The following is a 56,168-nucleotide window of genomic DNA, read 5'->3' as shown; positions in this document are numbered from 1 at the left end:
GACCGCGGAGCCGAGCATGCGGCGCTCGGGTACGAGTTCACGCTGTATCTGCTGCGCAACCCCGAAGCCCGGGCCCGCGTCGCCGCCAAGCGGGCCGAGGTCGTCGAGCAGCTGGCGAAATTCATCGTCGAGGGCGTCGAACGGCTCGGGGGAACCCTGCTGATCCCGGCCCTCACCCTGGCGCAGGTGCTGGTCGCCACCAGCGACTCCGCCGTGCTGGCCAGCGAGCTCGACGGGATTGACCTCTACCGGCCGGCGGTGGCGATGTACGTCGCAATGATCAAGCTGCCCTGACGACGGCCGCAGGGCTGGATATCCACCACTTGAGGACAATGACAAGTACTTGATAATATTGCCGGCGATGCCGTCCAGGGTTGCGATTCGCCGATCGACGCCGAAGGGGATGCCATGACTGCAGGGGTGCCGCAGCGGGTCGCTGTGGTCACCGGCGGAGGATCGGGCATGGGCGAGGCCACCTGCCACGAACTGGGCCGGCGCGGCTATCGGGTCGCTGCTCTGGACGTCAATGGTCAAGCCGCGCAGCGGGTTGCCGACGACCTGCGGGGCCGCGGGGTAACCGCGCTGGGTGTCGAAGCCGACGTCACCGATCGAACCGCCGTCGACGAAGCCTTCGCCAAAGTGCGCAGCGAACTCGGGCCGGTCGCCGCGCTGGTCACCAGCGCCGGACTCTTCGGCTACTCGGCCTTCGCCGACATCACCCCGCAGGCGTGGGCGCGGATCATCGACGTCAACCTGACCGGGACGTTCCACTGCTGTCAGGCCGCGCTGCCGGACATGGTCGCCGCCGGGTGGGGACGCATCGTGATGATCTCCTCCTCCAGCGCGCAGCGCGGATCGCCGTTCGCCGCGCACTACGCGGCATCCAAAGGGGCGGTCATCACGCTGACCAAGTCGCTGGCTCGCGAGTACGCCGCCCACGGCATCACGGTCAACAACATCCCGCCGTCGGGCATCGAGACACCCATGCAGCACCAGGGCCAAGCGGCCGGATATCTGCCGTCGAACGAACAGATCGCCGCCAACATCCCCATGGGCCGGCTGGGCACCGCGGCGGACATCGCCGCGGCAGTCGGATTCCTGTGCTCGGAGGAGGCCGGCTTCATCACCGGCCAGGTACTCGGTGTCAACGGAGGAGCGGTGTTGTGACAGCACAGTTTTCGGCGCGATCCGGGCGGACTGCGGAGGGTTCCTGGACCGAGCACTACCCGGAACTGGGCACCGGTCCGGTTTCGTTCGCCGACTCCACGTCACCCGAGTTCTTCGAGCTGGAACGCGAAGCGGTGTTCAAACGCGCCTGGCTCAACATCGGCCGCGTCGAAGAACTGCCCCAGCACGGCTGCTATGCCACCAAGGAAATCGAAGCCGCCCGAGCCTCCATCCTTCTCCTCCACACCGACGGCGGGATCCGGGCGTTTCACAACATCTGCCCGCGGTGCGCGACCAAACTGGCCTGGCACGACTTCCCGGATCGCGAAACGTCTGGACAAGGTGAGGCCATCACCTGCAAACGCTGCCGCCGAACCCAGGGCTTCGACGACGCCGACGCCCGCGACCTGATCGGAGTGCACTGCGAGGATTGGAACGGCTTCATCTTCGTCAACCTCGACGACGAGCCGCGCCAGGGTCTACGGGAATTCCTCGGGCCGATGATCACCGGCCTCGATGGCTACCCATTCGCGAAACTGACCGAACGCTATGACTGGGTGGCCCACAACAACAGCAACTGGAAGATCTTCGCCGACGCGTTCCAGGAGTACTACCACGTGCCGGCGCTGCACTCCCAGCAGGTGCCCGCCCAGGTGCGGGTGCCCGGTGCCGGTTTCACCTGCGGGCATTTCCAGCTCGACGGCCCGCACCGGTTGGTGTCCACCGCCGGCCGCCGCCGATGGCTGCTGCCCCCGGAATACATGTACCCGATCGAGCGGGCCACCCGCAGCGGGCTGGTCGGTCCCTGGGAAACGCCCGACATCGGTGAGCTGCCGGCCGGGGTGAATCCCGGCGGTATCGAGCCGTGGGGGATCAGCAACTTCCAGATCTTCCCCAACACCGAGATCCTCATCTACGGCGGCTGGTACCTGCTCTACCGGTACTGGCCCACCTCACACAACACCCACCGGTTCGAGGCCCACACCTACTTCCATCCGGCGCGCACCGTGCGTGAACGCATCGAGCACGAGGTCGCCTCGGTGGTGCTCAAAGAGTTCGCGCTGCAGGACGCGGGCATGCTCGGCGGCACCCAGGCGGCGCTGGAATACGGTGTCGTCGACGACTTTCCGCTCAACGATCAGGAGATCCTGGTCCGCCACCTGCACAAGGTGGTCGTCGACTGGGTGGACGACTACCGGCGCGACCCTGCCGGTGCGGGAGCGGTGCGATGACCGCCGCGCGGCTGCCGAGTGCCTTCGCCGAACTCGAGAAGTTCGCCGAAACCTGGTGTTTGCCAACCGAAACCGAACGCTTCAACCAGCGGCTGGCCAGCACCATCCCGGAGCTGCGGGAGTTCTATGACGCATTCTTCCCGAGGCTGGAGGACGCGATCGACTACTGCGACAAGTTCCCGCTCGACGAGCTGCCCGAGGACGCCCTGAACCTGCTGCACCTGATCTATTCGCTGGTGATGGTGGCCATGGCGGTGGAGATCATGGGTCAGCCCGCACCCGTCGATGCCGCCGACGCCGTCATGGTCCGCACCGGCTGGCCGGTTCCGTAGCGGTCGCAGGAGCCAAAACCCTTGTCAGAAAGGACAGACCGATGAGTCTGCTCACCATCAATAAGCTGACGTCCTCGGTCGGTGCCGAGGTCACAGGCGTCGATCCAGAGCGCCTGTCCGCCGACGAGGGCTTGGGTGCTGCGGTGCTCGAGGCGTTGGAGGACAACGGAGTTCTGGTCTTCCGCGGCTTGGGTATCGACCCCCGCTCCCAGGTCGCGTTCTGTGGGCGCCTCGGCAGTGTCGACCACTCCTCGGACGGCCACCACGAGGTCGCGGGCATCTACCCGGTCACGCTGAACCACGCCAAGAACTCCTCGGCGAGTTACCTGCGCGCCACCTTCGACTGGCACATCGACGGGTGCACACCAACCGGCGACGAATACCCGCAGAAGGCCACCGTGCTCTCGGCGGTGCAGGTCGCCGAGCGGGGCGGGGAAACCGAATTCGCCAGCTCGTACGCCGCCTACGACCTGCTCACCGGCGACGAGAAGGAACGCTTTCGTGGGCTTCGCGTGGTGCACTCGCTGGAGGCGTCCCAGCGCCGCGTCACCCCCGATCCGTCGCCGGACGAGCTGGCCCGCTGGCGGGCCCGGCCCACCCATGAACACCCGCTGGTGTGGACGCACCGCAACGGCCGCAGATCGCTGGTGCTGGGCGCCTCCACCGACTATGTCGTCGGGATGGGTCTCGACGAGGGCCGCGCGCTGCTGGATGAACTGCTGCAGCGTGCCACCTCGGCCGACCGGGTCTATCGTCACCACTGGTCGGTGGGCGACACCGTCATCTGGGACAACCGCGGTGTGTTGCACCGGGCCGCTCCCTATGACCCCGATTCTCCCCGCGAGATGCTGCGCACCACGGTGCTCGGCGACGAGCCCATCCGGTGACCCGCCGTTGGTTCAGGAGGAGACGACATGACCGGGCTGTCAACGGAGAGCGAGCTGTTTGTCGCTACGGCGCGCGCATTCCTGGACAAGACCGCGGCGCTGAGCGACTACCGCGACCTGCACGCGCGGGGCGGATCCTATGACGCCGCATGGTGGCGGCAGGCAACCGAACTCGGTTGGGCCGGCCTGCTGGTGCCCGAGGAACTGGGCGGCGGCAGCGTCTCGGGCTGCGGCCTGCGCGACCTGGCCGCGATCGCCACGGAGATCGGACGCACCGTAGCCGCCGGGCCGCTGAACCCGGTGAGCGTGGTGCTGGCCGGTCTTGTCGACGCCGACAACCGGGGCATTCACGCGCAGAGCATCGCCGCGCTGATCGCGGGGGAGATGGTGGCGACCTGGGCCGCCGACGAACCCGGCCGGGCCTTTCGTCCCCAGCAACCGGGCCTGACCGCGACGAGGACGGTCGGCGGCTACCGGCTCAACGGGGTCAAAGATCGGGTGGAGGCCGCCGACCGTGCGGACCTGGTGCTGATCGGTGCGCGTACCGATGACGGTGCGGTGCGCCAGTTCCTGGTCCGCACCGACAGCGCCGGAGTGCAGGTGGCGCCGCAGCCCGGCATCGATCTGGTGAAGCAGTACGCGCGGATCGAGTTCAGCGACACCGAGATCGACGCGTCCGCGGTGGTGGGCACCGCGGCACAGACCGCCGCACTGATCGACCGGCAGACTCAGGTCGGGATCGTGCTGGTGTGCGCCGAAACCGTCGGGATCCTGGACGCCGTCATGACCATGACCGTGGCGTGGGCCCGCGACCGGTACAGCTTCGGTCGGCCGCTGGCGTCCTACCAGGCGATCAAACACCGGCTCGCAGACATGACCATGTGGCTGCATGCCTGCCGCGCGATCACCGCCGGCGCCGTGGACAAGGTGCCCGCGCGTGATCCCGACGCGGCGATGTGGGCCGGGGCCGCCAAGTCCTATCTCGGCGAACACGCCGGTCGGCTGATTCAGGAGTGCGTGCAACTGCACGGCGGAATCGGGGTCACCTGGGAACACGACCTGCACCTGTATCTGCGCCGGGCCACCCTGTACCGGAACCTGCTCGGTACTCCCGCCGAGCACCACCGGGCCATTTATGCGGCCGCCCGCAGCACGGAGCCGGCCGCATGACCGACATCACCGTCGAAGCCTTCGCCGCGTCGGCGCGTGACTGGTTGGCCGCCAACATGCCGCGCTTGGACCCGCGGCACCCGCCTCGCAATGGGCGCGACGACGACGCCGCCTGGCAACGCGCACGTGAACTGCAGCGGCGGCTGTACGACGGCGGCTTCGCCGGGATCTGCTTCCCGCGCGAATACGGCGGTCTCGGTCTGGACATCAGCTACCAGAAGGCCTTCGACGCCGAGTCCGCCGGCTACGAGATGCCGCTGATCCTCAACGTCCCGACCTTCACGATCTGCTGCGCCACGCTGCTCGACACCGGCAGTGCGGAGCAGAAGCGTCGCCACATCAGCGCCGCGCTGCGTGGCGACGAGGTGCTGGTGCAGCTGCTCTCGGAGCCGAGCGGCGGGTCCGACCTGGCCGGCCTGATCACCCGCGCCGAGCCGGACGGCGACGACTGGTTGGTCAGCGGGGCCAAGACGTGGAGCACCAGTGCGTTCGCCGCCGACTTCGGGCTGCTGCTGGCCCGCACCGATTCGACGGTGCCCAAGCACGACGGGCTGACGATGTTCCTGGTGCCGATCGACGCACCCGGCGTCACCCTGCGCCGCATCGAGCAGGTGGACGGCTCCAACGAGTTCTGCGAGGAGTTCTTCGACGGGTTGCGGCTGGGGGCAGACGCGGTCGTCGGTGAGGTGAACAAGGGTTGGGACGTCGCTTCGCGGCTGCTCTACCACGAGCGTCGGGCGGTGGGGCAGGGTTCGGAGTTCGCCAGCGGGCGAGGCCCCGAACGCACCGAGATGGCCGCCGGCGACTTCCTGACCCTGGCGTGCGACGCCGGCGCCGCGGACGACCCGCTGACCCAGGACCAGATCGGTCGGGTGCTGGCCCGGCGCATGGTGCGCGACACGCTCATCGACTACGCCGGCCGCGGCATGCGCAGCGGTGCACTTCCGCCCGCCGCGGCCTCGATCATCCGGCTGTTCCACTCCGATGTCACCTACCTGGAGGTTGACACCGCAATGGCGGTCGCCGGGCCGTTGGCCGTGGTGGACGACGAGGCGCACCTGCTCAGGGCGGGCCGCCGGTATCTGTCGCGACAGACCGTGGGGCTGGGTGGCGGCAGCGACGAGATGGCGCGCAATGTCATCGCCGAACGGGTTCTGGGCCTGCCCCGGGAGTACGCCGCCGACCGCGGCGTGCCGTTCAACCAGGTGCGCCACAACCGGCTCTGAGACCGCAAAGTCGAGCGCGATACCGTCCACAGTCGGCGACCGGTAGCCTTTACCGCGATGACCTCAGCAGAATCAAGCTCCCAGGGCGTTACCTACGCATCGGCAGGAGTGGACATCGACGCCGGTGACCGGGCCGTCGAGTTGTTCAAACCGTTGGCCGCCAAGGCCACCAGGCCCGAGGTGCGGGGTGGGCTCGGCGGCTTCGCCGGCCTGTTCGCTCTGCGCAACGACTACCGTGAGCCGCTGTTGGCGTCCTCCACCGACGGCGTGGGCACCAAGCTGGCGATCGCCCAGGCGTTGGACAAACACGACACCGTCGGCATCGATCTGGTCGCCATGGTCGTCGACGACCTGGTGGTGTGTGGCGCCGAGCCGCTGTTCCTGCAGGACTACATCGCCGTCGGCCGCACCGTGCCGGAGCGGGTCGCGGCGATCGTCTCCGGGATCGCCGAGGGTTGCGTGCAGGCCGGCTGCGCGCTGCTGGGCGGGGAGACCGCCGAGCACCCCGGCCTGATGGAACCCGATCACTACGACATCTCCGCGACCGGCGTCGGCGTGGTGGAGGCCGACGACGTGCTCGGACCGGACCGGGTCCGGCCCGGTGACGTGCTGATCGCGATGGGCTCGTCGGGCCTGCACTCCAACGGCTACTCGCTGGCGCGTGCGGTGCTGCTGGACATCGACCGGATGAATCTGGCCGGCCATGTCGAGGAATTCGGCCGCACTCTGGGTGAGGAACTGCTCGAGCCGACTCGCATCTACGCCAAGGACTGCCTGGCGCTGGCCGCCGAGACGCAGGTGCGCACCTTCTGCCACGTGACCGGCGGCGGCTTGGCCGGCAACCTGGCCCGCGTCATCCCCGACGGGCTGATCGCCGAGGTGGACCGTGGTACCTGGACTCCGGCTCCGGTGTTCGCGATGATCGCCCAGCGCGGACGGGTGAGCCGCGCGGAGATGGAGAAGACGTTCAACCTGGGGGTCGGCATGGTTGCCGTCGTCGCGCCGGAGGACACCGACCGCGCGCTGGCGATCTTGACCGCCCGCCACGTCGACTGCTGGCCGCTCGGCACAGTGGCCAAGCCGGGGAAGAAGACGGAACCGGGAGACGGGGCCAGGCTCGTCGGGGAGCACCCGAGGTTCTAGGCCCTACCGTGCCGATCAGGTCCAATGCGGACCGGCGTCACGCGTGGGCGCTCAGCGGCGCCAGTCGTCGTCGCCGTTCCACGAGTCGTCACCATCGGAGTCGTTGACCTCAGCCCCAGCCAGCTCACGTTGGAGCTGGGTGAAATCGGTCGACGGTGAGCTGTATTTCAGCTCTCGAGCAACCTTGGTCTGCTTCGCCTTAGCCCGGCCGCGGCCCATGGGGGGACCCCCTCGCGCAATAACGGAGCGGCCCAACAAGCAGGCGGCTCCGATCTGAATGTGTTTATTGTCCTGCCGACAGCTTACCGTGCCGATCGGGGAGCTGCCGACCTGGCCTGTGCCGGTGTGACCACGATCAAAGCCGGCCCCGTAGCCGGTCAACGGCGAGCCGCCCCGCGCCCCGCACATCCGGCGGCGGCATGGATTCCGGGTCGATCACCGCACTGACCTCGGACTCGGCGCCGGTCAGCAGCGGAGTGTCGGCCGGAAGTCCGCGTTTGAGCAGTGCCAGCGCGATCGGACCCAGTTCGAAATGGTCCACCACCGTGCCCAGCCGGCCCACCGGGCGCCCGCCCGAGGTGACCGGATCTCCGGTCCCGGGCCGGTCCACCGATCCATCCAGGTGCAGCAGCACCAGCATCCGGGGCGGTTTGCCCAGGTTGTGCACCCGTGCGACGGTCTCCTGCCCGCTGTAGCACCCCTTGTCCAGGTGCACCGCGCCGACGCCGGGCCCGCCGATCCAGTTCAGCTCGTGCGGAATGGTGCGCTCGTCGGTGTCCACGCCCAGCCGCGGGCGCCGCGCGGCCACCCGGGCGGCTTCGTAGGCCCATATTCCGGCGGGGCGCACCCCCGCCTGGGTCAGCCGACGCTGCCACCCGCTCTTGTCGGCGCGCGGTACCAGCAGTTCCAGCGTGTCGTGGCCGGGCGTTCGTCGAACGAAACCCTCGGAATCCGGAAGCGGTACCGCGGTAGCCCCGGGCGGTGCGGCCAGCCCCAGCGCGTCGAGGACGGCCGGGGCATCCCGGTCGGGACCCAGCAGCGACAGCACCGCGAGATCGATCGGCTCGGTGACGGTGACGTCCGCCCAGAACACCATCTTGCGCAGGTGTTCGGCCAAGGGCGCGCCCCGCCACGGCTCGGTGTCGAGGTAGGTCCGCTCGCTGCGATCGGTCTGGATCCAGTGATTCTGGATGTGCCCCTTGGCGTCCAAGGTCAGGTTCTCGGTGCTGGCGCCGTCGGGAAGATCGGCGACGTGCTGCGTCGACAGACTGTGCAGCCACGTCTTGCGGTCCGCGCCGCTCAGCGAGAGCACCGCCCGGTGGGAGCGATCCACCAGCACGGCGGCGGTTTCGGCGCTGCGCTGCTCACTGAACGGGTCGCCGTAGTGCCAGATGGCGCCCGCGTCGGGGCCGGAATCGGGTGCGGGGACGGCGGACACGTGTCAACTCTACGGAGCCGCTACGCTCACGGTCCATGGCAGCCGAGGCCGATGTGGAAGACAGCGTCATGACGATCGTCACCGTGGGCGGCGGGCTCGCTGCGGCCGACTCCCCGCTGCTGCACGCCGACGACCTGGCCGCGCTGCGCGGCGACGGGGTCTTCGAGACGCTGCTGGTGCGCGACGGCGCCGCCTGCCTGCTCGACGCCCACCTGCGGCGACTGGCGCGATCCGCCGAGCTGATGGACCTGCCCGCTCCGAACCTCGACGACTGGCGCCGCGCCGTCGACGAGGCGGTGCGGCAGTGGGCCGGGACGGGCGAGGGCGCGCTGCGGATGATCTACAGCCGGGGTCGGGAAAACGGCTCGGCACCAACCGCATACGTGATGCTGACTCCGCTGCCGGAACGTATCGCGGACGCGCGCCGTGAGGGCGTGGCTGTGGTGACCTTGGACCGTGGTCTGTCGACGCAGGGGCTGGAGATGCCGTGGCTGCTGGCCGGCGCCAAGACGCTGTCCTACGCGGTGAACATGGCGGCGCTGCGGTACGCCGCGAAACAGGGCGCCGACGACGTCATCTTCATCAGCTCTGACGGCTTCGTCTTGGAGGGGCCGCGCTCCACGGTGGTGCTGGTGGAACCCGGACGGCTCATCACCCCGCCGTTGTCCCACCCGATCCTGCGCGGCACCACCCAGGAGGCGCTGTTCGAGGTGGCCCGCGGCGCGGGCTACCAATGCGAGTACACCCCGTTGCGGCCAGCGGACCTGGCTGCGGCGCAGGATATTTGGCTGGTCTCCAGCATCACCCTGGCGGCGCGGGTGCACACCTTGGACGGCCGGGCACTGCACCCGCGGGTGCCCGAGGAGGAATTCGCCGGACTGGTCGACACCGCGATCGGCCACTGACGGCGTTGACTCTGCGGCCACGGCGCAAGAGTGCGAGAAGCGCCCGCCCTCAGCGCAGAGTCATCGCAAAGGATCAGCCCACGAAGCGGGACAACCGGGCCGACAGGTGCGGCACCAGCTCGCCGTCGGCGTTCACCCGCTCCTCGACGTAGGCCAGGTCGCCGTCCTCGACGATTCCGTACAGCCGCTTGGCCCCGCCGATCAGTGCCCCCGATTTGCTGCGCGCCAGCGCATCGGTGACCAGCTCCCAGGAGGCCGGGCCGTGCGGGCGGCCATAGAACAGCTCCACGTAGCCGGTGGAGTGCGCCAGCAGCAGTTCGATGGCCTGGGACTCGTCGGGGTCGTCCGGATCGTTCACGAACCGCCAGAAGCCGGTCTCGCGCAGGGCCGGTTCGCATGCTTCGTCGTCGTCGGCCATCCGCCAGGACCGCGCTTCCCAGTTCAGGTAGTCGCCGCCGTCGTGGGACACCACGATCTGCTGACCGAACCGGTAGTCGCCGTGCGCCCCGTGGCCGACACCCTCACCACGCCACACCCCGACCAAGGGCAGCAGCGCCAACAGGGCGTCGTGCAGGTTCGCGCCCTCGCGCAGGTTGGCGGTATCGCTGAACGGCAGGTCATCGAAGACCGGGATGTTGCGTGCCGCGGTCTGCTTGGCACGCTCAGCGGCGGCGGCTACCGCGCGGTCGCCGGAACCCCGGTCGACCTGGCGCTCACCGTCACCCGGCGCGCCCCCGTCGGAGGCACTCACATCTCGTCGGTGATCAGCCGATACAGCGTGTACAGCGCGAACCAGGTGATCAGGCCAGTCGCCGCCACCAGCATCAACTCGAAGAACAACACCACGGGAGGGAGTCTATCGCGAGTCGTCAGGCGACTTTGATGTCGACCTCGTGGATGCCCGCCCCGGAGGGGGTCACCACGGCGTCACCGTTACCGGCCGAGGACAGGGCGCGCACCCTCCAGGCGCCTGGAGCGGCGAAGAACCGGAAGTCACCGGTGGCCGAGGCGACGACCTCAGCGGTGAACTCGTCCGAGGAGTCCAGCAGCCGCACGAACGCGCCGCCGACGGACGCACCGGAGCTGTCCACCACGCGACCGGTGATCACGGTCTCCTTCTCCAGGTCGACGTTGGCCGGCAGTGCGAGTCCTTGCTTGGGTCCAGAGCACATATCAGCTTCCCAATTCGATCGGGGCGCCCACCAGGGAGCCGTATTCCATCCAACTACCGTCGTAGTTCTTGACGTTGCGATGTCCGAGCAGCTCACGCAGCACGAACCAGGTGTGCGACGAGCGCTCACCGATACGGCAATAGGCGATGGTCTCCTTGTGACCATCCAGGCCGGCGTCGGCGTAGAGCTTGGCCAGCTCCTCGTCGGACTTGAAGGTGCCGTCCTCGTTGGCGGCACGGCTCCACGGCACGTTGATCGCGCTCGGGACGTGGCCGCGCTGCTGGCTCTGCTCCTGAGGCAGGTGCGCCGGGGCCAGGATCTTGCCGGAGAACTCCTCGGGCGAGCGCACGTCGACGAGGTTCTTGGTGTTGATCGCGGCGATTACCTCGTCGCGGCGGGCCCGCAGCGACTCGTCCAGCGGCTTGGCGCTGTACGACGTGGCCGGCCGGCTGACGGTTTCGGACGACAGCGGACGCCCGTCGAGCTCCCACTTCTTGCGGCCGCCGTCGAGCAGCTTGACGGATTCGTGGCCGTAGAGCTTGAAGTACCAGTACGCGAAGGCGGCGAACCAGTTGTTGTTGCCGCCGTAGAGGATCACGGTGTCGTCATTGGCGACGCCGCGTTCGGAGAGCAGCTTGGAAAACGCGGCCTCGTCGATGACGTCGCGCCGTACCGGGTCCTGCAGGTCCTTGCGCCAGTCCAGCCGGATCGCACCCGGAATGTGGTTGATGTCGTAAACGCTGGTGTCTTCGTCGACTTCGATGAAGACGGTGTTGGGCGCGTCGAGATTGCTCTCAGCCCAGTCGGTGGAGACCAGGACGTCCGAGCGTGCCATGGGGGAATCCTTTCCGGTTACTTCCAGGGAAATGCTGTGGTCACGCCGTGGTCGGCCGCAGGCGTACGACGAGTGGGTAGAGCTGGCAGCCCAGGCAGATGCCGAAGGCGGCGTTGAGGAAGGCCGCCGCCAGCGCAAACGCCGTCGCGATCAGGCCGAGCGCCGGGGCGAAGGCGAAGCCGGCGACGCCGATCACGGCAAACACCAGGCCGACGAGCTGGGCGAAGCGCAGCGGCGCCACCGGCTCACGCTCGGTGACCGGCCCCAGCCGCGGCGCCACCAGCCGGGCGAACAGCCGTCCGTAGGGGTGGCGGCGGGGGCCCCATGCCGCACCGACCGCGAACACGACGGCTTGGGCGGCCAGCAGGGTGGCCGCACCCAGCGGGCTGAGTGCGGAGATGAGTAGGACGGCCACCAGTACGGCGGTGGTGATCCAGGCCGCGAACCGGGGACCCCGGACGTCTACCTGTTGTATTTGGGTGGTGTCGGTGTCGATGTCCCGCATGAAATGCTCCCTGTTGTTGTCGTGGCGAGTGGCTGGTGGAGACATGCCACGGCTTCCCGGGCGGCTCCGATAGCGACGCGAAAACGCGCGTCTCAGCGACAACGACAACAGCAGCAGCCCGCGGTGCGGCACAGGTCGACTGTGCGGCGCTTGGTGAGCACAAGCTCAGTGCGGGCGAACACGACGTACAGCGTACCCAACGCAGGGCCGGTCAGGCCAACAGAGGTTCCAGTGCGGAACGCAGGTCCGCCGATGTGGGGACACCGGCGATGCGGTACCGCTGGCGCCCGTCGGTGTCGAAGATCACTGTGGTCGGCAGCGACAGCACCGAGAACCTGCGGGCGGCATCGGGGTTGGCATCGATGTCGACTTCGTGATGAGCCACCTTCTCCGGGCCCCCGAGGTCGTCACAGACCTTTTCCACCACCCGGCGCACGCCGGCGCACGGTCCGCACCACGGCGCGGAGAAGTGCACCACCGCCGGGCGCCCGGGTTCCAGCCCCAGAAAGGCGGCATCGGAATCGGCGGTGGCGTCGTCGCCGGTCCGGGAGTCGGGCAGCTCGCGCAACACTCCGGCCCGTCGGTTCAGCCACCAGCCGATCGCACCGGCGAACACCAGGGCGGCAACGATCGCAACGATGCTCATCGCTGGCGGAACTCCGGCAAGGTGACCGTCATGTCGTCGGCGATGCCCTCGATGATCACATCGGAGCCGCGGGCGCCCTGACTGGTCGGGACCAACCCGAACGGCAGCCGCTGCTGGGGCAGGCTGCCGCGGAATGCGGTGAGCACCGCGGCACGCTGCGCGTCGGGCACATCCTGGTCGGCGGTGTCCGGGCCGGTGAGGATGCCGGTCGGGGTGATGACCAACGTGCTGTGGTCCGGCCCGGCGATCGACAGGTCCACCGCCACACTCACCCGTTTGCCGAAACCCGCTGGGGTGCCGGTGAATACCAGTCCGTGGCTACTGGAGATTCCGGATTCGGTGGTGCCGCCGGTGTTGTCATTGGTCTCGGCCGGCGGGGCTTCCACCATCAGGTCGCGGATGCCCAGGTAGCGGCCCAAATGCACAGAGCCGATGATAATCCGGCTCTCCAACCTGGCCACCGGGATCGGGGCGTCCGGCCGGAACCGCCACGTGGCTTCGGTCAGGTCGACCGAGTGCATGGTGGCCTCCAGCATCGACTTGCCGATCATCGGCTGCTCGACGGCGGGCGCCTTGATCTCCACCTCGTCGTAGTGATCGCGGCGCGCCTGCGGCAGGAACGGGAAGCCCAGGATGGCCACGAACGGGTCCGCGCGGAGGTCGGTGGCGCGGCGTACCGCCCGGGACAATTGGTACTCGGCGTAGACGCTGACGCCGAAATCGACCCCGACGGCAACCACGACCAGGGCCGCTAACGCGGCCGACATACCGATAAGCACCCTGCGCACTCGGTCATTCTGGCAGGTCGCACGCTATCGTTAGATCACCTGGGACGCTGGAGGGCCTCGTTGGAGCTACTGCTGTTGACCGCTGACCTGCACCCCGACGGGGTGCTGCCGTCGCTGTCCCTGCTTGCGCACACCGTGCGGACAGCGGCGCCAGAGGTTTCTGCGCTGCTCGAGGCCGGTTCGGCCGAGGTGGTTCTGGTCGACGCGCGCACCGATCTGGCCGCGGCGCGCGGACTGTGCCGGCTGCTCAGTGCCACCGCGGGGTCGGTCCCGGTGGTCGCCATCGTGACCGAGGGCGGACTGGTGGCGGTCAACGCCGAGTGGGGTATCGACGAAATTCTGCTTCCAGGTACCGGGCCCGCCGAGACCGACGCCCGGTTGCGCCTGCTGACCGGTCGCCGCGGCGCGCCGGCCGCCGAGCAGGCGTCGGGCCAGACCAAGCTCGGCGAGCTGGTGATCGATGAGGGCACCTACACCGCGCGGCTGCGGGGCCGGCCGCTGGACCTGACCTACAAGGAGTTCGAGCTGCTGAAGTACCTCACCCAACATGTCGGCCGGGTGTTCACCCGGGCGCAGTTGTTGCAAGAGGTCTGGGGCTACGACTTCTTCGGTGGTACTCGCACGGTCGACGTGCACGTCCGGCGGTTGCGCGCCAAGCTGGGGCCGGAATACGAGTCGTTGATCGGCACGGTCCGCAACGTCGGATACAAGGCTGTCCGGCCGGTGCGGGGTCATTCCTCGGCCGCCTCCGACGACGAGGGGGACGACGGGGACGACGAATCGGTGGAGGACCTCGACGGCGCCGACGGCGGTGCGCCCGAGCCCCTGACCAGTCAGTGACCGCCCCGCAGTGGCACGCCGCACTGACCGATGAGGAGCAGCGGCAGATTCGCGAGCTGATCACTGCCGCCGGCGACCACGACGGCGTCGCCCCGGTAGGTGAGCAGGTACTGCGGGAGCTCGCCGCGTCCCGCACCGAACACTTGGTCGCCGGTGACGGCGCAACGGTGCTGGGGTACTTGAACCTGACCGCCGGCTCGGCGGACGCCGCGCCGATGGCGGAGCTGGTGGTGGCGCCGCACGCCCGCCGGCGCGGTATCGGGGCGGCGATGGCCCGCGCCGCACTGGCCAGAACCGACGGCCGCACCCGGTTCTGGGCGCATGGCACACTGCCCGCCGCTCAGTCCACCGCCTCGGCGCTGGGCCTGGCCACGGTGCGCGAGTTGCTGCAGATGCGCCGCTCGCTGCGCGGACTGCCGCAGCCGACGATCCCGCCGGGGGTGTCGATCCGTACCTACGCGGGTCCCGCCGACGACGCCGAACTGCTGCGGGTCAACAACGCCGCGTTCTCCTGGCATCCGGAGCAGGGCGGCTGGACGGCGGAGGATCTGGCGCAGCGGCGAGCCGAGGCGTGGTTCGATCCGGCCGGGCTGTTCCTGGCGTTCGACGGGCCCGAGCTGTTGGGGTTTCACTGGACCAAGATCCACGCCGGCAAACCGGGCGCCGAAAGCGCCGGAGAGGTCTACGTCGTGGGAGTCGATCCGGCCGCTCAGGGCCGCGGTCTGGGCCGGGTGCTCACCGAGGTAGGCCTGGCCTACCTGGCGGACCGGCTCGCCGATGTCGACTCGCCGATTGTGCTGCTCTACGTCGAGGCCGACAACACAGCGGCGTTGCGCACCTACCAGCAGTTGGGTTTTGTGGTGCACAGTGTCGACACCGCTTACGCCGCAGCGGATCAGCCTTGAGGCGGCGCCGAAATCTATTCACCGCCCGTTCATCTGCCATGTGGTTGCCATCCATAAGTGCCGCATACGTTCCCGGAGAGATTTGAACCGGAAGCGAGAAAGCGAGAACTGATGAAACGCACAAAGGCGGGTCTTGCGCTGGTGGCGGCCGCGATGACCGGTCTGGCGCTCAGTGGCTGCGGCAGCGATGACAACACCGCAAGCCCGGCGGGGACCGGTACCACCGCGGGCAAAGCCGACTCCGCCGAGTGCGCCGGTAAGAACACGCTGACCGCCGAGGGATCGACTGCTCAGCAGAACGCGATCGCAGTGTTCAACCAGGTGTGGGGCAAGCAGTGCTCGGGCAAGAACCTGTCCTACAACCCGACCGGGTCGGGTGCGGGCCGCGAACAGTTCATCGCCGGGCACGTCGACTTCGCCGGTTCGGACTCGCCGCTGGGCGAAGCCCAAGTCGCCGAGGCGGCCGACCGGTGCGGCCAGAACCCGGCATGGCATCTGCCGCTGGTGTTCGGGCCGGTCAGCATGGCCTACCACCTCGACGGAGTGGAGAACCTGGTCCTCAACGGTGACGTGCTGGCCCGGATCTTCAGCGGTGCCATCACCAGCTGGAACGATCCCGCGCTGGTCGCCCTCAACCCGGGCGTGGAACTGCCGGCGATCGCCATCACGCCGATCTACCGCTCGGACTCGTCGGGCACCACCGACAACTTCCAGAAGTACCTCAGCGCCGCGGCGCCGCAGACCTGGACCAAGGGCGAAGGCAGCGAATTCCAGGGCGGCGTCGGCGAGGGTGCGCAGAAGTCGGCCGGGGTGGTACAGGCGGTGCAGAGCACGCCGGGTGCCATCGGCTACGTCGAGAAGGGCTTCGCCGACCAGGCCAACCTCCGGTCGGCGATGATCGACTCGGGCTCCGGAGTGGTCGCCGCGACCGACGAATCGGCCGGTGTGGCGATCCAGTCGGCCGGATTCGTCTCCGAGGACAGCAACGACATGCGGCTGGACCTGAGGTCGCTCTACGGCACCAAGCAGGCCGCTGCCTACCCGCTAGTCTTGGTGACCTATGAGATCGTCTGCTCCAAAGGCTACGACCCCGACACCTCGGCGGCCGTGAAGTCCTTCCTCAGGACGGCCTCCACCAGCGGCCAGGACGAATTGTCGTCCGCCGGTTACGTTCGGTTGCCGGACCAGTTGAAACGGCGCCTCAGTGCCGCCATCGACGCGATCCAGTAGCCGCCGTGCCGCAAGCGATGAGGGGGTGTCAAGCATCGCCGACTCGTCTGTGTCCGCGCCTGCATCGAAGCCGTCGGTGATCCGGACGGCGGTGCGTTCCACCGGAAGTCGCCTGCAAGATCGGCTGTTCCGCCTGGTGGCAGAAGGCTCCGGGGTGCTGATCATCGTGTTGATCAGCGCGGTCGGGGGCTTCCTACTGCTTCGGGCGATACCGGCATTGCAGCGCAACCGGGAGAATTTCTTCACCTACGGCGGCAGTTGGGTCACCACCAACACCTCCGCCATGCACTTCGGCATCGCGGAGATGTTGCAGGTGACGGTGTTCGTCTCGGTGTTCGCGCTCGTGCTGGCCATGCCGGTCGCTCTGGGCGTCGCGGTCTATCTCGCCGAATACGCGCCCCGACGACTGGTGGGGCTCCTGGGCTACATGGTCGAGCTCCTTGCCGCCGTGCCGTCGATCATCTACGGGGCGTGGGGCCTGTACGTGCTGGCCCCCCAGTTGCGCGGCACCGCGCTATGGCTCAACGAACATCTCGGTGGAATCTTCCTGTTCGCCGACGGCAACGCGTCGGTGGCGGGCGGCGGCACCATCTTCATCGGCGGAATCGTGCTGGCGGTGATGATCCTGCCGATCATCACCGCGGTCACCCGCGAGGTGCTGGCCCAGACGCCCCGCGGCCAGGTCGAGGCCGCGCTGGCGCTGGGCGCCACCCGCTGGGAAGTCATCAAGATGGTGGTGTTGCCGTTCGGCCGCTCCGGCTACATCAGCGCCGCGATGCTGGGGTTGGGCCGCGCGCTCGGTGAGACGGTGGCGTTGCTGATCATCCTGCGCTCCACCCAGAAGGCGTTCAACTGGTCGCTGTTCGACGGCGGTTCCACCTTCGCCACCAAGATCGCCGCCACCGCATCGGAGTTCAACGATCAGTACAAGGCGGGTGCCTACATCGCAGCCGGGTTGGTGCTGTTCGTGCTGACGCTCATCGTCAACGCGCTGGCGCGCGTCGCGATCACCCAGAAGGTGCATTCATGACCGCGTTGCTGGACCGGCCCGTGAAGCTGCGCACGTTCGCCGGGGTCGGGGTGCGCCGCCGGATGGCCAATTCGATTGCGACGCTTCTGGTCACCTTCGCGATGGCCTTGGCGTTGGTGCCCCTGGTGTGGGTGATGTACTCGGTGTTCAAATTCGGTTTCGGTGTCGTCAGTACCAGTACCTGGTGGACGCACTCGCAGGCCGGTATGACGGCATTCGTGGCCGGCGGCGGCGCTTACCATGCGATCGTCGGGACGCTACTGCAAGGACTGCTGTGCGCGGCCATCTCGATCCCGGTCGGGATCTTCGTCGCGATCTATCTCGTCGAATACGGTGCCGGCACCCGCCTGGGCAAGCTCGCGACCTTCTCGGTCGACATCCTGACCGGAGTGCCGTCGATCGTCGCAGCGCTGTTCATCTACGCGCTGTGGGTGGCCACCTTGGGATTTCACCGATCCGGGTTCGCGGTGTCGCTGTCGTTGGTGCTGCTGATGGTGCCGGTGATCGTGCGCGCGACCGAGGAGATGCTGCGGATCATTCCGATGGACCTGCGCGAAGCCAGCTACGCGCTGGGCGCACCGAAGTGGAAGACCATCACCAGCATCGTGATTCCGACCGCGTTGTCGGGCATCGTCACCGGAATCCTGTTGGCGCTGGCCCGGGTGATGGGCGAGACCGCGCCGCTGTTGATCCTGGTCGGCTATTCGCAGGCCATGAATTTCGATATGTTCCACGGCTTCATGGGGTCGCTGCCGGGAATGATGTATGACCAGACCTCGGCGGGGGCGGGCGCCAGCGCGGTTCCCACGGACCGTCTCTGGGGCGCCGCGCTGACGCTCATCCTGCTGATCGCGATACTCAATGTCGCGGCCAGGTTCGGGGCACGCATCTTCGCTCCCAAGAAGTTCTAGATCTGTCTCGACAACCAGCGCGTAGCGGTGGGCGAACAAGGAGAGCTGCACGGTGGCTAAAAGGTTGGACCTCACCGACCTCAACATCTATTACGGGTCGTTTCACGCGGTGGCCGACGTGTCGCTGTCGGTACCGCCACGCAGCGTCACCGCGTTCATCGGTCCATCGGGCTGCGGCAAGTCGACGGTGCTGCGCACGCTCAACCGGATGCACGAGACCACCCCGGGGGCCCGAATCGAGGGTTCGGTGCTGCTCGACGGCGAGAACATCTACCGTCCGGGAATCGACCCGGTGGGAGTCCGTCAAGCCGTCGGAATGGTGTTTCAGCGACCGAATCCCTTCCCCACCATGTCAATTCGCGACAACGTGGTGGCGGGGCTCAAGCTGCAGGGAATCCGCAACCGCCAAAAGCTCGACGAAACCGCGGAGTTCTCCCTGCGCGGGGCGAACCTGTGGAATGAGGTCAAGGACCGGCTGGACAAGCCCGGTGGCGGGCTGTCGGGTGGTCAGCAGCAGCGGCTGTGCATCGCGCGGGCGATTGCGGTGCAACCCGATGTGCTGTTGATGGATGAGCCCTGCTCGGCGTTGGATCCCATCTCGACGATGGCCATCGAGGAGCTGATCTCCCAGCTCAAGCAGGACTACACCATCGTGATCGTCACCCACAACATGCAGCAGGCGGCGCGGGTGAGCGATCAGACGGCGTTCTTCAACCTGGTTGAGGCTGGCAAGCCCGGCCGGTTGGTCGAGATCGACGGCACCGAGAAGATCTTCTCCAACCCGAGCTTCAAGGAAACCGAGGACTACATCTCCGGCCGCTTCGGCTAGGCGATCGCAGGCGTCACGCTGGGCAGCTTAACCGCCTGGGGCGTAGCGTATTTCGGATATCGACCGAAGGTCCTGCGCCACGCTTCGCGGCGTACTTTGGCAGAGCCAGTGCGTCCCTCCACATTGCAGGACTCAAGATCGTGGCTAGGCTGGCGCCCAGATCGTTGCTCCAAGAAGGTCTGGGCCGTCGAACATTCAGGCCGGGACAGGTTGAGTCGAGTGAGGAGAAGGCTGCCAGTGGCCAAAAGGTTGGACCTGAGCGACGTCAACATCTATTACGGGTCGTTTCACGCGGTGGCCGACGTGACGTTGTCGGTACCACCACGCAGTGTCACCGCGTTCATCGGTCCCTCGGGCTGCGGCAAGTCGACGGTGCTGCGCACGCTCAACCGGATGCACGAGGTCATCCAGGGAGCGCGGGTCGAGGGCTCGGTGCTGCTGGACGGCGAGGACATCTACCAACCCGGCATCGACCCGGTGGGGGTGCGTAAGGCGATCGGGATGGTGTTTCAGCGCCCAAACCCGTTTCCCACCATGTCGATCCGCGACAACGTGGTCGCCGGCCTGACCCTGCAAGGCGTGCGCAATCGCAAGTTGCTCGACGAGACCGTCGAACAGTCGCTGCGCGGGGCGAACCTGTGGAATGAGGTCAAGGACCGGCTGGACAAGCCCGGTGGCGGGCTGTCGGGTGGTCAGCAACAGCGGCTGTGCATCGCGCGGGCGATTGCGGTGCAACCCGACGTGCTGTTGATGGATGAGCCCTGCTCGGCGTTGGATCCCATCTCGACGATGGCCATCGAGGAGCTGATCTCCCAGCTCAAGCAGGACTACACCATCGTCATCGTCACCCACAACATGCAGCAGGCCGCGCGGGTGAGCGATCAGACGGCGTTCTTCAACCTGGAGGCCGTCGGCAAACCCGGCCGGTTGGTCGAGATCGACGGCACCGAGAAGATCTTCTCTAATCCGAGACTTAAGGAAACCGAGGACTACATCTCGGGCCGCTTTGGCTGACTTATTACCGGATTCGGCTACCGTGTGGTTTTCACGCTGACCGCCGAAGGAGCGCCGTTGACGATCAACCGGTTCGGTATCGCCTCGAGTCTCCTTGCGGCCGTACTGCTGATGGTCGTGGCCTGCGGTGGGGGCCAATCGTCGTCGGCGTCAGGGTCGGGCTCCTCAGCGGTGCAGTGCGGCGGCAAGCAGAAGCTGACCGCGAGCGGTTCGACGGCCCAGGCGCACGCGATCGAACAGTTCGTCTACGCCTACATTCGGGCCTGCCCGGACTACACCCTGGACTACCGGGCCAACGGGTCCGGCAACGGCATCGCTGAATTCTCCAGTGGGCAAACCGAATTGGCCGGATCCGACTCGCCGCTTGATCCGTCGAACGGTGAGCCGCAGCGGGTGGCTGCGCGGTGCGGCTCGACGCCCTGGCACCTGCCGACGGTATTCGGCCCGATTGCCGTGACCTACAACATCGGCGGCGTCAACGAACTCGACCTGGACGGTCCCACGTTGGCCAAGATTTTCAACGGCACCATCACCAAGTGGGATGACCCCGCGCTGAAAGCTCTCAACAAGGACGCGGCGTTGCCCGCCGAGCCCATCCACGTGGTGTTCCGCAGCGACGACTCCGGAACCACCGACAACTTCCAGAAGTACCTCGACGTCGCCTCCGACGGTTCCTGGGGCCGCGGTGTGGGCAAGACCTTCAACGGCGGTACCGGTGTCGGGGCCGCCGGCAACGACGGCACCTCGGCGCTGTTGCGAACCACCGAGGGGTCGATCACCTACAACGAGTGGTCCTATGCGGTGGGGCGCGAGCTCAACATGGCCCAGATCGTCACGTCGGCGGGCCCGCAACCGGTCACCATCTCCGTCGACTCGGTGGATAAGACCATCGCCGGAGCCAAGTTCAGCGGTGCCGGAAACGATCTGGTGGTGGACACCTCCTCGTTTTACAAACCGACCGTGGCGGGCGCCTACCCGATCGTCTTGGTGACTTACGAGATCGTCTGCTCGCAATACCCCGACTCGGCGACGGCGCAAGCGGTCAAGGCGTTTATGCAAGCGGCGATCGGCGACGGACAGCAGGACCTGGACCAGTACGGCTATATTCCGCTGCCGCCGGAATTCACGTCGAAATTGAAGACGGCGGTCGACGCTATTTCCTGATCTTCTAGATCTGCGGAGTTCCATTTTCACTGGTAACCTTTGATTAATCTTCTGTTCACGCAACAGTTGATTGCTTGATGTCGATCGTGACCGGTGAATGGAGCGTCGTGAACAACAGCGGGCTGGCTTCGCAGGTGGGTTCCCAATTCGGTCCATACCGGTTGCTCCGGCTGCTGGGGCGAGGCGGTATGGGTGAGGTCTATGAGGCCGAAGACACCCGCAAGCACCGATCGGTTGCACTGAAGCTGATCGCCCCCGTGCTGTCGAACAATCCGGCGTTCCGAAGCCGGATGCAGCGTGAGGCCGACGCGGCGGGCCGACTGACCGAGCCGCATGTGGTGCCCATCCACGACTACGGCGAGATCGACGGACAGATGTTCGTCGAGATGCGGCTGATCGACGGCAACGACCTCGGCATGGAGTTGCAGCGCTCCGGCCCGCTGGCCCCGGCGCGAGCGGTGGCGGTGATCGAACAGGTGGCCGCCGCCTTGGACGCCGCACACGCCGGCGGAATCACCCATCGCGACATCAAGCCGGCGAACATCCTGCTCACCCGGGATGATTTCGCCTACCTGGTCGATTTCGGCATTGCCCGCGCCGCGGCAGATCCCGGCCTGACCCAGACCGGGATGGCGCTGGGCACCTACAACTACATGGCGCCAGAGCGGTTCAGTGGGGCCGAAGTCGACTACCGTGCCGACATCTATTCGCTGGCCTGTGTGCTGAGCGAGTGTCTGAGCGGTGTGCAGCCGTACCGGAGCGAGACCATTGAACGACTGATCGCCTCACATCTGATGGAGCCCGCCCCGCGGCCCAGTCAGCTGCGGCCGGGCCTGGTGCCGATCGCATTGGACCAGGTGATCGCCAGGGGGATGGCGAAGAATCCGCGGGAGCGATTCAGCAGCGCCGGCGACCTGGCCCGTGCCGCGCACGACGCGCTGACCACCGCGGAGCAGCATCAGGCCGCGATGATCGTGCAGCAGGGTGGCGTGGCTACCCGAATGGCCAGCTCCGTCGGCGCTGCCACCAACGGCGGCGGGAGCTCTCCCGCCTCCGGGTACCGGCAGCAGTCGGTCGGCTACGAGCACCGCGGCTACGAACCGAACTCTTACGACCAGCCGCAGGATCAGACGCAGATGCGGCCCGCCATCACCGGTTGGCGGGACCGGCCGGCGCAGCAGTCCCCGGCTGCCGCACCGGTATTCGCCGCCGAGGCAAAGAACCGCGGCGACCGCCGATGGCTGGTGCCGGCCGCGGCAGCCGCGGCGCTGCTGGTCGCAGTCGGCGTGGGTGGTTACGCGGTCACCCACCGCTCGGATACGTCCCCCGCGGCGTCGGCGTCGGCGAATGGGCAGAGTGTGCTGCCCTTGGACGGTCTGAGCTTCCGGTTGTCCCCGGGCGGGTTGGCGTTGGACAGTAGCGGAAACGTCTACGTCACCAACCAGAGCATGTACGGCCGGGTGGTGAAGCTGGAACCGGGATCGAACGCCCCGGTGATGCTGCCGTTCACCGGGCTCTACGAACCGCAAGGCGTAGCCGTCGATCGGGCCGGTGCGGTGTACGTCACCGACTTCAACAATCGGGTGGTGAAGCTGGACCCGGATTCCAATGTTCAGTCCGAGCTGCCGTTCACCGGGCTGAACTATCCGGAAGGCCTGGTGGTGGACAACGACGGCAGCGTCTACGTCGCCGACCGGGGTAACAACCGGGTGGTCAAGTTGCCCGCCGGAGCCGACACCCAGGTGGTGCTGCCGTTCGCCGGGCTGCACAACCCCGACGACGTGGCTCTCGACTCCGCCGGCAACGTCTACGTCACCGACACCGACAATGATCGGGTGGTGCGGCTTGCGGCCGGATCCAACACCCAGAGCGTGCTCCCGTTCACCGGTCTCGATGCCCCGTGGGGCGTCACCGTTGACGGTGCCGGCAACGTCTTCGTCACCAACCACAGCAGCCACGCCGTGCTGAAGCTGGCCGCCGGGTCCAATACCCAGACAAAGCTGCCGTTCACCGGCCTGAACACCCCGCTGCAGGTCGTGGTTGGTCCGGACGGCACCCTCTACGTCGCCGACCGGGGCAACAACCGGGTGGTGAAACTGGTGGGGGGCACTGAACCGCGGGGTTGATGCCGCGGTCCCAGCTTCGCCTCTCCTTCGTCGAGCCTCGCTGAACCGCGGGGCTGATGCCGCGGTCCCAGCTTCGGCTCTCCTTCGTCGAGCCTCGCTGAACTGCGGGGCTGATGGGTCAGCGGTCGTGGACCGAGGTGAGCCGAGTCGCCACGGCTGCCACGATCGCGCTGATTGCGACCAGGATGATCAGCGTCAGCGCCGCACCCCAGACTCGGGCAGCCCCGGCCGCCTGCGGGTTCCCCAGCTCGGAATAGATCAGCAGCGGCAGCGAGGCCATGTTCTCGTGAAAGATGTCGAAGTTGATCGACCGGCTGTAGCCCACCAGCACCAGCACGGGGGCGGTCTCACCGATGATCCGGGCGATCGACAAGAAAATTCCCGACAGAATGCCCGAGAGCGCGGTGGGAATGACGATGCGCAGGATCGTCTTCCATCGCGGCACCCCCAGTGCGTAACTGGCCTCCCGCAGTTCGTCGGGGACCAGGCGCAGCATCTCCTCGGTGGAGCGCACCACGATCGGCAACATCAGCAGAGCCAGCGCCAGCGACACCGCGAACGCGCTCTGCTCGAATCGCAGGGTGGCGATCCACAGGCTGAAGACGAACAGTGACGCCACGATCGAAGGCACCCCGGCGAGCACGTCGACCATGAAGGTGGTCAATCGCGCCCATCGGCCGCCGCCGTACTCGATCAGGTAGATCGCCGTCATCAGCCCCAGCGGTACCGCCAACACGGCGGCTACCCCGGCCTGCACCAGGGTGCCGTACAGCGCGTGATACACCCCGCCGGCGAATTCTTCGGGCAGGACGCCGCGTAGTGAGTGCGTCCACCAGCTCAGACTGGCGATCGCGTGCCAACCGCGGGCCACCACGACCCAGAGCAGCCAGACCAACGGGATCGCCGCGACGCCGAACGAGGAATAGAACGCCGCCGTGGCGATCTTGTCCGTCACCCGGCGCCGCATGCTGAGGTGATGGCGAGGTGACACCGACGGTTTGACCGGTGCGTCGAGCAGTTGGGCTGTCATCCGTTGACCTTGCCGCCGGCCACCGCGCGGGCGGCGGCGTTGACGAAGAACGTGAGCGCGAACAATGCGAACCCCGCAGCGATGTAGGCGCCGGTCGGCAGCGGGGCACTGAACTCCGCGGCCGCCGAGGCGATTTTGGATGCGAACGTGTACCCGCCGTCGAACAGCGACCAATTCCCGGGCTGTGCGGCGGCCCGCAGAATGATCAGCATCGCGACCGTCTCGCCCAGCGCCCGGCCCAGGCCCAGCATCGCCGCGGCGATCACGCCGCTGCGGCCGTAGGGCAGCACCGCCATGCGGACCACCTCCCACCGGGTGGCTCCCAGGGCCTGGGCGGCTTCGATGTGGGCGAAGGGGGTCTGGCGGAATACCTCCCGCGAGACCGAGGTGATGATCGGCAGGATCATCACGGCCAGCACGATTCCCGCGGTGAAGATCGTGCCGCCGCCGGCCAGCGACACATTGCCCTTATGGAACAGGAACAGCCAGCCGAAGTGGCTGCGCAGGAAGCGCATCATCGGCACCAGCATCGGTGCCAGCACGAAGATTCCCCAGAGGCCGAAGATGATGGACGGCACCGCCGCCAGCAGGTCGATCACCACGGCAAACGGTCGGGTCAGCCGCCGGGGCGCGTACTGGGTGAGGAAGACCGCGATACCGACCGAAATCGGCACCGCCAGCGTCAATGCGAATACCGAGCTCAACACCGTGACCATCAGCAGGTCCCGGATGCCGAACGACAGGTGGTCGGGATCTCCTGTGCGGAACTCCGGGCTGGTGAAGAAGTTCGCCTCGTTGGCGAGCAACGACGGGAAAGCGCGCACCAGCAGGAAGATCGCGATCAGCGCGATCGCCACCACCACTGTCGATCCGGCCGAGACCGCGGCCGCCCGGAACAACCGCTCGCCTCGCGACGAGCGGTTGTTCATCAGCGGCGTCGATGGATTCCCGGGGGTCACGAGATGGCGTCGACCGCGGACGCCAGGCGAGCCTTGAAAGCCTCGGGGATCGGCACGTAACCGTTGTCGGCCAGACCGCTCTGGCCCGCGCCGATGGTGGACTTCAGGAACAACCGCACCGCCGTGCCGACGTCGGCGTCCGGGTACTTCGAGCACACCACCTCGTAGGTGGCGAGCACGATCGGGTACGAGCCGGTCTGAGTCGGCTGGTAGAACGACGCCGTGTCGAGTACCAGGTCGTTGCCTTGCCCCTTGATGGTGGCGCCGGCGATGGTCTTGCCGACCGACTCGGTGCTGATCGCGACCGGGTCGGGACCGGCGGAGGTGACGATCTGGGCGGTGGACAGATTCTTGGCCTGGGCGAATGACCATTCGTTGTAGGTGATCGCCCCCTCGGTGGCCGCGATGGCTCCGGCCGTGCCGTCATTGCCCTTGGCCCCTTCGCCGACGCCACCGTTGAAGGACTTTCCGGCGCCCTTGCCCCAGGCCCCACCGGAGGCGGCATCCAGGTACTGCTGGAAGTTGTCGGTGGTCCCGGACTCGTCACTGCGGAACACCACGTGGATCGGCTGGGCGGGCAGCGTGGCCGTCGGGTTGAGCGCCTTGATCGCCGCGTCATCCCAGCTGGTGATGGTGCCGTTGAAGATCTTCGCGGCGGTCGGGCCGTCGAGGATCAGATTGTCGACGCCGGGGATGTTGTAGGTGATCGCGATCGGACCGAACACCACCGGCAGGTTCCATGCCGGGGACCCGCAGCGCTGCTGCGCCTCGGCGTAGTCGTCGGCGCCCAGCGGGACGTCGGAGCCGGCGAAGTCGGTCTGGCCGCCGACGAACTCCCGGATACCGGCGCCCGATCCGTTGGCAGTGTAGTTGACGTTGTGGTCCGAACACTCGTCGATGAACGCCTTGACGAACCGGGCCATCGCGTTCTGCTGGGCGGTCGAGCCGCTGGCTTTGAGCGTTTCCGTGCCGCCGCAGTTTCCGCCGGCGGCCGCCGAGCCCGAGGTGGTCTTCTCCGCGGTGTCGGTGTTCTTGTCGCTGCCGCACCCGGATAACACCAACGCGCCGGTCGCCACAATGCCCAGCGTCGCACCAATTCCGTTCAGTTTCACATTGCCCTTTCGCACACAAATTAGGGTGATGGCCGCTGGTGCGGCATCACCGGATAAACCCGGCCGCCAATTCCCAACAATTGCGTGCGATCCGGGTTACTTCCCATTTAATGCGGTGAACGCAGGTTACGCTACGGTGAACGGCCATGATCTAACGGTGGAATTCTGGTGGAATTCTGATGACGTCGATATGGACTGGCTAAAAGCCAGATGACAGGCAAGCCGACCCAGCCCGTATGCTTCGCGAAGTGGTCGAACCGTCCGTCGCGCAGCTGCGCACGCTCCTCGACGAGCTGACCGTTCGGGACGCGGTCTATTTCGGCCGGCGCCTGAAGGACCTGCGCGGCGCAAAGCCGGAGCAGTTGCGAAAGCTGGCGCAGCGGATGGACGAGGCGCAGGCACTGGTGGCCGCGCGGCGCGCCGCGGTGCCGGATGTCCGCTATCCCGACCTGCCGGTCAGTAGCCGCCGCGACGAGATCGCCGCGGCGATCCGGGACCACCAGGTCGTGGTGGTGGCCGGCGAGACCGGTTCCGGTAAGACCACCCAGTTGCCCAAGATCTGCCTGGAACTGGGCCGCGGTATCCGCGGCACCATCGGCCACACCCAGCCGCGGCGGCTGGCCGCCCGCACCGTTGCTCAGCGCATCGCCGACGAACTGGGCAGCCCGCTCGGCGATGTCGTCGGGTATGCGGTCCGGTTCGCCGACCGGGTGTCGACGCGCACGTGCGTCAAACTGATGACCGACGGTATCCTGCTCGCCGAACTCGAACGGGACCGTCGGCTGCTGCGCTACGACACGCTGATCATCGACGAGGCCCACGAGCGCAGCCTCAACATCGACTTCCTTCTCGGCTACCTGCGGGAGTTGTTGCCGCGCCGCCCGGACCTGAAGGTGATCATCACCTCGGCCACCATCGAACCCCAGCGTTTCGCAGCGCACTTCGCAGATGGGCACGGCGGGGGAGCGCCGATCGTCGAGGTGTCCGGCCGCAGTTACCCGGTGGAAATCCGTTATCGCCCATTGGAGCTGCCGGTCGACTCGGCCGCCGGTGATGACCCGGACGACCCGGATCACGAGATCATCCGCACCGAGACCCGCGACGAGATCGAGGCGATCGTCGACGCGGTGCACGAACTGTCCGCCGAACCACCCGGCGATATCTTGGTGTTCCTGTCCGGCGAGCGCGAGATCCGCGACACCGCAGAGGCCCTCGGCGGTTTGGTCAACACCGAGGTGCTGCCGCTGTATGCGCGGCTGTCCACCGCCGAACAGCAGAAGGTATTCGCCCCGGCGCGCGCCGGCAGACGGATCGTGTTGGCCACCAACGTGGCTGAGACATCGCTGACCGTGCCGGGCATCCGCTACGTGATCGACCCGGGCAATGCGCGCATCTCGCGCTACAGTCGCCGGCTGAAGGTTCAGCGGCTGCCGATCGAGCCCATCTCGCAGGCCTCCGCCGCCCAGCGCAGCGGCCGGTGCGGCCGTACCGCGCCCGGGGTGTGCATCCGGCTCTACAGCGAAGCCGACTTCGACACCCGCCCGCGCTACACCGATCCCGAGGTGCTGCGCACCAACCTGGCCGCGGTGCTGCTGCGGATGGCGTCGCTGCGGCTCGGTGCGGTGGAAGACTTCGGTTTCCTCGACCCGCCCGACTCGCGCAGCATCCGCGACGGGGTCGCGCTGCTGGTCGAGCTCGGCGCGTTCAATGCGCAGGGTGCGATCACCGATGTCGGGCGCCGGCTGGCCCGGCTGCCGGTGGACCCGCGGCTGGGCCGGATGATCCTGGCCGCCGAGACCGAGGGCTGTGTGCGCGAGATGCTGGTGCTCGTCGCCGCCCTGACCATTCCCGACCCGCGGGAGCGGCCGGTCGATCGGGAGGAGGCGGCCCGGGCCAAGCATGCCCGGTTCGTCGACGACGATTCCGACTTCACCGCCTACCTCAACCTGTGGTCGTATCTGTCAGAGCAGCGTAAATCTCTGAGCGGCAGCGCATTTCGGAGGATGTGCCGCAATGAGTTCCTGCACTACCTGCGGATCCGGGAATGGCAGGACCTGGTGGGCCAGCTGCGCAGCATCGCAGCCGATATCGGCATCCGTGAATCCGGCGAGCCGGCCCAGCCGGCTGCCATCCACGCCGCACTGCTGGCCGGGTTGTTGTCGCACGTCGGAATGCGACGCGATGACGGCCGCGAGTTCGCCGGCGCGCGCAACTCGAAATTCGTGCTGGCCCCCGGTTCGGTGCTGGCCAAACGACCACCACGCTGGACGATGGTGGCTGAGCTGGTGGAGACCAGCCGGCTGTTCGGGCGTACCGCTGCGCGCATCCAACCCGAAACCGTCGAGCGGGTCGCGGCAGACCTGGTGCAGCGCAGCTACAGCGAACCGCACTGGGACGCCAAGCGCGGCGAGGTGATGGCCTTCGAAAAGGTGACGCTCTACGGGCTTCCGCTGGTGGCGCGCCGCCGGGTCGGCTACGCCCGAGTGGAGCCGGCGGCGGCCCGTGAACTGTTCATCCGGCATGCGCTGGTGGAGGGCGACTGGGCAACCCGGCACCGGTTCCTGGCCGACAACGCCGCGCTGCGTGACCAACTGCAGGAGCTGGAAGACCGGGTCCGGCGTCGCGACCTGATCGTCGACGACGACACCGTCTACGACCTCTACGAGGCCCGCATTCCCGCCGAGGTGGTCTCGGCGCGGCACTTCGACGGCTGGTGGAAGAAGCAACGGCAGGCCACGCCCGACCTCCTGACGTTCACCCGCGACGAGTTGCTGCGCACCGACGAGACACTCGGCGCCGACCGGCCGGACAACTGGGCGACCGCGGATCTCGCGTTGCCGCTGACCTACCGCTTCGAGCCGGGCGCCGCCGACGACGGCGTCACCGTCCACGTACCGATCGATGTGCTGGCACGCCTCGGCGGTGACGAGTTCGCCTGGCAGGTACCGGCGCTGCGCGAAGAGCTGATCACCGCGCTGATCCGGTCCCTGCCCAAAGATCTGCGACGCAACTTCGTCCCGGCCCCCGACACCGCCCGCGCGGTGCTGTCGGCAATCGGGCCGGAAGGCGAACCACTGCTGGAGGCGCTGGTCCGCGAACTGCGTCGCCGCACCGGCGTGCTGGTGCCGATCGACGCCTTCGACCTGGCCAAACTGCCCGCTCACCTGCGGGTCACCTTCGCCGTCGAGGCCGCCGACGGCACCGAAGTGGCTCGCGGCAAAGACCTCGGCGCCTTGCAGGACCGACTGGCGACGTCCGCCCGCGAGGCGGTCGCCGATGCGGTCGGCGCCGAACTGGAGCGCAGCGGGCTGCGCAGCTGGCCGGACGACCTGGACACGTTGCCGCGCGCCGTGCAGCGGGTGGTGGCCGGGCGCGCCGTTCGTGGCTTCCCGGCTTTCGCCGACGCCGGCGCCACCGCGCAACTGCGGGTGTTCTCCACCGAGGCGCAGCAGCGGTCCGCGCTGGGGCCCGGTATCCGCCGGCTGCTGCGCTGTGACATTCCTTCGCCGGTCAAAACGGTTGAACGTCAGCTGGATTCGCAGACACGTCTGATGCTCAAGGCGAACCCGAACGGGTCGTTGGCGGCGCTCATCGATGACTGCGCCGACGCCGCGACCGACGCGTTGACGCCGGCGCCGGTGTGGACCCGCGACGAGTACATCGCACTGCGGAACCGGGTGGCCGCCGCGCTGGTCCCCACCACCGCCGATGTGGTGACGCGGGTCGCGCAGGTGCTGGCCGCTGCCCGGGACACCCAAGTGGCGCTACCGGCGCAGGCGCCGGCCGGCCAGGCCGAGGCGATCGCCGATATCGCCGGCCAGTTGGACGCGCTGCTGGCGCCCGGGTTCGTCACCGCGACCGGCCGGGCACATCTGGGGGACCTCACCCGCTATCTGACCGCCATCCGCCGCCGGGTGGAGCAGCTGCCCCGCGCACTGCAGGCCGACCGGGAACGGATGGCCCGGGTACAGGCGGTGCAGGACGCCTACCAGGACCTTTTGTCGGCCCTGCCCACGGCGCGCCATCGCGACAACGACGTGCGCGACATCGCCCGCCAGATCCAAGAGCTACGGGTGAGTCTGTGGGCGCAACAGCTCGGCACCCCACGCCCGGTCAGCGAACAGCGCATCTACCGGGCGATCGACGCACTACTCGCTTGACGGCAGGGTGTGCTCGTCGGGGAACTTGCCGGTGGCCTGGAAGATCACCCGGCGAGCGACCTCGACGGCGTGATCGGCGAACCGCTCGTAGAACCGGCCCAGCAGCGTCACGTCCACGGCGGCGGCCACCCCGTGCCGCCACTCCTTGTCCATCAGCACCGAGAACAGATGCCGGTGCAGGTCGTCCATCGCGTCGTCTTCTTCGCGGATCCGGGCGGCTTTCTCCGGGTCGCGCGACAACAGCACCTCTTGGGCGCTGTTGCCCAACTCGACTGCAAGCCTGCCCATTTCGGCGAAGTAGCCGTTCACCTCTTCGGGCAGTGCGTGCTGCGGATGACGGCGGCGGGTGATCTTGGCGACGTGCAGGGCCAACGCGCCCATCCGGTCGATGTCGGCCACCATCTGAATGGAGCTGACGATGGCTCGCAGATCCCCGGCGACCGGGGCCTGCAACGCCAACAGCACGAAGGAGCTTTCCTCGGCGCGGGTACTCATTGCGGCGATCTTCTCGTGATCGGTGATCACCTGCTCGGCCAGCATCAGGTCGGCTTGCAGCAGGGCCTGAGTGGCGCGTTCCATTGCTGCCCCGGCCAAGCCGCACATCGTGCCGAGCTGTTCAGCCAGATCCGAGAGTTGCTCGTGGTACGCGGTTCGCATGCCCTCAAGACTAACCGTGGACCGCGATTCGCGCGGGTTGGGCGGAAGCGGCGCTACTCGCAGGTGGTGTCGGCGGCGTTGGTGACGGTCAGATCGTCGGGCAGTTCGGTCGGCTCGACGCTGGCGCCGCGGTTGAGTTGCACGCTGACCTGCGAGCCGCTGGCCGCGGGCTTGGTCACGGTGCGGAAGTCCGATCCCAGGACAACGCGGACGATGCTGCCCAGCCCGCTGACTCTCTCGATCGGTGCGCCCGACAGCGCCGAGGACACCGTGGCGGCGGCCTGCTCGTTTCCGGGGGAGTACAACACTTTGGTGGACTTCACGGTGCCGGGGTAGTCGTCGGCGTTGTCGACGTTGAAGCCCCACTGTTGCAGGCCCTCGGAGGTGGCGCCGGCCAGGCCGGACTGCTCGGTGGCGTTGGACACCCGCACCGTGACATCGGCGGGTGAGGTCGTGACCGCGTGCACCTGCTCGCTCAGCGGCTTGGGTGCCGGGGCGGCCGGTGACCCGGGCAGGGACGTGGACGGGGTCGTGGGACTGGCTGCCGCCGTGGTCGGGACCGAGGTCGCGTTGTGGTCGTTCTCGCCGGGCAGGGGGTCGTCGTTGATGATGGCGTCGAACAGTGCCCGCACGTCGTCCATCCGGGGGACCTCGTCGCCGTTCTCATCGGTCTCGCTGGTTGGCACCGTGACGAAGGTGATGTGCCCGGCGGCGACCTTCTGCAACGACTGGCCGAGGTTCACCAGGTCCTTGGTGGTGACGTTGTCCACCGAGCTGTCGCCGATGAACATGTTGACCACATTGTTGAGCTTGGTCGGCGAGAAGAAGGTGTTGGTGGAGATCAACGAACGCAGCAGCGACGACAAGAACAGCTGCTGGCGTTTGATGCGGCCGTAGTCGCCGTTGTCCTCGGTGGTGACGTGTCGGGCCCGCACGTAGTTCAGCGCGGTCCCGCCGTTGACGCGCTGGCGGCCGGAGTCCTCCAGGACGCTGCCCAGTACAAGGTCGTACAGCGGGCTGGGGGTGCACACCTCGACGCCGCCGAGCGCGTCGACCATCTTGCCGAACCCGACGAAGTCGACGGCCATGAACCGGTTGATCGCCAGCCCGGACAGCTTCTGGATCTCCTTGACCAGACACTTCGGTCCGCCGAAGGCGTAGGTCGAGTTCAGCTTCGTCTCGGTGTAGACGATGTCGTCGCTGTAGGTTCCGGTTTCCTCGTCGTAGATCGGTCCGTAGGCGCCGGTCACGGAGTTCCAGGCCTCGCACTGGATCGGGGTGATCGCCAGGTCGCGCGGGAACGACACCACCACCACGCGTTTACGGTTCGCCGGGATGTTGACCAGCATGATGGTGTCGGAGCGCGCTCCTTCGGCGTCCTCGGTGCTCCCGGCGCCGATATCGCTGTTGGCGCCGGCGCGAGTGTCCGCGCCGACGATCAGGAAGTTCTCGTCGCCGTATTGGCCCGCCGCATCGAGAATGTCGTGCGAGTTGGGGTCCAGCGCGCTGATGTGGTTGAGGCTGCGGTTTTTCGACGAGCTCCACTGCCAGGCCGAACCCGTCAGCACCAGGGCCAGAATCGCCATCATGGCGGCGACCGCCCGGCCCGCGAGCTTCGCGCGGTGGTGGGGCCCGTGCGGGACCGGTTCGGCGTCCGCCGGGCCGGTGTGGCGAGGCGGGTCGATCCGCGCCGGCGGCATCTCGGTGGTGCGCGCCCACTCGTCTTCGTCGGGGGCGACGGCCGGCAGCAGTGACGTGCCGTGAATACGGTCGAGGTCGGGTACTTCCGACGGGTAGGCCACTTCGGCGATGTCGGGCATCGGGGCCGGTGCATCGGCGAGGTCGAGCGCCGGCACATAGCGGGCTTCCGGTTCGGATACCGAAACGGGCCCGACGGGCTCGGGTGCTTCGGGAACTGACGGTGAGTCCGGGATGGTCCGGCGTTGGCTGCGCCCGCCGGACGGCGGGGCGTCCGCGTTGACCCTGGCGATCAGTTCAGCAACGCTCACCGAGCCGTTGCCACCGTTGCGGCGACGCGACCCGCTTCGCCGACGGGGGGCGTCGTCCGAGGACGGGTTCTGCCAGCGTTCCCAGGGTGCGGGGCCGGGCGGCGTCATCGTCATCAGCTGATGGTCGCCGTCGTCGTCATTGCCCTCCGGCGCCCAGCGGCCAGGAGTGGCGTTATCGCCGTCACTCATGTCCTCAGGGGCCTCCGAGTCCTTGGTCCCGGCGCGCGTCGCTCGCACGTCGGCGCGATGCGGATGATCGGCATTGGTCTCCGCACCTGCGTCTGCCCCCGCAGGGACAATCCCTGCCTGGGGCAATAAGGTACTTATTCTACTGAGAACTTGCCAGACACGCGATGTCGACAAAGTCTCATTTCAGCCACCCGAGTGCATAATGTCCGCCCCGGTTGGCACCGCACAGTCATCGGGATCCTCCAACCACCCTTCAGGCAGGCTGACTTTGGCCGGCGACCCCTGGCGTCCCCGAGGGCCGGTGGCGGCAGCGGGGAAGGGGACCGATCCGTTCAGCTGCCTCAGCAATTCGTCGAGCTCGGAGAGCGTGGTCACCATCGCCAGCTCGCGCCGCAGCCCGGAACCGGCGGGGAATCCGTGCAGGTACCAGGCGACGTGCTTGCGGATCTCGCGCATGCCCTTGTCCTCGCCGAAATGCCGCGCCAGCAGCTCGCCGTGGCGCCGGATGATGTCGGCGACTTCGCCCAGCGTGGGTGGGGTGGGGGCGGGCCGGCCCGCGAAAGCGGCCGAGAGCTCGCCGAACAACCACGGGCGCCCCAGGCAGCCGCGTCCGATCACCACGCCGTCGCAACCGGTCGCCGCCATCATGGCCAGGGCGTCGCCGGCCTCGAAGATGTCGCCGTTGCCCAGCACCGGGATCGAACGGACCTGCGCCTTGAGCGCCGCGATCTGCTCCCAGTCGGCGGTGCCGGAGTAGCGCTGAGACGCGGTCCGGGCGTGCAGGGCCACCGCCGCGGCACCCTCGGCCTCGGCGATGCGCCCGGCGTCCAGATGGGTGTGGTGGGCGTCGTCGATGCCGATCCGGAATTTCACGGTCACGGGAATGTCGGTGCCGGCCGTGCCCCGCACCGCTGCGGCGACGATGTTGCCGAACAGCCGGCGCTTGTAGGGCAGTGCCGACCCGCCGCCCAGGCGGGTCACCTTCGGCACCGGACAGCCGAAATTCATGTCGATATGGTCGGCGAGTCCCTCGTCGGCGATCATCTTCGCCGCGGCGTAGGTGGTGTCGGGGTCCACGGTGTAGAGCTGCAGCGAGCGTGGTGACTCGTCCGGCGCGAACGTCGTCATGTGCAGGGTGGCGGGGTGCCGTTCGACGAGCGCGCGTGCGGTCACCATCTCGCACACGTAGAGCCCGCTGACCGTTCCGGCCCGGGACTGCTCCAGCTCGCGGCAGAGCGTGCGGAATGCGACGTTGGTCACGCCGGCCATCGGGGCCAGCACCACGGGGCTGGCGAGCTCGATCGACCCGATCCGCAGCGTCCGCTGCTCGTCAGTTACGACGCTGATGGCTCCAACACCTTCTTGGCGGCACGCTTCTCGGCCATCTTGGCCTCCCGCTCGAGCCGGCGCTGCTTGGCCAGCTCGAACTTCTCGCAGGTGTCGTCCAGCTCGGCGACGATCTTGGCGATCTCCTCCTGGTAGCGAGCCGCTTCGCCGGTGAAGTCGCGTTCGAGGATGCCCCACTTCTTCAGCACCGGCATCACCACGTCGTCGCGGTGGATGATCGGGTCGTAGACACCGCCGACCGCGATGATCACGGCCTTGCGGCGGAACTCCGGGACCACGAATCCGGGCATCTGGAAATTGGCCAGCACCCGGTGCAGCGAACGCATCGCCTGTTCCGGCGCGATGTCGAAGCCGACGGCGCTGATGTCCCGGTAGAAGATCATGTGCAGGTTCTCGTCGTGCGAGATCCGCGCCAGCAGCTGGTCGGCGATGGGGTCATTGCAGGCCTGGCCGGTGTTGCGGTGCGAGATCCGGGTCGCCAGTTCCTGGAAGCTCACATAGATCACCGAGTCGAACAGGCTCTCGGCGAACAGGTCGTCTTGGACCTGGTGGTTCTGGCCGGGGCTGAAGCCGCGGTTGACGGTCTCCATCCGCAGCGTTTCCAGTTCGATGGGATCGCAGTTGCGGGTGACCACCAGGTAGTCGCGCAGGGCGATGCCGTGGCGGTTCTCCTCGGCCGTCCAGCGGTTGACCCAGGTGCCCCAAGGGGCGTCCATGGTGAAGTTCATCGCGATCTCGCGGTGGTACGAGGGCAGGTTGTCCTCGGTCAGCAGGTTCTGCACCATTGCTGTCCGGGCGACCTCGGACAGCTTGGACTGCTCAGGATGCCAGTCCTGCCCGCCGAGCGCGTAGTAGTTCTTGCCTTCGGACCAGGGGATGTAGTCGTGGGGGTTCCAGTCCTTGGCCATGGAGAAGTGTCGGTTGATGAGTTTCTCTACGACGGGCTGGAGCTCGTGCAGCAACTCCAGGTCGGTCCATTCCCGCGTCATGCCAGCTCCCCAGATATCTGTGTCGACTAGTTGCAGGCAATATATCTGTGTCTGTCGGTAGCATCAAGTTTTTGCTGCGCGTGTTTGGCTGTGAGCTTGTGACCCCGGCCTAGCGCGCGATCTGCGCATTGAGCAGCATGTCGACGCAGAAGTCGATGAATTGCTCGCGGCCCGCCTTGAGCTGGCCGTTCAGGTAAGCGGCGAACAGGGTGGTCAGGGCGCCGATCAGCCCGGTCGCCACCATCTGCTGGAGCGCCGAATCGCCGATTCGAGTAAGGGTGCGCTGCAGCATCTCGATGAAGTCCGGCATCCACTTGGCGCCGGCGTTGGACAGGATCGGCTCGCTCTCCGGGGCCAGCAGCAGCACCCGACCGCGTGCCGGGTCGTCGACCATCAGAGTGACGAAGCATTCCACGGCCTCGCGGGGAGTGCGGGCCGACAGCAGTGCCGCCAAGGCCCGGGTGCACACGTCGTCGTATACCTCGCGCACGAATTCGTCACGGTCGGCGAAGCTCTCGTAGAAGTAGCGTTCGGTCAGCCCGGCCGCACGACAGACCGATCGGATGGTCAGCGTCGGCCCGCGTTCGTCGCCGAGGAGTTGCACGCCGACGGCGAGAAATTCGTCTCGGCGCAGGGCCTGGCGCTCTGCGAGCGGGACTCCGGTCCAGCGGCCCGGGCGTTGACTGGAAGACACTTCGCATCTCCTCGGGGTCGTTCTGACAACGCACGTAGTCAAAATTGGCGACGCTCGATGTGAATCTCCATCATGACTCAAGGGGGATGTCGCGATTGCTCGCCCCGCCGGGAGGCGGCGGCGCCGCGGAACCGGGATGGGCCGGGCGACGCCGCGTTGGTCCAGACAATAAGGCCGGCGGACCTGACGGCTCCGCTCTTGACTCTGCGCTTGCCGCTGCGGAATAGTATTCTTCAGAACGAAGAATGACATATGTTGTCCGGACAAATTCGCGATCTCAGTCCCTACCGGGAGTGCGGATTGCAGTCTGTGCCAGGTGAAAGCGGGTTATGGCGGATCACTCCACTCCCCCCAGCCTGTCGAGCGATCTCAGCCTCAGCCTTGCGGGCCGGATCGTGGTGGTGGCGGGTGCCGGCGGCGGCGGCATCGGCACGACGGTCACCACGATGGCCGCGCAGGCCGGCGCCACCGTGGTCGCGGTGAGCCGCTCGCCGGAAAACCTCGACGAGCACGTCGCGCCGTTGGCGGACCGTGGCCTGCCGGTGATACCCGTGGCGGCCGACGTATCGACCGACGAGGGCGTCGCCACGGTGCTGAAAGCTGCGCAACGCGCCGACGGGCGGCTCTACGGCCTGGTCAACGTCGCCGGTGGTGCCGAGCCGGCGACCTGGATGCCGTCCACCAGGGTGGCCCGCACCGAGTGGCGAAAGATCTTCACGAACAACCTGGAAACCGCGTTCTTCATGAGCCGTGCCGTCGCCGCCGAACTGGTCGCTGCGCAGCGGCCGGGCTCGATCGTGTCGATCTCCTCGATCAGCGGGATGAACACCGCGCCGTTTCACATCGCCTATGGCACCGCAAAAGCCGCGATCGTCGCGATGACCCGCACCATGGCCGTCGAGTTGGCGGCGGCCGGGATCCGCGTCAACGCGGTGGCCCCGGGAGTCACCAACACCGCTGCCTCGGCTACCTACACCGACGCCGACCCCGACCGCGACTTGCAGGCGATCGCCATGGGACGTCGCGGGCGGCCCGAGGAACAGGCCGGGCCGATCCTGTTTCTGCTCTCGGACCTGGCCAGCTACATCACCGGGCAGACCTTGCTGGTCGACGGCGGGCTCAATCTCAAATGGAGTCACCTCGACGCCGACAACACCTCCCTGTTCCTCAAGGACGACACCTTCCGTGCTGCGATAAGGAGGATGTGATGACCGATCCGGTCCAGAGTTCAGATGAAGAACTCGCAAACCCGGTCACGATCGGTGTCGAGGCCTACATATCGGAGAGCTACGCCCGTGCCGAGCGAGACAAGTTGTGGCGCAAGGTGTGGCAGCAGGTCGGGCGGGTCGAAGACCTGCCGGAGGTGGGCAGCTACCTCACCTACGACATCCTCGACGACTCGATCATCGTCGTCCGAAGCGGACCGGACACCTTTCACGCGCATCACAACGTCTGCATGCACCGCGGCCGCCGACTGGTCGACACACCCGCCGGGGCTAAGAACGCCTGCGCCCGCACCCGCAAGTCGTTCGTCTGCGGATTCCACGGCTGGACGTACGGACTTGACGGCGCCTGCACCCACATTCGCGAACAGGATGACTGGCAAGGCACTCTGACGCCCGCGAACACCCATCTGGGTCCGGTGCGGGTCGATACCTGGGGCGGCTGGCTCTGGATCAACATGGATCCCGACTGCGAGTCGCTGGCGGACTACCTGTTCCCGGCCGCGAAGATCCTCGAACCGTTCGGCCTGGAGAACATGCGCTACAAGTGGCGCAAATGGCTTGATTTCGACTGCAATTGGAAGGTCGCCATGGAGGCCTTCAACGAGACCTACCACGTCTACACCACCCATCCGGAGTTCAACAGGTTCGGTGAGTTCAAGGGCTGGGCCCGGGTGCAGGGCAAGCACAGCAACCTCGGCTACGACGCTCCCGACGATCTGGAGGCGACGAAGTCGAAGATCCGGCTGGGGACCGGCGCCGATCCACGGGTGTCGACGGCGGAGATGCAGGTCTACACCATGGAGGAGACCAACGCCACCACCACCGCGACCCTGGTGAACGCCGCCAAGCGCCTGGTCGACGAGCTGCCCGAGGGCACCCCGGCCGATAAGGTCCTCGAACACTGGCTGGCCTCGGCCCGCCGGGACGACGAGGCCCGCGGGGTCATCTGGCCGACGATTCCTCCCGACGTGCTCGGCCAGGCCGGCACCGCCTGGCAGATCTTCCCGAACTTCCAGATCGGCCAGGGCCTGACCAGCGCGCTGTGTTACAGCGCCCGGCCGCATCCGAGCTACAACCCCGACAAGTGCATCTTCGAGGTCTCGGTGTTCGAACTCTTCCCCAAAGGCGAAGAACCGCAGACCGAGTGGGAGCACACCCCGGTCGGCGACCCGAACTGGCGATCGGTGCTGCCGCAGGACTTCTCCAACATGGCCGCGGTGCAGCAGGGGATGAAATCCCTTGGCTATCCCGGCGCAAAGCCCAACCCGTACCGCGAGCGCGCCATCGTCAACCTGCACCACCAGTTGTCGAAGTACATGGGCGCCGGCGCGCCTCGAGAAATCCCGACAGGAAAAGATCGATGACGGACTGCCCGCCGACCCAGACGCCGGACGACTTCGACATCGACGCGCTGCGGGAGAAATACGCCGTTGAGCGGGCCAGACGTCTTCGCTCCGACGGCTCCAGTCAGTACCTCGAACTCAAGGATGACTTTGTGGAGTTCGCCGAGGTCGATCCACACACCGCGGTGACTCCACGTGAACCCATCGATGCCGACGTCGAGGTCGTAGTCCTCGGCGGTGGCATCGCCGGACTGCTGGCCGGCGCCTACCTGAAGAAGGCCGGCGTGGCCGACGTGCGGGTTATCGAGATGGGCGGCGATTTCGGTGGTGTCTGGTACTGGAACCGATTCCCGGGCATCCAGTGCGACAACGACGCGTACTGCTATGTCCCGATGCTCGAAGAGCTCGACTTCATCCCGTCCAAGAAGTTCGCCGACGGCGCCGAGATTTTCCAGCATTGCCAGAACATCGGAAAGCACTTCGGCCTCTATGACGGGGCGATCTTCTCGACCCAGGTGCGCACCGTCCGCTGGGACGAGGAGATCAAGCGCTGGCGGCTGACGACGAACCGGGGCGACGACCTGCGGGCGCGTTTCGTGGTGATGGCGCAGGGCTCCTACAACCGGCCCAAGTTGCCCGGCATCGCCGGCATCAAGGACTTCATGAACGCGGGCGGTCACGTCTTCCACTCGGCCCGCTGGGATTACGACTACACCGGCGGCGACGCGAACGGTGGCCTGCACAAGCTCGCCGACAAGCGGGTGGCTCTGGTCGGCACCGGCGCGACTGGCGTGCAGCTGGTACCGCACCTGGGGCGGGATGCCAAGCAGCTCTATGTTTTCCAGCGCACACCGTCGTCGGTGGACTTTCGCGGCAACGAGCCCACCGACCCGCAGTGGGCCGCGTCGCTGCAGCCGGGCTGGCAGGCCGAACGCAAGCGTAACTTTCACCGCTGGTCGCCGTTCGAGGGCGTGGTGTTCGACGCCCCGGATATGGTGTGCGACTTCTGGACCGAGTTGGGTCGCAACCTGACCGCTCGCATCGGCGCCAGCCCCGACCCGACGGCCCTGGGGGTCGAGGAGATCATGGCGATGCGGGAGGAGGAGGACTACAAGATCATGGAGCGGCTGCGCCGCCGGATCGACGACATCGTCGAGGATCCGCAGACCGCTGAGGCGCTCAAGCCGTACTACCGGTTCATGTGCAAACGCCCGACCTCCAGTGACACCTACCTGCCCGCGTTCAATCGGCCCAACGTCACGCTGGTCGACGTTGCCGACTCCAAGGGCGTCGAAAAGCTCACGGAGAAGGGCATTGTCGCGGGTGGCGTCGAGTACGAGGTCGACTGCGTCATCTTCGCCAGCGGTTTCGAGATCTCCACGGAGATCAGCCGTCGGTACGCGATCGACGTCATCGAGGGCCGCGACGGGGTGTCGCTGTTCGACCACTGGCGCGACGGGCACCAGACCCTGCACGGGATGACCAGCCGCGGGTTCCCCAACCAGTTCCACACCGGCTTCATCCAGGGCGGGGTGTCGGCCAATACCACCGCGATGTTCGAGCAGCAGGCCGAGCACATCGCCTACATCATCGCCGAGGCTCTCAACCGGGGAGCGACGGTCGTCGAGCCCAGCCAGGAGGGTCAGAATGCCTGGGTCAACACCATCCGGGAGCTGGCCTTCGACAACTCGGCATTCGACTTGTCCTGCACGCCTGGCTATTACAACAACGAGGGCCGTGGATTCGGCGACGCCAGTCGCTCTTTCCTGGGCGAGGTCTACTCGCCGGGCTTCTACGCCTTCGACGATCTGTTGAAGCAGTGGCGCGACGCCGGCGACCTGAACGGCATGGATCTGCGATGACGCAGGCGCTTCGGTTCGACGGCCGTGTCGCCGTCGTGACCGGTGCCGGGCGCGGACTGGGCCGCGCCTACGCGCAGCTGCTGGCGCAGCGCGGAGCCGCCGTCGTCGTCAATGACACCGGTGCCGACCTCACCGGTGACGGAGTACGGCAGGACCCGGCCGAGCGGGTCGCCGCCGAAATCCGCGATGCGGGCGGTGCGGCGGTGGCCTGTACCGCGTCGGTCGCCACACCCGACGGCGGCGAGGCGATCATCGGCGCTGCGCTGGAGCGCTACGGGCGGGTCGACATCGTGATCCACAACGCCGGAAACGTCCGCCGGGCCCCGTTACGCGAGATGAGTTCGGCGGACTTCGACGCGGTCCTCGACGTGCACCTGCGTGGCGCGTTCCATGTGGTGCGGGCGGCCTTCGGCGCCATGTGTGACGCAGGCTACGGTCGCATGGTGCTGACCTCATCGATCGGCGGCATCTACGGCAATGCCGAGGTGGCCAACTATGCGGCCGCGAAGGCGGGCGTGATCGGCCTGAGCAACGTGGCGGCGCTGGAAGGCGCGACTCACGGCGTCCGGTGCAACGTGGTGGTCCCGGCGGCGGTCACCCGGATGGCCGACGGCATCGACACCTCCGCATACCCACCGATGGAACCCGAACTGGTGGCGCCGCTGGTCGGCTGGCTGGCGCACGAATCCTGTTCGGTCACCGGCGAAGTGCTGATCGCCCTGGCCGGGCGGATAGCCCGGGCCGCGCTGGTGGAGAGCCCCGGCGTGTACCAACCGTCCTGGACGATCGAGGACGTCGACGCGCGGATCGAGGCCATCCGCGACATCACCGAACCGGTGATCTTCCCGGTGGTGCCCGACGGGCACGCCGCGCACATCCGGTACAGCTTCGGGATGGCCCAGACAGACGGAACCCAGTAGTCGAAGGAGTGTTGTGATGCGCGAATACACCCAGTTCTACATCGACGGCCGGTGGGTGGACCCGGTCGAGCTCAAAACGCTCGACGTCGACAACCCGGCCACCGAAAAGGTCTGCGGGAAGATCGCGCTCGGCTCGGCGGCCGACGTCGACCTCGCGGTCGCCGCGGCCCGGCGGGCGTTCGCCAGTTGGTCGCAGAGCAGCCGGGCGGAGCGGCTGGACCTGCTGCAGTCGATCCTGGCCGAGTACCAGCGGCGCAGCGGCGACCTGGCCGACGCGGTGAGCGAGGAGATGGGGGCGCCGCCCGCGCTGGCCGCCGGAGTGCAGGTCAACCTTGGGGCCGGTCACCTTGTCACGGCAATCGACGCACTGAAGAACTTCTCGTTCAGCGAGCAGCGCGGCGACACCCTGGTGGAGCGCGAGCCGATCGGGGTATGCGGTCTCATCACACCGTGGAACTGGCCGCTGAACCAGATCGCGGTGAAGGTCTACCCGGCGTTGTCCACCGGCTGCACCATGGTGCTCAAACCCTCTGAGGTCGCGCCGTTCTCGGCTTACATCTTCACCGAGATCATGGACGCGGCAGGCGTGCCGGCCGGCGTATACAACATGGTCAACGGCGACGGCCCCGGGGTGGGCGTGGCGCTGTCGCGGCACCCGGACGTCGACATGGTGTCGTTCACCGGCTCTACCCGTGCCGGCGTCGCGGTGGCGGAGAACGCTGCCCCGACCGTGAAGCGGGTGACCCAGGAGCTGGGCGGCAAGAGCGCCAACATCGTGCTCGACGACGACGCCTTCGTCGACAGCGTCACCGCCGGGGTGTCGACCATGATGGTCAACTCCGGGCAGAGCTGTAACGCGCCGTCACGGATGCTGGTGCCGAACTCCCGGATGGACGAGGCCATCGCGATCGCCCGTGCGGTCGCCGAGCAGGTGAAGGTCGGTGACCCGGCCGATCCGAAGGCGATCGGTCCCGTGGCGTCAGCGGCGCAGTTCGCCAAGGTGCAGGGCCTGATCGAGCAGGGCATCGCCGAGGGCGCGACGGTCGCCGCGGGCGGCGCCGGCCGGCCGACTGGGCTCGACACCGGTTACTTCGTCCGGCCGACGGTCTTCGCGCACGTGACGAATCAGATGACGATCGCGCGCGAAGAGATCTTCGGCCCGGTGCTGTGCATCCTCGGCTATGACGACCTCGATGAGGCTGTCGAGATCGCCAACGACACCGAGTACGGTCTGGCCGGCTACGTCTCAGGCGCCGACATCGACGCCGCGCGCGGAATCGCGCGCCGGATCCGGGCCGGCTGGGTCGCGATCAACCACGCCTTCGACCTGAACGCACCGTTCGGCGGCTACAAGCGCAGCGGCAACGGTCGCGAGTGGAGCGACGCCGGATTCCACGAATACCTGGAGACCAAGAGCACTTTGGGCTGCGGGGTGGCTGGCTGAGGGCGGCCCGCCGCCCTATTCGTAGTGCACGGTGATCGAGCCGCCCTCGGGCACACCCTGGCAGGTCAGTATGTAGCCGTCGGCGACCTCGTCATCGTCGAGCACGGTGTTGTTGAGCATGGTCGCGCTGCCCTCGGTGATCTGGGCGATGCAGGTGCCGCAGTTGCCCGCCTCGCAGGAGAACGGGGGCGCCAGCCCGGCGCGCCGGGCGCTCTCCAGCAGTGTCTCGCGGGCGACCCGCGGCACCGACGCCTTCTGGCGCCCGAGGTGGATCGTCACCGTCCCGGTCACCTCGGCGTCGGTATCGGGTGCCGAGGCGGCCGGCGCCGGCGCGGTCGCCACGTCGAAGTCCTCGACGAACAGGCGGCCCGGGCCGGGCCAGGCTGCGCGCACCACGTCCATGAATCCGGCCGGTCCGCACACGTAGCAGTCCGCGCCGGTGTCGTCGCCGACGAATGCCGTGACCGCCGCGGCGTCGAGCAGGCCGTCGTCGGCGTCGCGATGCCGCTGCACCGACAGCCGGCCGGGGTAGCGGGCGGCGAGTTCGTCCAGGGTGCGCTCGAAGATCGCCGCGGACGCGTCCCGATCGGCGCAGAGCAGCCGCACGGCGCGGTCGGTGGTCGCCAGCGCACTCTTGGCCAGCGACAGGATGGGCGTGATCCCGCTGCCTCCGGAGAACGCGAGCAGCGGCGCCGTCGACTCCTGAAGGCAGAAGATCCCGGCCGCTCGGGTCATCACCAGCTCGTCGCCTTCGGCGACGTTGTCCAGCAACCAGTTCGACACCTTGCCGCCGGGAACACGCTTGACCGTGGTCATCAGCTCGGAATCGGACTCCGGAGCGCTCGACATCGAGTAGGACCGGTAGAGCTCCTCACCGTCGACCCGTACCTGGAATGTCGAGTACTGACCGGCCCGGTAGGAGAACGGTGGCTCATGGGGCGCCAGCACGAAGGTGTAGGCGTCGGCGGTCTCCTTGACGATGCGCGTCACGGTCGCTCGCTGGAATACATGAGTGACCGCCATGCCCACCCCTTCCGGTTTGCGTTCTTCGCTTTAGAGAATAATATTCTCTCAAACCGATAGGATCTTCTCAAATGTCGCCAGGATCGTCCACCGCAGTGCTCGCATTCGAGGATCGGCAGTGGTGTCTGCCCGAACTCGACGTGCTGGCCGGCAACCTGGCAGCCGTCCTGGCGGCCGACGGTGTGGGCGCCGGGGACCGGGTGGCGCTGATGGCGTCGAATCGGCCGGAGTTCGTCGTCGCAGTGCGCGCCGTCTGGCGCCTGGGGGCCGTCGTCGCCCTGATCAGCCCAGCCTGGAAACGCGACGAGGTGGCGCACGCCCTCGAGCTGGTGCAACCCCGGTGCGCACTGGGCGACCATCCGGTGCTGGCCGAGCTGATGCCGATGCGGCACCTCGACGACGAGATTCCGGCCGGCACGTGGGAAGCTGATCCGCCGCCGGCCCGCTCCGACGCACTGCTGGTGTTCAGCTCCGGCACGACCGGGCTGCCCAAAGCCGTCCGGCATACCCACGCCTCACTGTCCGCGGCGGTGCGGCACTGGCGAGATGCGTTGGGGCTGACCGCCGCCGACCGGATCCAGGTGGCCACGCCGCCGTCGCACATCCTCGGGCTGCTCAACATCCTGACCGCGCTGCAGGTCGGGGCGTGGGTGCGGTTGCACCGGCGGTTCGACATCGACGCGATGCTGAAATCGATCGGCTCCGACAGGATCACCGTGGAGATGGCCGTGGCGCCGATCGCCCTGGCCATCGCCGCGCATCCCGGCCTGGAATCGTTCGACCTGTCGTCGCTGCGCTACATCATGTGGGGTGCCACCCCGGTGACCGCGACCGTCGCCGACACCGTCACCCGGCGCACCGGTGTGCCCTTTGTGCCGGCCTACGGCACCAGCGAGCTTCCGGTGATCGCCTGCAACCCCGTCGGCGCAGCCCGCCTGGACAGCGTGGGCCGGCCAGTACCCGGGGTCGAGGTGAAGGTGGTGGACCTGGATGCGGACAACTCCGCTGCCGAGCCGTTGCCCCCCGGTGCTCCCGGCGAGATCCTGGTCAGGTCCGATTCCCTCATGGCCGGTTACCTTCCCGCGTCGGCGACCGCTGAAGTGGTGCGGGACGGATGGTTTCACACCGGTGATGTGGGATATCTCGACGGCGGCGGCTGGTTGCGGATCACCGACCGCTGCAAGGAGATGATCAAGGTCCGCGGCTTTCAGGTCGCGCCCGCCGAGATCGAGGCGGTGCTGCACGAGCACCCTGCGGTCGCTGACTGCGGCGTTTTCGGGGTGCCTGACGTGCGCGACGGTGAGGCCGTCGTCGCGGCGGTCGCACTGCGCGCCCCGGTCAGCGACGACGAACTGTGCGCGCTGGTCAGCGACCGCCTGGCGTCCTACAAGCGTGTGAGCCGGGTGGTGATCGTGCCCGAGATCCCCCGGCTGCCGTCCGGAAAGCTGTTGCGCCGACTACTGAAGGAGCGCCTATGGATGTCCGGCTGAATGCCGAGCAGCGCCAGCTGCGAGATGCCGCGGCCAAGCTCGCCGACGACCTGGGACCGGGCTCGGTGGCGGAACTCGATGACGCGAGCCGACTGGCTCGTCTGGAACGCGCTGTCGCGCAGACGGGTTGGCGCTCGCTGCGCTCGGACGGCGCGTCGGGGGTCGAGGTGGCCATCGTCGCCGAGGAGTTCGGTCGAGGCCTGGTCGACGTGCCGTTCCTCGGGCCGGTGCTGGCCGACGACGTGCACCGCCACGTGGCCCTGGGCGAGGACCCGACCACTGTCGCGGTGGGCGGCACCGCCATCGACGCGCGCGGCGCAGCACAGGCGGTGACGGTGCGCGAGCGCACGGTGCTGACCGCCCCGGTCGGCGCGCTGCGAACCGGAGCCGACCTCACCCGACCCGTCGCCGACCTTGCCGCTGCGGCGCAGCAGGTCGGCGAGCTCGGCGCGCAGGACGCCGTGCGGTGGCAGGCGCTGGCGCTGGTGGCGACGTGCGCCGATCTGGTCGGCGCCGCGCGCGGCGCGCACGGCCTGGCGTGCGACTACGCCCAGATCCGCGAGCAGTACGGCAAACCGATCGGCTCCTATCAGGCCATCGCTCACCTGCTCGCCGAGGGACTGGCGCTCATCGAGGGTTCGGTGAGTGTGCTGCGGCACGCGGCCTGGGCGGTCGACGAAGCACCCGCGCCCGACGCGGTGCAGGCCGCCCGGATCGCCAAGATCTACTCCGCCCGCGCCGCCCGGACGGTCTGCGAGACCGCGATCCAGGTGCACGGCGGAATCGGCAACACCTGGGAGTGCGCGGCGCACGTCTACCTGCGGCGGGCACTGACTTCGACCGGCCTGTGGCCCGTGACGATAAGGGATATCGCAGATGGACTTTCGTGACTCACCCGCCGAAGCCGACTTCCGCAGCAGGCTTCGGGCCTGGCTGACCGAGCGGGCCGGTACCTTCCCCGCCGCCGGTGACGACGAGTACTGGGCGCGCCAGGGCGAATGGCATCAGGCGCTGTATGCGGGCGGATTCTTCGGGGTGTCGTGGCCGAGCGAGTACGGCGGCCAGGAGCTGCCGCCGGTCTATGACGTCATCGTCGACGAGGAGCTGGCTGCCGCCGGAGCGCCGCCGCGGCCCAGTCTGGGTTACCTGGTGGTGGGGCTGGGCCGCCACGCCAGTCCCGAACTGCAGCAACGGTTTCTGCCTGGGATGATCGACGGCACCCAACGCTGGTGCCAGGGCTTCTCCGAACCCGGGGCCGGCTCGGACCTGGCTTCGCTGACCACCACCGCGACCCGGGAAGGCGACGACTACGTCATTCACGGACACAAGATCTGGACCAGCTATTCCGACGTCGCCGACTGGTGCCTGCTGCTGGCGCGCACCGACAAGGACGCGCCCCGCCACCGCGGCATCTCGGCATTCATCATCTCGATGCACCAGCCCGGCATCGAGCAGCGACCGCTGCAGATGATCAACGGCGTCACCACCGAATTCGGTCAGGTGCTGTTCGACGGCGCGCGGGTGCCGGCGAGCCAGATGATCGGCCAGCCGGGGGAGGGCTGGGCGCTGGCGATGACGGTGGTCGGCCATGAGCGGGAACCGTCGACCCTGGGGTACTCGGCCCGCTACGGCAAACTGGTGCGTCAGATGGCGAACCGTACAGATGGTGAAGTTCCTGAGGAACTAGCCTGGGCCGCAGTGGAAACCGAGATGCTGCGATTGCATGTGCGTCGGCGGCTCTCCGAACAGCTCGACGGGCTCTCACACGGGCCGGAAGGCTCGCTGGACAAGTTGCTGATGACCTGGGTGGAGCAGTCCGTCGGCCACGCCGCGTTGGCGGTCGGCGGGGTCGATGAACCCGACCTGCTCAGCGCCTACCTGTACAGCCGCGCCCAGAGCGTGATGGGCGGGACCTCGCAGATTCAGAAGAACATCATCGCCGGCCGAATCCTGGGACTAGGAGTGTAAGACGTGTACGACTTGCCTGCTGAAATCGACGTGCGTGCCGACGGCCCGCTGCGGATCATCACACTCAACCGCCCCGACGCGCTCAACGCCGTCAACGACGCACTGCACACCGGTCTGGCGAAACTGTGGCCGCGGTTGGAGGAAGACCGTGATGCGCGGGCGGCGGTGCTGACCGGCAGCGGGCGGGCGTTCTCCGCCGGGGGCGATTTCGCCTACCTCGACGAACTGCGGCGCGATGAGAAGCTGCGCGCCAAAACGATTGCACACGGCCGCGATATCGTGCTGGGCATGGCGCGCTGCCGCACCCCGGTGATCGCCGCGGTGAACGGGCCCGCCGTCGGTCTGGGCTGCAGTCTGGTGGCGCTGAGCGACATCGTCTACATCTCGGAATCGGCCTACCTGGCCGACCCGCACGTGCAGGTGGGTCTGGTCGCCGCCGACGGGGGCCCGCTGACCTGGCCGTTGCAGATGAGCCTGCTGCTGGCCAAGGAGTACGCCCTGACTGGGGCTCGTATTCCGGCCGCTCGGGCGGTGGAGCTGGGACTGGCCAACCATGTAGCGGAAGACCCGCTGGCGGAAGCAATTTCGTGTGCTCGGCGAATCGCCGAGCTGCCCCGCCAGGCGGTGGAGAGCACCAAGCGGCTGCTCAACATCCACCTGGAGCGTGCGGTGCTGGCCACCTTGGACTTCGCGAACATGGCCGAAGACCAGTCCTTCAAGACCGACGATTTCGCCGCCATCATCGATCGGCTCACCGCGAACAAGAACTGACGTTCCGCATGACCATTGCCGAGTTGCTCGCCGCGGCGCGCGGGGGATCCGTCCGTGCCACCGGCCGGTTGCTCAGCCTGGTCGAAAGCGGCCGGCGGGCCGAAGTCCTGTCCGCTGTGGGGCCTGCCGCCACGCGGGTCATCGGGGTGACCGGACCGCCGGGGGCGGGCAAGTCCACCACGATCGCTGCGCTGGTGGGGGCGTACCGGGAGCGGGGCCTGCGGGTGGCGGTGCTCGCCGTCGATCCGTCCTCGCCGTTCAGCGGCGGCGCCCTGCTGGGCGACCGCATTCGCATGGCTGCCCACATCAACGATCCGGAAGTGCTCATCCGGTCGGTGGCGGCCCGCGGCCACCTGGGTGGCCTGGCCGAGGCGGTGCCCGCGGCCATTGCGCTGCTCGCCGCGCTCGGCTTCGACGTGTTGCTGCTGGAGACGGTCGGGGTGGGCCAGTCCGAGATTGAGATCGCCGCGATCGCCGACCCGACGATCGTGGTGCTCAATCCCGGTGCCGGAGACGCGGTCCAGGCCGCCAAGGCCGGGTTGCTGGAAGTGGCCGACATCGTGGTGGTGAACAAGGCCGACCGCGAGGGTGCCGCGCAGACCGTGCGCGATCTCCGGGTCGAGCTGAAGCACACCGGCGCACCGATTCTCACCCTGATCGCCGCGCGCGGCGACGGTCTCGGCGAGCTGGTGGACGTGATCGAGGCCCATCACCGCACCGACAGTCGCGAGCGCCGGCTGGCACGGGCGCGAGCACAGATCCTCTCGTTGGCTCATACCCGGCTGCGCACTCATCCCGCGCTGGACCGGCTCGCCGAACGGGTTGTCGACGGGACCGATGATCCCTACTCGGCGGCGGAGCGGCTGTTGTCTGACTAGCCGACTGGCTACTGTCATCGCATGGCTTCCACTCCGGCCGCTACCCGGTTCCGCTTCATCCCCCGTAGCGCGGCGCAGACCCGGATTCTCGACGCTGCGCTGCAGTTGATCGGTGAGAACGGGGTCGGCGGAACGTCGCTGCAGATGATCGCCGACGCGATCGGGGTGACCAAGGCGGCGGTCTATCACCAGTTCAAGACCAAGGAGGAGATCGTCGTCGCCCTCACCGAGCGGGAACTGGGTGGTTTGGAGGAGGCGTTGGAGGTCGCCGAAGCGCAGCAGAGTCGGCCACGGGCCCGGGAAGTGTTGCTCGACGGCGTCATTGACATGGCGGTACGCCGACGGGGTGCGGCGAGCACACTGCAGTTCGACCCGGTGATCGTTCGGCTGCTGGCCGAACATCAGCCTTTTCAGCAGTTCATCGCGCGGTTGTATGGAGTGCTGGTGGGCGACGCCGGCGACGACGCCGTGGTGTCGGCGGCGATGTTGTCCGGTGCGATCGCCGTCGGGGTGATGCATCCGTTGGTGGGCGACATCGACGATGACACGCTGCGCGCCCAATTGCTTCGGCTCACCCGGCGATTCATCGAGGCGCCCGGCGGCGCCGCGGGCGGCCATTGACCGCCGGATAGCCGCTCGGCTATCTTTTCGGTAGCCGATCGGCTAGCGGGGTGAAGGGGTAGCGCTATGCAATTGCTCGCCGAAGTCGAGGATTCGCCGAAAGCCACCGCCTTCCGGGCACAGCTGGTGCTGCTGTGGTCCGGGCCGGTCGTCGCCGCGGTATTGCTCGCGCTGTTCCTGGCGTTCCCGGGGTTCTTCCCGCCGATGTCGCCGACCATGTCCGCCGCGCAAGTGGCGCAGTTCTACGACCAGCATCGGTCCTGGATCCGGTTGAGCATGGTCGGGTTCAACCTGTGCGGCATCATGATCGTGCCGTTCCTGGTGCTGATCGTGGGGCAGATGAAGCGGATGTCGACCCAGAGCCACGTCTTCGCCTACGCCTACCTGGCGGCCGTGGTCAGCGGCGCGACCCTGTTCGCGTTGTCGAACATCTACTTCGGGGTGGCGGCGTTTCGTCCGGACCGCAGCCCGGAGGTGATCCAGGCCCTCAACGACATGGCGTGGCTGTCGTTCATCGCGCCCGTCGGCATGATCGTGGCGCAGTTCGCCATGCTGGCCTGCGCCGTCTACTTCGACCGTGGGCCCGATCCGGTGTTTCCGCGCTGGGTGGCCCACCTGTCGGTGATCACCGCTCTGGCGATGCTGCCCTCGGCCGCGGCGACGGTGTTCACCACCGGACCGCTGGCTTGGGACGGACTCATCTCGTTCTGGGTCCGTAACGGCGCTTTCGCGATATTCGTCGTCGCGATGTTCTTCGCGCTGCGCGATGCGCTGTATCGCCAAGGTGTGGCAGAAGGCTTGGTCGAGGGGCCGGCGCGGTGAACATCGCGACACTGCTCTACGGACCCGAGGTCGGTGAATCTCCACCCGCCGGCGGGAAACCCGATGTGCGGGTGGTGTTCTGGATCTCGGTGGCGTTCTACCTGCTGATGGGTGTCGGCGTGTGCCTGCTGGGCCGGGTGACGCCCCCGCCGCGCCCGGACGTCGGCATGCCCGAAATCCAGGCCTGGTATCACCAGCACGCGCTGACGATCCAGATCGGCTTCGTCATGCTGCTGGTGATCACCGGCGGCGCCGCGATCTCCAACGGCCTCATCGGCTATCACATGAAGCGGATGAGTTCGGGTTCGGTGCTGGCCTACGGCTATATCGGTGCCATGGCGGTCGGGGCGATTCCCGGCTTTCAGCTGATGATGTTGTGCTACCTGCTCGCGGTGTTCCGGTCAGACCGCGACCCGGAGCTGGTGCGGTTCTTCTACGACCTGGGGACGCTGACCTACAACGGGTCGCTGGGCTGTTTCACCGCCGCCTACTTCTGTTTGGCGCTGGCGATCTTCTACGACAAGAACCAGATCTTCCCAAAATGGTTCGCCTACATCACCGTCTGGCAGATCGTCACTGAAGTGATCGCCACCCAGATGTGGCTGTTCGAATCGGGTGCCTTCTCCTGGAACGGCATCATCTCCTTCTACATCGCCGTCGTCATCTTCGCCGCCTGGATCGGGCTGATCTTCCCGATCATGTGGGTCACCGGTAAGCGGGAAGCCCCGGAAGTCGTTGCGGGACAAGTCGATGACTGACCTGAAAGCGCCAACCGCCCGTACCCATCTGCCCGGCGACGGCCACATGTGGTTCATGGTGCTCGGCGATCTGTTCATCTTCGGCGGCTACTTCATCGCGTACCTGGTGTTCCGGACCAGGGCGCCCGAGCAGTTCCTGGCCGACCAGCAGCACCTCAACATCACCGTCGGCGTGATCAACACCATTGTGCTGATCACCAGCTCGTGGCTGGTGGCCCAAAGCGTGCAGGCGGTGCGGGCCGGCGACCGCACCGGCGCGATCGCGCTGGTGCGCGCCGGGGCGCTGTGCGGCGTGCTGTTCGCGGCGCTCAAGATCTACGAGTGGACCGCGGAAATACATGCGGGGCACACCAATTCCAGCGCCTTCTTCAGCTTCTACTACGTGCTGACCGGCGTACACCTGTTCCATGTCGGACTCGGCCTGCTGATCCTGGGAGTCGTCATCCGCGAACTGCGCAACCCGCGCCGGGCCCGAGTCGGCATGGTGGAACAGGGCGCGACCTACTGGCACATGGTCGACCTGCTCTGGGTCGTCATCTTCGCTCTGCTCTACGTGATGAGGTGAACGCCGTGACCGCACAGCAGCACCCCCGATTCGTGGCGGACCCGCTGCTCACCGCAACCTGGCTTGTCCTGGTGGTCATCACCGTGCTGGCCTGGTGGCTGGCTCCGGGGCACACCGCCGGGCCGGTCGAGCCGAGCATCCCCATCACTGTCACGGTGATCGCACTGTCGGGTGTCAAGGCCCGGCTGATCATCCGCAACTTCATGGAGGTGCGCACCGCACCGATCTGGTTGCGCCGCACCACCGACGCGTGGCTCGCCGTGCTGTGGACGGCCGTATTGGTGATCTACCTGTTCTGAGCGGGGAAGCGGGGCAGGTTCAGCGGCAGATCGTTGTAGGTGGCGATCCCGGGTTCGGCCGCGACGACGGCCGGGATGGCGTTGATCGGCGGCATCGCGGTCATGATGTGACCGAGCTCGAAGAAGTCGTCGAGGGACTTGGCCGAGGCGATCAGGTCCGGTGGCGGTGTGAAGCCGACTTGCATGTTCACCGTTGGCCGGCCGTCGATGGTGATCTTCCAGCCATCGCCGTCGAGCTGCCAATCCGGCTCCAGCGTCTGACCTTTGCGCCACCGTACGTTGATGTCGATGACGCATCGGCCGTTGACTATTCCGCGCCAGCTGGCGAACACCCCGGCCACGTGTCCGGCCGGGATCGTCCACGATGCCATCGGTAGGTCCGCGGTGGTCTGGGCGTACTCGGAAACGCAGGTGATCTCATCGAGTTCGATGCCCATCGCGTCGGCGACCAGCCGGACCGCCTCGGCGAAGACCGCCGTGCCGCGGGCGGCCATCGGCTCCAGGTCCGGGTCGTCGATCGCGGTGCCGAAACCCACCGGCCGCTCGGTGTCGGGAGAGTCGTAGAGGGTGGTGTCGGCCGTCTCGGTGATGGTGATCTTGTCGACCCGGTCGCATGCTGTCGCCGCCACGATCGCCAGCAGTTCGGCGAAGCCCGGGCTGACCCCGGACCCGAACAGGGTGGATCCGCCCTTGCGACACGCTTCGGCGAGCCGTTCCCGGTCGTCGCCGAGGTTGTGCCCGGTGATGAAAGACGCTGATGTCACGACGTTTACGCCCGCCGAGAGGATCTGCACCAGCTCATCGACGTTGATCCACATCGGGTTGTAGACCACACAGTCGGGTTTGAGTGCCAACAGCGCTGCGGCGTCGTTGGTCGCGGTGACGCCGAGCGGGTCGATGCCGGCCAGCTCGCCGGCGTCGCGGCCGACCTTGTCTTCCGACCATGCGAAGAGGCCGACGAGTTCGTAGTTCGGGTTGCCGGTGATCGCCCGAACGGAACTCTTGCCGACGTTGCCGGTCGTCCACTGAACGACCCGGTAGGGGGAGGCGGGGGCGTCAACCATGTCGTTGTCCCGTTCTCCGGTTACATCTGCGCCCAGACGATCTTCGTCTGGAGGTAGGTTTCGATGCCTGCCTTGCCGGATTCGTAACCCCAGCCGGACTGCTTGTATCCGCCGAACGGCATCGAGTGGTCGAACTGCATCTGACAGTTCAGCCCGACCGTTCCGGCCTTGAGCCGCTTGGCCAGCCGGTGCGCGCGGCCCAGGTTGGACGTCCATGCGGTCGCGGCCAGCCCGTAGCTGCTGTTGTTGGCCAGGGCAATCGCCTCGTCGTCGTCGTCGAACGGCAGGATGGTGACCACCGGGCCGAAGATCTCCTCCTGGAACAGCCGGCTGGAGTCGGGGTCGACGCCGGTGACCACGGTGGGGTGTACGAAGTAGCCCTTGCGGTCCAGCCGGTGGCCACCGGTGACGAGCTCGTTGCCGTCGGCCTTACCCTGCTCCAGGTAGCCGAGCACCCGGGTGAGCTGCTTCTGGCTGATCAGCGGACCGACCATGACGCCCTCGTCCTTCGGGCCGCCGAGCTGCATCATGTTGGCCATGTTGGCGATGCCTTCCACGACCCGCTCGTAGACGCCGCGCTGGGCGAAGATCCGCGAGCCGCACACGCAGGCCTGCCCGGAGTGCACGAAGGTGCCGAACGCCGCCATGGTGATGGCCATGTCGAGGTCGGCGTCGTCGTAGATCAGGACCGGCGACTTGCCGCCGAGTTCCAGGGTCACCTTGTTGAGATTGCTTGCGGCAGAGGCGCGCACGATCTCACGACCAACCTCGGTGGACCCGGTGAACGCGACCTTGTCCACGTCGGGGTGCGCGGTGATCGCCGCACCGGCGGTGTGGCCGTAGCCGAGCACCATGTTGACCACGCCGTCGGGCACGCCCGCCTCGCTCAGGATGCGGTCGAGGACCAGCGCCGACAGCGGGGTTTCCTCGGCCGGCTTGACCACGCTGCTGCAGCCGGCGGCCAGCGACGGTGCCAGCTTGGCGCAGAAGTTGAAGACCGGGCCGTTCCACGGGAAGATCAGCCCCACCACGTCATAGGGCTCGCGCAGCGTGTAGACGTGCTGATGCGACTCGATGCCGGTCAGGCCGCCGGTGTTCACGTCGCGCGCGATGCCGTCGATCTTGGTACACCAGCCCGCGTAGTAGCGGAACCACTCCGAGCCCACCTTGGTGATGATCGCGGCCTGGGAGGCCGGAATGCCGGCGTTGATCGACTCGAGTTCGGCCAGGACTTCGGCGTTCTCGTCGATGAGGTCGGCGACCTTCCACAGCACCCGGGCCCGGTCGTAGTCGGCCATCTGCGACCACACCCCGGACTCCGCGGTGGCCTTGGCCCGGGCGACGGCGTCGTTGACCGCCTCGGGGCCGCAGTCGGTGAATTCGGTCAGCTGCTCTTCGGTGGCCGGATCGATGATCGGAATCACGTCTCCGGTGCCGGGGACTTTACGAATGTCGTCCAACACCGTCTGCACCGACATGGATAATCCCCTTCTCGCATTCGGATAATTGCGTTTGCACGAGGGTATGTGGTTCCCCAGCCGATGTCTAGGGTTCGCGGTGGTCTCTGCGGCGCGACTCAGTCGGGGTCGCGCTGTTCGCGTACCCCGCCGATGATCGCCCGGATCAGCCGATCGATCTGTTCGGCGCTGCGATCGGGATCGTGGCCCTGGCAGGACTCCACCATGACGCCGTTGACGAAGCGCAGCACCGCATAGGTCTGCTCGTCCAGCACTGCCGGGTCGGGTTGACAGTCGTCGGGCTGCCAGTGGGTGACCGCCCGCCGGACGAGTTCATGGAACTGAGTTGTGCTCTGCCGCATGATCTCGGCCAGCTCGGGCTCGCGACCCGCCTCCATCGCCAGTTCGTAGCGCGCGCGTGTTCGCGTCACCCACGGCGCGGTGCCCGCCAGCACCACCATCGTGGCCAGTCCCAGGGTGCCCGAGACGAGGCCGTCGCCGTCGTCGGCCAACTCCGACATGGCGCGCAGATCGGCGAGGTCGAGCTCGGTCACCCGGGCGGCCACCGCATGCATCAAGGCCTTGCGGGTGCGGAAGTAAAACGATGTCGTCCCCGCGGGCATGCGGGCGCGGCGGTCGACCTTGGGGTGGCTGAGTCCGCGGGCGCCGTCCGCGCCGAGCAGCTCGATCGCCGCATCGCACAGCTGTCGACGCCGTCGCTGCGGGTCAGACTTTCTACGCATGGCAATGGCCGCAGTCTAATTTGTGCTCAGCGGCGTTCGCCGACGTGTCGAGCGTGTCCGGTGGTGGTCGACCGACTCAGTTGCGTCCGAAGCCGTGCGCGCAGAAGTCCCAGACTTCCTCGGCGGTCAGCGGGTTGACCGCCGGATCGGCTGAGGCCGGGCTGGATTGGGCGTTGAACATGACCGTCTGCATGATCATGGCCGCCACCCGCCGGGGATTGGCGCCGGTGCGCAGCCGGCCGGCGTCGGCGGCTTGTTCGGTCAGCTCGGCCA

At 67.5% G+C, this 56,168-nt stretch carries 57 protein-coding genes (2 of these 57 cut by a window edge); 35 read left to right on the top strand and 22 right to left on the bottom strand.

The annotated features are described in order from the left end of the window. From K3U94_RS20120 to purM, 8 genes are all read left to right on the top strand, one after another. Positions 1–294: the 3' portion of a TetR/AcrR family transcriptional regulator gene (locus K3U94_RS20120; RefSeq protein ID WP_047318187.1), read on the top strand. Its footprint begins 309 nt before the window's first position; only the last 294 of its 603 coding nucleotides appear in the window; its start codon lies beyond the left edge, outside the window; it ends in the stop codon at positions 292–294. A gap of 114 nt (positions 295–408) precedes the next feature. After that, positions 409–1,167, top strand: a complete 759-nt coding sequence (locus tag K3U94_RS20115; protein WP_220694818.1) for an SDR family NAD(P)-dependent oxidoreductase — start codon at positions 409–411, stop codon at positions 1,165–1,167. Next, a complete protein-coding gene (locus K3U94_RS20110; RefSeq protein ID WP_220694817.1) occupies positions 1,164–2,399 on the top strand; it encodes an aromatic ring-hydroxylating dioxygenase subunit alpha in 1,236 nt (411 codons plus the stop codon). The genes K3U94_RS20115 and K3U94_RS20110 overlap by 4 nt, the downstream gene beginning before the upstream one ends. Beyond that, on the top strand, positions 2,396–2,731 hold the full coding sequence (locus tag K3U94_RS20105) for a hypothetical protein (RefSeq protein ID WP_220694816.1): 336 nt from the start codon (positions 2,396–2,398) through the stop codon (positions 2,729–2,731). The genes K3U94_RS20110 and K3U94_RS20105 overlap by 4 nt, the downstream gene beginning before the upstream one ends. A 41-nt stretch (positions 2,732–2,772) precedes the next feature. Continuing rightward, a complete protein-coding gene (locus K3U94_RS20100; protein ID WP_220694815.1) occupies positions 2,773–3,618 on the top strand; it encodes a TauD/TfdA dioxygenase family protein in 846 nt (281 codons plus the stop codon). Positions 3,619–3,645: 27 nt separating this feature from the next. Next, on the top strand, positions 3,646–4,788 hold the full coding sequence (locus K3U94_RS20095; RefSeq protein ID WP_220694814.1) for an acyl-CoA dehydrogenase family protein: 1,143 nt from the start codon (positions 3,646–3,648) through the stop codon (positions 4,786–4,788). Then, the gene (locus tag K3U94_RS20090; protein WP_220694813.1) at positions 4,785–6,014 is read left to right on the top strand and encodes an acyl-CoA dehydrogenase family protein; all 1,230 of its coding nucleotides are present in this window, start codon (positions 4,785–4,787) and stop codon (positions 6,012–6,014) included. The genes K3U94_RS20095 and K3U94_RS20090 overlap by 4 nt, the downstream gene beginning before the upstream one ends. A gap of 57 nt (positions 6,015–6,071) precedes the next feature. Further along, a complete protein-coding gene (gene purM, locus K3U94_RS20085) occupies positions 6,072–7,157 on the top strand; it encodes a phosphoribosylformylglycinamidine cyclo-ligase (RefSeq protein WP_047318194.1) in 1,086 nt (361 codons plus the stop codon). Positions 7,158–7,208: 51 nt separating this feature from the next. On the opposite strand, the gene K3U94_RS20080 is transcribed toward purM, so the two are convergent. Then, on the bottom strand, positions 7,209–7,376 hold the full coding sequence (locus K3U94_RS20080) for a DUF3073 domain-containing protein (RefSeq protein ID WP_082133971.1): 168 nt from the start codon (positions 7,374–7,376) through the stop codon (positions 7,209–7,211). A gap of 136 nt (positions 7,377–7,512) precedes the next feature. Further along, a complete protein-coding gene (gene ygfZ, locus K3U94_RS20075; protein ID WP_220694812.1) occupies positions 7,513–8,595 on the bottom strand; it encodes a CAF17-like 4Fe-4S cluster assembly/insertion protein YgfZ in 1,083 nt (360 codons plus the stop codon). A 68-nt stretch (positions 8,596–8,663) separates the two neighbouring features. On the opposite strand from ygfZ, the gene K3U94_RS20070 reads away from it, so the two are divergent. Further along, on the top strand, positions 8,664–9,500 hold the full coding sequence (locus K3U94_RS20070; protein WP_047318366.1) for an aminodeoxychorismate lyase: 837 nt from the start codon (positions 8,664–8,666) through the stop codon (positions 9,498–9,500). Positions 9,501–9,573: 73 nt separating this feature from the next. On the opposite strand, the gene K3U94_RS20065 is transcribed toward K3U94_RS20070, so the two are convergent. From K3U94_RS20065 to lmeA, 7 genes are all read right to left on the bottom strand, one after another. Next, positions 9,574–10,251 carry a heme-binding beta-barrel domain-containing protein gene (locus tag K3U94_RS20065; protein ID WP_047318196.1) on the bottom strand — a complete coding sequence of 226 codons (678 nt, stop codon included), beginning with the start codon at positions 10,249–10,251 and terminating at the stop codon, positions 9,574–9,576. Between the two features lie 118 nt (positions 10,252–10,369). Further along, positions 10,370–10,672 carry a DUF1416 domain-containing protein gene (locus K3U94_RS20060; RefSeq protein WP_046286426.1) on the bottom strand — a complete coding sequence of 101 codons (303 nt, stop codon included), beginning with the start codon at positions 10,670–10,672 and terminating at the stop codon, positions 10,370–10,372. Position 10,673: 1 nt separating this feature from the next. Beyond that, positions 10,674–11,507, bottom strand: a complete 834-nt coding sequence (locus K3U94_RS20055) for a sulfurtransferase (RefSeq protein WP_047318197.1) — start codon at positions 11,505–11,507, stop codon at positions 10,674–10,676. Positions 11,508–11,547: 40 nt separating this feature from the next. After that, the gene (locus K3U94_RS20050; protein ID WP_220694811.1) at positions 11,548–12,012 is read right to left on the bottom strand and encodes a DUF4395 domain-containing protein; all 465 of its coding nucleotides are present in this window, start codon (positions 12,010–12,012) and stop codon (positions 11,548–11,550) included. 92 nt (positions 12,013–12,104) lie between these two features. Then, positions 12,105–12,173: a putative leader peptide gene (locus K3U94_RS24390; protein WP_350355359.1), complete on the bottom strand. Its 69-nt coding sequence runs from the start codon at positions 12,171–12,173 to the stop codon at positions 12,105–12,107. A gap of 50 nt (positions 12,174–12,223) precedes the next feature. Beyond that, on the bottom strand, positions 12,224–12,658 hold the full coding sequence (locus K3U94_RS20045; RefSeq protein ID WP_047318199.1) for a thioredoxin family protein: 435 nt from the start codon (positions 12,656–12,658) through the stop codon (positions 12,224–12,226). Next, positions 12,655–13,425: a mannan chain length control protein LmeA gene (gene lmeA, locus K3U94_RS20040; RefSeq protein ID WP_047318200.1), complete on the bottom strand. Its 771-nt coding sequence runs from the start codon at positions 13,423–13,425 to the stop codon at positions 12,655–12,657. Before lmeA ends, K3U94_RS20045 begins: the two co-directional genes overlap by 4 nt. A gap of 81 nt (positions 13,426–13,506) precedes the next feature. Here lmeA and K3U94_RS20035 point away from each other — a divergent pair, with 81 nt between their 5' ends. The 9 genes from K3U94_RS20035 (at position 13,507) to K3U94_RS23785 (ending at position 23,495) form a co-directional block, all read left to right on the top strand. Next, positions 13,507–14,286, top strand: coding sequence for a winged helix-turn-helix transcriptional regulator (locus K3U94_RS20035; protein WP_047318201.1), 780 nt, complete (start codon positions 13,507–13,509; stop codon positions 14,284–14,286). Continuing rightward, the gene (mshD, locus tag K3U94_RS20030) at positions 14,283–15,191 is read left to right on the top strand and encodes a mycothiol synthase (RefSeq protein WP_220694810.1); all 909 of its coding nucleotides are present in this window, start codon (positions 14,283–14,285) and stop codon (positions 15,189–15,191) included. Before K3U94_RS20035 ends, mshD begins: the two co-directional genes overlap by 4 nt. A gap of 111 nt (positions 15,192–15,302) precedes the next feature. After that, positions 15,303–16,421 carry a phosphate ABC transporter substrate-binding protein PstS gene (gene pstS, locus K3U94_RS20025; RefSeq protein ID WP_047318203.1) on the top strand — a complete coding sequence of 373 codons (1,119 nt, stop codon included), beginning with the start codon at positions 15,303–15,305 and terminating at the stop codon, positions 16,419–16,421. Positions 16,422–16,470: 49 nt separating this feature from the next. Continuing rightward, the gene (gene pstC, locus K3U94_RS20020) at positions 16,471–17,451 is read left to right on the top strand and encodes a phosphate ABC transporter permease subunit PstC (RefSeq protein ID WP_230987244.1); all 981 of its coding nucleotides are present in this window, start codon (positions 16,471–16,473) and stop codon (positions 17,449–17,451) included. After that, the gene (gene pstA / locus K3U94_RS20015) at positions 17,448–18,362 is read left to right on the top strand and encodes a phosphate ABC transporter permease PstA (RefSeq protein ID WP_047318205.1); all 915 of its coding nucleotides are present in this window, start codon (positions 17,448–17,450) and stop codon (positions 18,360–18,362) included. Before pstC (K3U94_RS20020) ends, pstA (K3U94_RS20015) begins: the two co-directional genes overlap by 4 nt. 52 nt (positions 18,363–18,414) lie before the next feature. Further along, the gene (gene pstB / locus K3U94_RS20010; RefSeq protein ID WP_047318206.1) at positions 18,415–19,191 is read left to right on the top strand and encodes a phosphate ABC transporter ATP-binding protein PstB; all 777 of its coding nucleotides are present in this window, start codon (positions 18,415–18,417) and stop codon (positions 19,189–19,191) included. A gap of 237 nt (positions 19,192–19,428) precedes the next feature. Next, positions 19,429–20,205, top strand: coding sequence for a phosphate ABC transporter ATP-binding protein PstB (gene pstB, locus K3U94_RS20005; RefSeq protein WP_047318207.1), 777 nt, complete (start codon positions 19,429–19,431; stop codon positions 20,203–20,205). Positions 20,206–20,316: 111 nt separating this feature from the next. After that, positions 20,317–21,369 (top strand): phosphate ABC transporter substrate-binding protein PstS, encoded by a 1,053-nt coding sequence (pstS, locus tag K3U94_RS20000; protein ID WP_047318367.1) that lies wholly within the window; start codon positions 20,317–20,319, stop codon positions 21,367–21,369. Between the two features lie 77 nt (positions 21,370–21,446). Next, on the top strand, positions 21,447–23,495 hold the full coding sequence (locus tag K3U94_RS23785) for a serine/threonine-protein kinase PknD (protein WP_230987243.1): 2,049 nt from the start codon (positions 21,447–21,449) through the stop codon (positions 23,493–23,495). A 118-nt stretch (positions 23,496–23,613) separates the two neighbouring features. Here K3U94_RS23785 and pstA (K3U94_RS19985) read toward each other — a convergent pair whose 3' ends face one another. The 3 genes from pstA (K3U94_RS19985) to pstS (K3U94_RS19975) are packed head-to-tail and all read right to left on the bottom strand — an operon-like array spanning position 23,614 to position 26,596. After that, the gene (gene pstA, locus K3U94_RS19985) at positions 23,614–24,525 is read right to left on the bottom strand and encodes a phosphate ABC transporter permease PstA (RefSeq protein ID WP_220694807.1); all 912 of its coding nucleotides are present in this window, start codon (positions 24,523–24,525) and stop codon (positions 23,614–23,616) included. Beyond that, a complete protein-coding gene (pstC, locus tag K3U94_RS19980; RefSeq protein ID WP_220694806.1) occupies positions 24,522–25,454 on the bottom strand; it encodes a phosphate ABC transporter permease subunit PstC in 933 nt (310 codons plus the stop codon). The genes pstA (K3U94_RS19985) and pstC (K3U94_RS19980) overlap by 4 nt, the downstream gene beginning before the upstream one ends. A 26-nt stretch (positions 25,455–25,480) precedes the next feature. After that, entirely contained in the window at positions 25,481–26,596 is a 1,116-nt protein-coding gene (pstS, locus tag K3U94_RS19975; protein WP_220696884.1) for a phosphate ABC transporter substrate-binding protein PstS, read from the bottom strand. A 28-nt stretch (positions 26,597–26,624) separates the two neighbouring features. On the opposite strand from pstS (K3U94_RS19975), the gene K3U94_RS19970 reads away from it, so the two are divergent. Next, positions 26,625–26,810 carry a hypothetical protein gene (locus tag K3U94_RS19970; RefSeq protein ID WP_220694805.1) on the top strand — a complete coding sequence of 62 codons (186 nt, stop codon included), beginning with the start codon at positions 26,625–26,627 and terminating at the stop codon, positions 26,808–26,810. A 22-nt stretch (positions 26,811–26,832) separates the two neighbouring features. Beyond that, positions 26,833–30,756, top strand: coding sequence for an ATP-dependent RNA helicase HrpA (hrpA, locus tag K3U94_RS19965; RefSeq protein ID WP_220694804.1), 3,924 nt, complete (start codon positions 26,833–26,835; stop codon positions 30,754–30,756). On the opposite strand, the gene phoU is transcribed toward hrpA, so the two are convergent. From phoU to K3U94_RS19940, 5 genes are all read right to left on the bottom strand, one after another. Then, positions 30,745–31,413, bottom strand: a complete 669-nt coding sequence (phoU, locus tag K3U94_RS19960; RefSeq protein WP_047318210.1) for a phosphate signaling complex protein PhoU — start codon at positions 31,411–31,413, stop codon at positions 30,745–30,747. The two genes, hrpA and phoU, sit on opposite strands and share 12 nt — an antisense overlap. A 53-nt stretch (positions 31,414–31,466) precedes the next feature. Further along, positions 31,467–33,611 (bottom strand): LCP family glycopolymer transferase, encoded by a 2,145-nt coding sequence (locus K3U94_RS19955; protein WP_220694803.1) that lies wholly within the window; start codon positions 33,609–33,611, stop codon positions 31,467–31,469. Positions 33,612–33,794: 183 nt separating this feature from the next. After that, the gene (gene dusB, locus K3U94_RS19950) at positions 33,795–34,928 is read right to left on the bottom strand and encodes a tRNA dihydrouridine synthase DusB (RefSeq protein WP_220696883.1); all 1,134 of its coding nucleotides are present in this window, start codon (positions 34,926–34,928) and stop codon (positions 33,795–33,797) included. Positions 34,929–34,945: 17 nt separating this feature from the next. Continuing rightward, positions 34,946–35,947, bottom strand: coding sequence for an acyl-ACP desaturase (locus K3U94_RS19945; RefSeq protein WP_047318211.1), 1,002 nt, complete (start codon positions 35,945–35,947; stop codon positions 34,946–34,948). 109 nt (positions 35,948–36,056) lie between these two features. After that, positions 36,057–36,641, bottom strand: a complete 585-nt coding sequence (locus tag K3U94_RS19940; RefSeq protein WP_220694802.1) for a TetR/AcrR family transcriptional regulator — start codon at positions 36,639–36,641, stop codon at positions 36,057–36,059. 329 nt (positions 36,642–36,970) lie between these two features. Here K3U94_RS19940 and K3U94_RS19935 point away from each other — a divergent pair, with 329 nt between their 5' ends. Genes K3U94_RS19935 through K3U94_RS19915 form a run of 5 tightly spaced genes read left to right on the top strand, consistent with a single transcriptional unit; the run spans position 36,971 to position 43,436 of the window. Further along, the gene (locus tag K3U94_RS19935) at positions 36,971–37,849 is read left to right on the top strand and encodes an SDR family NAD(P)-dependent oxidoreductase (protein ID WP_230987240.1); all 879 of its coding nucleotides are present in this window, start codon (positions 36,971–36,973) and stop codon (positions 37,847–37,849) included. Then, positions 37,849–39,231 (top strand): aromatic ring-hydroxylating oxygenase subunit alpha, encoded by a 1,383-nt coding sequence (locus K3U94_RS19930; RefSeq protein WP_220694801.1) that lies wholly within the window; start codon positions 37,849–37,851, stop codon positions 39,229–39,231. The genes K3U94_RS19935 and K3U94_RS19930 overlap by 1 nt, the downstream gene beginning before the upstream one ends. After that, positions 39,228–41,072, top strand: a complete 1,845-nt coding sequence (locus K3U94_RS19925) for a flavin-containing monooxygenase (RefSeq protein ID WP_220694800.1) — start codon at positions 39,228–39,230, stop codon at positions 41,070–41,072. The genes K3U94_RS19930 and K3U94_RS19925 overlap by 4 nt, the downstream gene beginning before the upstream one ends. Further along, positions 41,069–41,992 carry an SDR family NAD(P)-dependent oxidoreductase gene (locus K3U94_RS19920; RefSeq protein WP_220694799.1) on the top strand — a complete coding sequence of 308 codons (924 nt, stop codon included), beginning with the start codon at positions 41,069–41,071 and terminating at the stop codon, positions 41,990–41,992. Before K3U94_RS19925 ends, K3U94_RS19920 begins: the two co-directional genes overlap by 4 nt. Positions 41,993–42,008: 16 nt before the next feature. Then, positions 42,009–43,436: an aldehyde dehydrogenase family protein gene (locus K3U94_RS19915; protein ID WP_220694798.1), complete on the top strand. Its 1,428-nt coding sequence runs from the start codon at positions 42,009–42,011 to the stop codon at positions 43,434–43,436. Positions 43,437–43,451: 15 nt separating this feature from the next. Here the strand turns inward: K3U94_RS19915 and K3U94_RS19910 are convergent, their stop codons facing one another. After that, positions 43,452–44,459 carry a ferredoxin--NADP reductase gene (locus tag K3U94_RS19910; protein ID WP_220694797.1) on the bottom strand — a complete coding sequence of 336 codons (1,008 nt, stop codon included), beginning with the start codon at positions 44,457–44,459 and terminating at the stop codon, positions 43,452–43,454. Between the two features lie 71 nt (positions 44,460–44,530). On the opposite strand from K3U94_RS19910, the gene K3U94_RS19905 reads away from it, so the two are divergent. From K3U94_RS19905 to K3U94_RS19860, 10 genes are all read left to right on the top strand, one after another. Further along, complete coding sequence (locus tag K3U94_RS19905) at positions 44,531–45,949, top strand: class I adenylate-forming enzyme family protein (protein WP_220694796.1); 1,419 nt, start codon at positions 44,531–44,533, stop codon at positions 45,947–45,949. After that, a complete protein-coding gene (locus K3U94_RS19900; RefSeq protein WP_220694795.1) occupies positions 45,934–46,839 on the top strand; it encodes an acyl-CoA dehydrogenase family protein in 906 nt (301 codons plus the stop codon). The genes K3U94_RS19905 and K3U94_RS19900 overlap by 16 nt, the downstream gene beginning before the upstream one ends. Beyond that, positions 46,826–47,917: an acyl-CoA dehydrogenase family protein gene (locus tag K3U94_RS19895; protein WP_220694794.1), complete on the top strand. Its 1,092-nt coding sequence runs from the start codon at positions 46,826–46,828 to the stop codon at positions 47,915–47,917. Before K3U94_RS19900 ends, K3U94_RS19895 begins: the two co-directional genes overlap by 14 nt. Positions 47,918–47,920: 3 nt before the next feature. Then, on the top strand, positions 47,921–48,688 hold the full coding sequence (locus K3U94_RS19890; protein WP_220694793.1) for an enoyl-CoA hydratase/isomerase family protein: 768 nt from the start codon (positions 47,921–47,923) through the stop codon (positions 48,686–48,688). An 8-nt stretch (positions 48,689–48,696) separates the two neighbouring features. Further along, positions 48,697–49,566, top strand: a complete 870-nt coding sequence (meaB, locus tag K3U94_RS19885; RefSeq protein ID WP_047318223.1) for a methylmalonyl Co-A mutase-associated GTPase MeaB — start codon at positions 48,697–48,699, stop codon at positions 49,564–49,566. Positions 49,567–49,587: 21 nt separating this feature from the next. Next, entirely contained in the window at positions 49,588–50,187 is a 600-nt protein-coding gene (locus K3U94_RS19880; RefSeq protein ID WP_220694792.1) for a TetR/AcrR family transcriptional regulator, read from the top strand. A gap of 66 nt (positions 50,188–50,253) precedes the next feature. Further along, on the top strand, positions 50,254–51,009 hold the full coding sequence (locus K3U94_RS19875) for a hypothetical protein (RefSeq protein WP_047318225.1): 756 nt from the start codon (positions 50,254–50,256) through the stop codon (positions 51,007–51,009). Then, positions 51,006–51,767, top strand: coding sequence for a hypothetical protein (locus K3U94_RS19870; protein WP_434084881.1), 762 nt, complete (start codon positions 51,006–51,008; stop codon positions 51,765–51,767). Before K3U94_RS19875 ends, K3U94_RS19870 begins: the two co-directional genes overlap by 4 nt. After that, on the top strand, positions 51,760–52,332 hold the full coding sequence (locus K3U94_RS19865) for a cytochrome c oxidase subunit 3 (RefSeq protein ID WP_046282774.1): 573 nt from the start codon (positions 51,760–51,762) through the stop codon (positions 52,330–52,332). Before K3U94_RS19870 ends, K3U94_RS19865 begins: the two co-directional genes overlap by 8 nt. 5 nt (positions 52,333–52,337) lie before the next feature. Continuing rightward, complete coding sequence (locus K3U94_RS19860) at positions 52,338–52,631, top strand: cytochrome C oxidase subunit IV family protein (protein ID WP_230987239.1); 294 nt, start codon at positions 52,338–52,340, stop codon at positions 52,629–52,631. On the opposite strand, the gene K3U94_RS19855 is transcribed toward K3U94_RS19860, so the two are convergent. The 4 genes from K3U94_RS19855 to K3U94_RS19840 form a co-directional block, all read right to left on the bottom strand. Then, a complete protein-coding gene (locus tag K3U94_RS19855) occupies positions 52,619–53,695 on the bottom strand; it encodes an NAD(P)H-dependent amine dehydrogenase family protein (RefSeq protein WP_220694791.1) in 1,077 nt (358 codons plus the stop codon). The two genes, K3U94_RS19860 and K3U94_RS19855, sit on opposite strands and share 13 nt — an antisense overlap. 20 nt (positions 53,696–53,715) lie before the next feature. Further along, positions 53,716–55,173: an aldehyde dehydrogenase family protein gene (locus tag K3U94_RS19850; RefSeq protein WP_047318226.1), complete on the bottom strand. Its 1,458-nt coding sequence runs from the start codon at positions 55,171–55,173 to the stop codon at positions 53,716–53,718. A 98-nt stretch (positions 55,174–55,271) separates the two neighbouring features. Beyond that, positions 55,272–55,895 (bottom strand): TetR/AcrR family transcriptional regulator, encoded by a 624-nt coding sequence (locus K3U94_RS19845; RefSeq protein WP_230987238.1) that lies wholly within the window; start codon positions 55,893–55,895, stop codon positions 55,272–55,274. 76 nt (positions 55,896–55,971) lie between these two features. After that, positions 55,972–56,168: the 3' end of a TetR/AcrR family transcriptional regulator gene (locus K3U94_RS19840; RefSeq protein ID WP_082133983.1), read on the bottom strand. It continues 457 nt past the right edge of the window; 197 of the gene's 654 nt are visible here — the last part of the coding sequence; its start codon lies beyond the right edge, outside the window — the gene reads right to left on this strand; the stop codon is at positions 55,972–55,974.

The sequence above is a fragment of the Mycolicibacter heraklionensis genome (genome assembly GCF_019645815.1).
Taxonomy (GTDB): domain Bacteria; phylum Actinomycetota; class Actinomycetes; order Mycobacteriales; family Mycobacteriaceae; genus Mycobacterium; species Mycobacterium heraklionense.
Note: the sequence above shows the minus strand (reverse complement) of the source record. Positions and strands in the feature narration are given on the sequence as shown.

Excerpts from the sequence above, each read along its gene's own strand:
- K3U94_RS20115 (WP_220694818.1), top strand. The coding sequence starts at position 409 with ATGACTGCAGGGGTGCCGCAGCGGGTCGCTGTGGTCACCGGCGGAGGA.
- K3U94_RS20105 (WP_220694816.1), top strand. The coding sequence starts at position 2,396 with ATGACCGCCGCGCGGCTGCCGAGTGCCTTCGCCGAACTCGAGAAGTTC.
- K3U94_RS20100 (WP_220694815.1), top strand. The coding sequence starts at position 2,773 with ATGAGTCTGCTCACCATCAATAAGCTGACGTCCTCGGTCGGTGCCGAG.
- K3U94_RS20095 (WP_220694814.1), top strand. The coding sequence starts at position 3,646 with ATGACCGGGCTGTCAACGGAGAGCGAGCTGTTTGTCGCTACGGCGCGC.
- K3U94_RS20090 (WP_220694813.1), top strand. The coding sequence starts at position 4,785 with ATGACCGACATCACCGTCGAAGCCTTCGCCGCGTCGGCGCGTGACTGG.
- purM (WP_047318194.1), top strand. The coding sequence starts at position 6,072 with ATGACCTCAGCAGAATCAAGCTCCCAGGGCGTTACCTACGCATCGGCA.
- K3U94_RS20080 (WP_082133971.1), bottom strand. The coding sequence starts at position 7,376 with ATGGGCCGCGGCCGGGCTAAGGCGAAGCAGACCAAGGTTGCTCGAGAG.
- K3U94_RS20070 (WP_047318366.1), top strand. The coding sequence starts at position 8,664 with ATGACGATCGTCACCGTGGGCGGCGGGCTCGCTGCGGCCGACTCCCCG.
- K3U94_RS20060 (WP_046286426.1), bottom strand. The coding sequence starts at position 10,672 with ATGTGCTCTGGACCCAAGCAAGGACTCGCACTGCCGGCCAACGTCGAC.
- K3U94_RS20055 (WP_047318197.1), bottom strand. The coding sequence starts at position 11,507 with ATGGCACGCTCGGACGTCCTGGTCTCCACCGACTGGGCTGAGAGCAAT.
- K3U94_RS20050 (WP_220694811.1), bottom strand. The coding sequence starts at position 12,012 with ATGCGGGACATCGACACCGACACCACCCAAATACAACAGGTAGACGTC.
- K3U94_RS20045 (WP_047318199.1), bottom strand. The coding sequence starts at position 12,658 with ATGAGCATCGTTGCGATCGTTGCCGCCCTGGTGTTCGCCGGTGCGATC.
- lmeA (WP_047318200.1), bottom strand. The coding sequence starts at position 13,425 with ATGTCGGCCGCGTTAGCGGCCCTGGTCGTGGTTGCCGTCGGGGTCGAT.
- pstS (WP_047318203.1), top strand. The coding sequence starts at position 15,303 with ATGAAACGCACAAAGGCGGGTCTTGCGCTGGTGGCGGCCGCGATGACC.
- pstA (WP_047318205.1), top strand. The coding sequence starts at position 17,448 with ATGACCGCGTTGCTGGACCGGCCCGTGAAGCTGCGCACGTTCGCCGGG.
- pstS (WP_047318367.1), top strand. The coding sequence starts at position 20,317 with ATGGTCGTGGCCTGCGGTGGGGGCCAATCGTCGTCGGCGTCAGGGTCG.
- K3U94_RS23785 (WP_230987243.1), top strand. The coding sequence starts at position 21,447 with ATGTCGATCGTGACCGGTGAATGGAGCGTCGTGAACAACAGCGGGCTG.
- pstA (WP_220694807.1), bottom strand. The coding sequence starts at position 24,525 with ATGACAGCCCAACTGCTCGACGCACCGGTCAAACCGTCGGTGTCACCT.
- pstC (WP_220694806.1), bottom strand. The coding sequence starts at position 25,454 with ATGAACAACCGCTCGTCGCGAGGCGAGCGGTTGTTCCGGGCGGCCGCG.
- K3U94_RS19970 (WP_220694805.1), top strand. The coding sequence starts at position 26,625 with ATGGCCGCTGGTGCGGCATCACCGGATAAACCCGGCCGCCAATTCCCA.
- hrpA (WP_220694804.1), top strand. The coding sequence starts at position 26,833 with ATGCTTCGCGAAGTGGTCGAACCGTCCGTCGCGCAGCTGCGCACGCTC.
- phoU (WP_047318210.1), bottom strand. The coding sequence starts at position 31,413 with ATGCGAACCGCGTACCACGAGCAACTCTCGGATCTGGCTGAACAGCTC.
- K3U94_RS19955 (WP_220694803.1), bottom strand. The coding sequence starts at position 33,611 with ATGAGTGACGGCGATAACGCCACTCCTGGCCGCTGGGCGCCGGAGGGC.
- K3U94_RS19945 (WP_047318211.1), bottom strand. The coding sequence starts at position 35,947 with ATGACGCGGGAATGGACCGACCTGGAGTTGCTGCACGAGCTCCAGCCC.
- K3U94_RS19935 (WP_230987240.1), top strand. The coding sequence starts at position 36,971 with ATGGCGGATCACTCCACTCCCCCCAGCCTGTCGAGCGATCTCAGCCTC.
- K3U94_RS19930 (WP_220694801.1), top strand. The coding sequence starts at position 37,849 with ATGACCGATCCGGTCCAGAGTTCAGATGAAGAACTCGCAAACCCGGTC.
- K3U94_RS19925 (WP_220694800.1), top strand. The coding sequence starts at position 39,228 with ATGACGGACTGCCCGCCGACCCAGACGCCGGACGACTTCGACATCGAC.
- K3U94_RS19920 (WP_220694799.1), top strand. The coding sequence starts at position 41,069 with ATGACGCAGGCGCTTCGGTTCGACGGCCGTGTCGCCGTCGTGACCGGT.
- K3U94_RS19915 (WP_220694798.1), top strand. The coding sequence starts at position 42,009 with ATGCGCGAATACACCCAGTTCTACATCGACGGCCGGTGGGTGGACCCG.
- K3U94_RS19910 (WP_220694797.1), bottom strand. The coding sequence starts at position 44,459 with ATGGCGGTCACTCATGTATTCCAGCGAGCGACCGTGACGCGCATCGTC.
- K3U94_RS19905 (WP_220694796.1), top strand. The coding sequence starts at position 44,531 with ATGTCGCCAGGATCGTCCACCGCAGTGCTCGCATTCGAGGATCGGCAG.
- K3U94_RS19900 (WP_220694795.1), top strand. The coding sequence starts at position 45,934 with ATGGATGTCCGGCTGAATGCCGAGCAGCGCCAGCTGCGAGATGCCGCG.
- K3U94_RS19895 (WP_220694794.1), top strand. The coding sequence starts at position 46,826 with ATGGACTTTCGTGACTCACCCGCCGAAGCCGACTTCCGCAGCAGGCTT.
- meaB (WP_047318223.1), top strand. The coding sequence starts at position 48,697 with ATGACCATTGCCGAGTTGCTCGCCGCGGCGCGCGGGGGATCCGTCCGT.
- K3U94_RS19880 (WP_220694792.1), top strand. The coding sequence starts at position 49,588 with ATGGCTTCCACTCCGGCCGCTACCCGGTTCCGCTTCATCCCCCGTAGC.
- K3U94_RS19875 (WP_047318225.1), top strand. The coding sequence starts at position 50,254 with ATGCAATTGCTCGCCGAAGTCGAGGATTCGCCGAAAGCCACCGCCTTC.
- K3U94_RS19865 (WP_046282774.1), top strand. The coding sequence starts at position 51,760 with ATGACTGACCTGAAAGCGCCAACCGCCCGTACCCATCTGCCCGGCGAC.
- K3U94_RS19855 (WP_220694791.1), bottom strand. The coding sequence starts at position 53,695 with ATGGTTGACGCCCCCGCCTCCCCCTACCGGGTCGTTCAGTGGACGACC.
- K3U94_RS19850 (WP_047318226.1), bottom strand. The coding sequence starts at position 55,173 with ATGTCGGTGCAGACGGTGTTGGACGACATTCGTAAAGTCCCCGGCACC.
- K3U94_RS19845 (WP_230987238.1), bottom strand. The coding sequence starts at position 55,895 with ATGCGTAGAAAGTCTGACCCGCAGCGACGGCGTCGACAGCTGTGCGAT.